This window comes from Halomonas sp. ISL-56, assembly GCF_018612805.1.
GTDB lineage: Bacteria > Pseudomonadota > Gammaproteobacteria > Pseudomonadales > Halomonadaceae > Vreelandella.
In genome coordinates, this window is sequence record NZ_JAGGRO010000008.1 from 115,107 (window position 1) to 172,777 (window position 57,671).

Here is a 57,671-nt window from a genome sequence, read left to right on the forward strand (position 1 = left end):
AATATTGCTCAATTACGTTCGCAAATTAGCGAAAACCGTATGCAAAAAGAGATTACTCAGCAGGAGTTTCAGGCTGAAGTAGGTGAGCAACTACGCAGTGCTCAAGCGCAAATAGCAGAAGCGGAGGAGAAAATCACCTCGTTGACCGACCAAGTAAATCGCACCGTGGTGAGTGCCCCTGTTTCAGGCACCGTTGTTGGCCGCCAGGTGCATACTATTGGCGCGGTAGTTCGCCCAGGTGACCCCATTATGGAAGTCGTGCCTTCTGATGATGGTTTTGTGGTAGAAGCTCGTGTGCCGAATCGCGATATCGATAACCTGTTCATAGGTCAGCTTGCTGAAATTCGGTTTTCCGCCTTTAATCAGCGTTTAACTAATATAATCGATGGTGAAATTATTCACATTAGCGCCGACAGTTTCGAAGATGAGGCGACCGGTCAGCGGTACTACAAAACGCGTATTCGGGTAACTGACGAAGGAAAAGAAGATATGACTGAGCAAATGCACCTGCTTTCGGGGATGCCTGCTGAAGTCATGATTCGTACCGGTGAGCGGACTTTTGCTAGTTACATCGCCAAACCGGTTACTGACATGCTATCGCGCGCTATCCGGGAGGATTAATGACACGGACGCCACGTTTTGCCATAAGTGTGCTTGCACTTACTATTACGCTATTAAGTCAATCTGCATTAGCACAGAATGATGTGCCTGCTGACCAGCAAGCCCTTAGCGAACTAGAGGCGCTTGCCAATAGTGAGTCAACGTCCCAAGCGCTACCCTCATTGCCTGATCTCTTTTCCAGGGCTCTACGCCATGATGCAGATTTGTCGCGCCAGCGCTACGAGCTTGATGCCACCCGGGAAGAAGTGCCGATGGCGCGCTCGCAACTACTGCCACAAGTTAGTGCCTCAGGAGGTTATTTATGGCAGGACTCATCGAATTCTCAAACGGTTGATGAGTTGAATTTGACAGGGGATGCGCCGCGCCCTGCTGAAATCGATGAAACCTATTACCAGGTTCAGCTTCAGCAACCTCTGTTTAGCCTCGAACGTTGGCGTAAGATGGATGTTGCTAACGCTCAGGTAAGTGCTGCCGAATTACAGCTTGCCGTCGTTGAGCAAGAATTGGCGTTGCAGGTCAGCGAAGCCTATATAAAAGCTTATTTAGCCTCCCAGCGTTTAGGGCTCTTAGAATCTCAACAAGCCTCTCTTGAACTACAGGTACGCCAAGCGAGTCGTGCATTTGATCTGGGCGTTGGTAACCGGGTCGACTTGCTTGAAGCCCAATCAAGATACGATCAAGCAGTATCCGATGCGGTTGAAGCTGAAAATGAGTTAGACAATGCGCTTAGCCAGCTAGAGCGTATGACCGGTGTCACGCCTCGGTTTGAAGGTACTGCGCCCGGAGAGTTGACCTCCGTCACCCTTAATGGCGATATAGGTAGTCCTGATGAGTGGATATCACGCACCGGACAAAATCTAAAAGTATTGCTTGCCCAAGAAGAACAGCATGTTACGCAAGAGAATACTAGCGTTAGACGCTCCGGTTATTATCCTGAAGTAAACTTAACACTTAGTTATTCTGATAGACAAAGTGAAGATTATCTTCGTGAAAGCGAAGACTACCGCGCCAATGTAGAGGTTAGTGTGCCAATCTATCGGGGTGGTTATACTAACGCCAGTGTTCGTCAAGGCGAAAAACGTATCGAAGCGGGCCAAGCTGCTTTGGACAATGAGCGCAACCTCGCTATCCAAGAGGTTCGCCAGCGGATCAGAGCGTTAAGTGGAGGCGAGCGCCGCCTCGAAGCATTGAACCAAGCCATTTCCTCTAGCCAGTTATTTTTAGAAGCTGCAGAAAAAGGCGAACAATTGGGGTTGCGAGACTTGGTGGATGTGCTAGATGCCCGAGCAAGCCTCTATGACCAGCGTATACAGTATGTAGATACCGTCGGCAACTACGCTTTGGATATGTTATCTCTCCATGGCGCAGTGGGAAGCTTAGAGAGCGACGACTTAAACCGCATTATGGCGTTATTGGCTTCGTTGTCCACGTCATCGCAGGTAGCGCAGTAGTCAACAACTATGGCCGTTATAAAAACAAGTCAAGGTAGCGAGTGGTTGCGACGAGCTATGCGTTGTTTCGACGCGGGTATAGCCACGCTAGTCGCTTTATTTGCTCTATGGCTAATGCCTGATATCGCCCCAGATGGCAACGACTATCTTTTCTTAATACTTATTGGCAGCCTACTGCTACCCGCAGTAGGTGAGCTACTTGGACTTTACCAACCATGGCGTGGGCGTAGTCTTTACACTATGCTCGGTATTTATCTTGCTACCTGGATCGCCACCATAGGTCTGCTTAGCCTACTACTGGTAGCTATACAAGGAACACAGAGTTTTTCCCGATTGTGGATGGGTGTTTCTGCATTATCGGTGTTAGCAGTAGGCAGTATTATGCGTGCTTTGTTATACGGATATTTAAGACGCCTGCGAGCTCAGGGACACAATTTAAAACGTGTGCTCCTGATAGGTAAAAAAGAAAATATTGCCTTGTTAGAAAAAAAAATCATTGAAACGCCCCACGCAGGTTACGTGGTGGTAGGGCATTATGTGGATGAAGATGATGCTACATTTTTTCATAGAATGGCTGTTTTCGCTAAAAAAAATATATTTCAGCGTAACTTTGACGAAATATGGTTAGGCTACCCCTTGGTTCAAGGCAACCGTGTGCGTCACTTGATGCGCTTGCTTGCTGGAATTCCTTCTAGTATCCGTTTTTTTCCTGATCTGCCGGATATACGCTTTCTGAATCATCGTATTGCGCAGGTGGCAGGTCTTTACTCATTAGAGCTAAATTATACGCCTCTCAATGGGCCCATGCGCCTAATTAAAGCCTTGGAAGATCGTGTGCTAGGGCTAGCACTTTTCGTATTTTTTGTTCCTGTAATGTTAGTTGTGGCCATCGCGATCAAGTTGAGTATGGGTAGCCCAATACTTTTTAAGCAAGAGCGTCATGGTCTGGATGGTAAGCGTTTCAGGATTTACAAATTTAGAACAATGCTTTTACATGACAGTGGCCAAACCAAACAGGCATCACATTGCGATGAGCGGGTAACACCGCTGGGGCGTTTTCTGCGACGTACTAGCTTGGATGAGTTACCCCAATTATATAACGTGCTTCAAGGTCGTATGTCGCTGGTTGGGCCGAGGCCTCATGCCATGGATCATAACGACCACTATAAAGATCATATTGATATCTATATGCAACGGCACCGTGTAAAGCCTGGAATGACAGGTTGGGCTCAAGTAAATGGCCTGCGAGGCATTACCGATGATGTAAAGCTTATGGAGAAGCGTGTAGAGTACGATCTATATTATATCGAACGATGGTCGCTAGGTTTTGACTTGAAAATACTGACGATGACGTTAACCAAGGGTTTTGTTAACGGTCAGCCTTAATAAATAAGAGTGTTATTATTACTGCTTGCGTTGGTTGGATAGTTAATAAATGAACCAGTGCTTAATGGTAGCTAAGTAATAATTAAGTAGTAAAATTTTAAGGTGGGATAGCGAAAGCTAATTAGATAGCTTATCTCAAGGAGGATATATGATTTTACCCGTAATTTTGTCAGGTGGGTCAGGTTCACGTCTATGGCCAGTATCTCGCGAGCATTACCCTAAGCAATTTTTGAATCTACATAAAGACGATGTCAGTTTGCTGCAAGAGGCCGCGCTGCGTCTGCAGGATGTCGCCAATGCAGGCGACCCTATTATTGTATGCAATGAAGAGCACCGCTTTTTAGTAGCCGAACAAATGCAGCAGATCGGCTTCAAAGACAGCCAAATTATACTAGAGCCTTGCGGTAGGAACACTGCACCTGCATTGGCGATTGCCGCGTTAGCCGCAATCGAAGTGAACGTAGAAGCCGAATTGTTGGTAATGCCTGCTGACCACGTTATTAAAGATGCCAAGGCATTTGCAAGTGCGGTAGAAAAGGGGCAAACACTTAGTCAAAAAGGCAAACTAGTGACGTTTGGTATCACACCTGCTTCACCCCACACAGGTTACGGCTATATAAAGCAAGGTTCAGCGCTGAGTGAAGGTTTTTCCGTTGAAGCATTTGTCGAGAAGCCTGATTTAACTGCGGCTGAAAGCTATATAAAAAGCGGTGAATACCTCTGGAATAGTGGCATATTTTTGTTTAAAGCAAGCAGCTACTTAGATGCGTTAAAACAATATGCGCCTGATATTTTGACGTGCTGCGAAGCTGCCTACCAAGCGCGCACTGAGGACATGGATTTTTTGCGTATAGAAGAGGCATCGTTTGTGCAGTGCAGAAGCGAGTCCATTGACTATGCAGTGATGGAGCATACTAAACAGGCTGCCGTTGTCCCCATGTCACCTGGTTGGAGCGACATCGGTGCCTGGGATGCGCTTCACGAACTGCGTTCCAGTGAAGACAAAAAAAGCGGTAATGTTGTCCATGGCGACGTGATGCTGCATGAAACTCGTGACAGCTTAGTTTATAGCGACTCTCGTCTAGTCGCGGCGGTAGGCGTTAAAGACCTGATCATCGTCGAAACCGATGACGCAGTCTTAGTAGCCGACCGCCATCAAGCCCAAGACACCAAGCTAATTGTTAATGCTCTAAAAACAGCAGGTCGTAAAGAGTTCCAGTCGCATCAGCAGGTTTACCGCCCATGGGGGCATTACCGCACCATGGTATTAACGGATAGCTTCCAAGTTAAAGAAATAGTCGTTAACCCAGGTGGCAAGCTATCTTTGCAAATGCACCACCATCGCGCGGAGCATTGGGTAGTTGTGCAAGGCACCGCGCAGGTTACCCAGGGCGAAGGTCATGGTGATATATCGAAGCTGCGTAGCTTTTTGCTGTCAGAAGATGAGTCAACCTATATCCCACTAGGGACTGTGCACCGCCTTGAAAACCCAGGTGTGATCCCTCTCAAGCTAATTGAAGTGCAAACTGGCTCTTACCTTGGGGAAGACGACATCGTCCGTTATAACGACAAATACGGCCGAGAATAAGTGCAGGCGAGAAAAGAACGTGGTTACAAATAGGAGCAAAATGCTGTAATGAAAGTCGCCATTGTCCACGACTGGCTGACCACCTGGGCGGGCGCCGAAAAAGCGCTGGCTGAGTTGCTCAACTGCTTCCCTCAGGCTGAAATATTTACTACCGTTAATTTTCTTGAAGAGGGGGCTATACCTGCACTTAATCGTCATGTGATTCACACCAGTTTTATTCAGCGCATGCCCTGGGCACGAACACGCTATAGGCAGTATTTGCCGCTGATGCCATTAGCGGTAGAGCAATTCGATCTCAAAGGTTTCGACCTGATTCTGTCTAGTAGTCATGCGGTAGCAAAAGGCGTGATCTCTGATCCCGGTGCCGTTCATATCTGTTATTGCTACAGTCCCATGCGTTACGCCTGGGACATGCAGCACCAGTACTTGCGCCAGTCAGGAAAAGAGAAGGGTGTGATGAGCTGGTTAATGCGTTGGCAGCTACATCGGCTACGCCAGTGGGATTACATTAGCGCGCAGCGTGTCGACCACTTTATCGCTATTTCAAACTATATAAAGCGGCGTATTGAAACGTGTTACCGACGCGAAGCCGAGGTGATTTATCCACCGGTGGATGTGAATAAATTTTGTTATGACCGGCCCAGAGAAAAATTTTACCTAACCGCCTCGCGAATGGTGCCCTATAAGCGGATTGATCTAGTGATAGAAGCCTTCAATAAGATGCCTGACAAGCAGCTTATCGTTATTGGTGATGGCCCCGATTATGCCAAGTTGGCCCTATTGGCGGGCCCGAATGTGACGCTAATGGGGTATCAGTCTGACAAGGTATTAATTGACCACCTAGAGCGCACTCAGGCGTTTATATTTATGGCAGAAGAAGACTTTGGTATTCTGCCGGTAGAAGCACAGGCAGCAGGTGCGCCTGTGATTGGTTATGGTGTTGGTGGTTTGGCAGAAACAATACTGAACAACGTCTCGGGCTTATGGATTGGAGATCAGAGCAGCAGCGCACTCGTTGAAGGTGTCGAGCAATTTGAGATTCATATGCACCAGAATGAAACGACCTTCTCGCCTGAAGTATGTAGAAAAAATGCAGAGCGGTTTACCACAGCGAACTTCACTAAAGCTATTCAGTCACTGGTTAAAAAGTACTTTCCTAACTAGCGAGTAGTTAGACCTTGATAATACTGTTTGCACTGTTCCATGGGCTGGTTGCCCAGCCAGTCAACTATCTGTTTGGTGTAGTCTAGGCGTGCCTCATTCACCAAGTGAAAATTAGTGTCAAAAAAGGCATTGGCATCACGCATAGCCTCTGTAGGCCTACCTAGCCAAAAAAGCCCCTCTGAAGTGGCCTTAAAAGGTAGTGTTTCATAAAAATCTGCTTCAGTAGGCGACGCCACATAGCTTGGTTTGAACAACAAGGGGGGAGGCAGGAACACTGGACACGCCCCCCTTGCAAGCAGTTCATCGCGGAAGCGACGAAGACGCACCCAATCAAAACTACCCTCTCGCAATGCCTTGCCGTAAGTTTCAGCAGGCAAAGAGTTTAAAAAATTCCAATGCCGCTCTTCACGCAGCGCTCTATCGGTACCTATTTGATCGCCATGCTCATCCTGGTGCTGAACACCATAATCACCGCTTACGGTGAATCCTTCTGGGAGCCCACGATAGCCTTCTAAAATGCGGCTAAAGGATGTCTTGGCAAATACTTCAAGAGCGCGCTTGAGGGGTAGCTGTAAAAAGGTTCTAGGGTAGCTGTTTGCCCAGTGTATCAGCGAACTTGAAACCGCTTCTTTTCGGTTATACAGCGGATATTCAAGCGGCAAAAGCACTAAGTCTCCTGACTGAATAATATGCTCAGCGCTATTTAATATAACGGGTAGAGAGATGCCAGCATTGACGCCGAGATTAACAGCAGGGCGACCATAGGTTTCTTCCAGGTAGGTACTGTTAATCCCGAACATGGCTCCAGAGCCAGCCAACACTACGATTTTGGGAGAAAGCAACTCATTAGCAATTTTCTGCTTATAGCTGATCGATTGAATAATCCACTCATTATTAGGGTGCGGTCGCCCCAATTGTCCAGCCCAAAAAACTACCCATAATATGAGAATGACTAAACCACCTGCAGCCATTCCTGTTAAAAAACGTACCATATCAAGTTCCTTCAGAATGGCGCAAAACTAAAAATTGAAATAAAGAAAAGCCTGGCTAGGAAGGTCTAGCATTGCTTTCATGACCACTAAAAATACCCCGCCAACGACTGCACCCTGCCAAAAAAAGTGGCGTGGTTGGTTCAGCCGCTTTGCTAACGCCATGCTATTTGGCATTACTAGCACGATGAGCGTTGCCAAGAGTATTAATAGCCCTGGCGAGCGTAATGACATGATCCCTTGGTTTAGGTTGTTAACGAGCTCACCAAGGCCCCCCCACTGCCATACTGTTAGACCTGAATAGAGTGACCATGTGTGCTCAAGGCTGGTTGCTCGGAAGGGCACCCAGGCCAGCATCACAGCAAAAAAGGTTAAACACCAGCCAGCAGTTTTGGGCATACGGAATAGGCTAAATTGCCGCCACACAACCATTACTGCCAATAAAGCCCCATGCAAACCACCCCACAACAAAAACTGCCAGCCGGCACCATGCCAAAGACCGCCTAGCAGCATGGTTGTTAATAATGCAAATAAGTGGCGGGGTAAGCCGTGTTTGCTTCCCCCCAGGGGGACATACAAGTAGTCGCGAAGAAAATTCGATAGCGTCATATGCCAGCGCCGCCAAAATGCTTGAATGTCGCTTGCCTGATAGGGTGACGCAAAATTTTCAGGCAGCTTTATGCCGAACAACAGTGCTAAGCCAATGGCCATATCTGCATAGCCTGAAAAATCAAAATAGAGCTGTAAACCATATGACCAGCCCGCCATAAGCGTATCACCAGCGACGTAGGAGTCCGCCGGCGAGCTATAAATGCGATCCACATAGGGCGCCAGATTATCAGCAACCATCAGCTTTTTAGCCAGCCCAAGTGCTAGTAACAGCAAACCACAACGCACAGCTGAAGAACTTGGCCGCTGTAAATACGCTAACTGAGGGGCTAAATCGCGGTAATGAACAATAGGGCCCGCAATAAGCTGCGGGAAAAAGCTAACAAATACACCGTAAAGCGATAGCGGCCCTCGATGAACGACCTTCTGCCTCACATCCACCAAAAAAGCGATCTGCTGAAAGGTAAAAAAAGAGATCCCCAGTGGCAGCACCAGCGGGCTAAACGATTGAGGTGGGAGGTCGGCTAGTGAAAGAAAAAAGATTGAATACTTAAACCAGCCCAGCATCGCTAGGTTAAAACCAACACCCATCCATAACCAAGCCCGGCTTGGTCTGCATACGTAACCAGCCAGCCAATAGTTGACGACAATGCTGCCCGCTAAAAGTGGCAATAGCGTGATATCCCATGCGCCATAGAAGAAAAACGACGCCAGCCCCAGCCAGCCCAATATAGACCAACTAGGCAATAGGCGCTGTTGGGCATAGGTTGTTAGTACCCAAAAAACCAACCAAACGATGGGTAGGAACAGCAACAGAAATTCAGGTGTGCTAAAAACCATGCCAAAGGCACTCACTCAACGGCGGGTTAAATCGCAAGAGCATACCACAGCCGCTAGGCACTGAGAGCTCAGATAGGAAATCGCCATGTGTTGAGGTTGAACGTTCTAGTGAGGCTGACCTTCGTGTATAGTTGCACGCTATTGGCATCAGAAAAATACTTCAACTTCGATAATTAACCAGCCGTGTTCAACCATTGAATCTACATATTAAAGGCTAGATTGGTGTGGCCTTAGTTGTATTTGACGGTATCCGTCGATGTGTGGATGAAGCACAGGGATGCTCTTTGGAGAGAAAATGAGTCGACCATTCTGGCTTGCCGGTTTGACGAGTGGATATGGTACTGGTGCGGTGTTGGCCTTACTACTTATTATTCAGTTATTTCACTTTACGGCGGGCTATCGGCTGACCGATGACGATGCCATGTTCCTGCAGTATGCGTGGCGTGGTTGTGGGCATGTTTGGGAAGCCGCCCGTGGGTTTGCTTACCTGACAGGGCGTGTCGGGCAATTTTTCATGACACCGTTAAATGCTTTTGGGGCTTACTGGGCCGACAATGGGATTGCCCGAGTGCTAATGGTGTTGAGCTATTTTGGGGTAATGGTTTTATTCGCCTGCTATGCCAGTAGGCTACTAGCTGCCGGTGCATGGCGCGTTACAGCTTTTATCCTGCTGAGCATGCTATCGCTTCACCCTTTGGCATACGAACATATGCCGCCCAATGCATATCCATTGCAGAATACCGTACCCTTCTTGCTTGTATTAGCTATACGCCTATGGTTATGGAATCGCAATCAAGTCGCAATGCCATTATTAGTAGGTCTATATGCAGTACAAAGTATAGCGATGCTGTTTAGTGAATATGTAATTCTTTTTGCTACAGCACTGATGGCAGTAGAGCATTTAAACAATGCAGCTTCACCAAAAGAGGCTCAGCACAAGCTTTTCGGGGTGCCGGTACGTTACTCGAGGCTCTTGGCTGATGTGCTTCTGGTCGTATTTGTGTTGTCAGTTTATTTATTGTTTCAAACAGCGTTTCCCTCCCAGTATGAAGGGAATACCATTGATGCATTACCCGATGCAAGACGCTTCCTGTTAACTTCCGTTTATCATGTTTTATCTGGACTAGCCTTCTATAGATTGTCTCTGTCAGACATGGCAACGGCGACTTGGGCCGCAGCGTCGCTGGTGTCCTTAATAACGTTTGCCATTGCTTGGTATCTGCTTGCTCACCTTCCGTTTATGGGGCGAAAAAAGGCGCTAATAACTATATTGGTAACAGTTTTTATCATGCTTTATATGGCTTTCCCTTTAGCGGCGACCTCACGTCAGCAGGAGTTATGTCTTGAGTTAAATAGCTGCGGATATTTAGATAGTCGTTCATCGTTTTTAGGGGTCGGTGTGCTGCTCTATTGCATTGCCGGATTGTTGTTGACAAGATCATCGAAGCGTACCATCGCTCCAATCCTAGCAACGTTGCTAGCTGTGATGGCTGGGCTAAATCATGTATCAAACCAGCGTGTTGCCAATGATATGTTGAAACGCTCTATGCCGTGGAAGGCTGCGAGTGAGCTGGCTTGTGAGATGCCCTCTGGAGCAGTTGTTCGTTCAGAGCTCCAAAGTATGATCGACCCCCATGAGTTGATATCATTTCACCCTTATGTTGATCCTCAGGTTTACTGGTTAGAGTATATGAACCATTTGCGCTCATCAGGACACTGTGGCGCTGCTCTAGCGGTGGATCAGGCGATGCTACGCGATCCTTTTCATCTGCCTATTTCGGATCCTGGGTTCATATCAGTGGGTGATTTACGAGGAATTGGCGCTGAAGCGCTAGGGGAAGGGTGGTCCCAAATTGAATCTTGGGGGGTCTGGAGCGATGAAGCCTCATCAAGTCTAATATTGGATCTTGCTGATCCAGCGCTAGCAAACGTTTCAGCATTAGAGATTTTATTCAATATATATTTAGGGCCTTCCGTTAGCGAGCAACAAGTAGATGTCTGGATAGATGACGAATGGCAGCAAAACTGGACCTTCTCAGAAGAGAACTCTAAGGATTGCTGCCGCCGCCGCATTCAGCTATCGGATCATGTTGGGCAACAAGAAGTCGAAGTACGTTTGAGTTATGAGCACCAAAGGAACTTTGAGCATCCAAACGAAAGCAGTGATCCTCGGCCGTTAGCCTTGGGGCTAAGGTTGTTGGAATTAGTGGAGCAGAAAGAATGATTCGGAAATCAATGGATGATGAGACAAGTACCTCAGCGATTATAGAGAAGAAAATTTCCTTAGTCGTGCCTGCATTCAATGAAGAAGCCTCGATACCCTTGTTTATAGAGGCGTTTATGTTGGCACGCAAGGAATGGGCATTTGATAGCCACGTCATTATTGTTGACGATGGGTCGAGTGATGGCAGCCTGACGTTACTGAGACAGTATGCGAACGAGCTCGAGTGTGTTCACTATATTGCTTTCTCGCGTAATTTCGGAAAGGAAGCTGCGTTATCTGCAGGGATTGATCACGCATCCGGTCATGGTGTGGTTTTGATGGATGTAGATCTCCAGCACCCGTTATCAACAATTCCTAAGTTTGTAGAAGTTTGGCATGATCAAGGCATAGATATAGTCTATGGCGTGCGTGACGAGTCAAATCAAGAAACCCCATTGAAGCGGTGGACTTCACGGCAGTTTTATCGCTTCTTTAATAAGATGGCTCATACTCGTTTGCCAGAAGGAGGTGGCGACTTTCGGCTGTTGGATAAGCGCGTAGTAGAGGTGTTGAAGCGCCTGCCTGAGCGTAACCGTTTTATGAAGGGGCTTTATGCCTGGGTTGGGTTCCGTACTCAGGCGCTAACCTATGAGCAGCCTCTCCGAGTGGCTGGAGATACCCGTTTCAATTACTGGAAACTATGGAATTTCGCGCTAGACGGTATTGTTAGCTTTTCTACATGGCCTTTGCGGGTATGGTCATACATAGGCGTTGGCGTTGCGCTGATTTCTTTCCTTTATGGTGGCTATATCGTGCTGCGTACTCTCATGTTTGGGGCTGATGTTCCAGGCTATGCCTCCTTAGCAGCAGGGGTTATGTTTTTAGGGGGCATGCAGCTGATGTCCATCGGTATTATTGGTGAGTACCTGGGGCGATTGTTCATCGAAACCAAAGATCGGCCCTTATATATCGTGGCTGAGTCTGAGGTGCCCGATAATGAAAACTGAATGGAAACGCCCTGAAATTTACCGCCTAGTAAACCAGCTATTCCGTTTTGGTATAGTAGGGGGCTTAGCGACATTAGTTCACCTAACCGTGGCGTGGTGGGTGCTACAAGTATGGTCCGAGGGATCACCTTTCTTGGTCAACCTCGTCGCCTTTCTGGTAGCTTTTCAGGTCTCGTTCTGGGGGCATTCTCGCTACACATTCCGTCAGAAAGGAAGCCCGTGGCGCTTCCTCGTAGTAACAGTAGGCGGCTTTGTTATCAACAACAGCCTACTGTGGGTCTTCCTTGCGATAGGGGTTCGCTCGGCCTTTGCCGCCATTTGCCTTTCAGTATTACTGGTACCGTTATTTGTGTTTATGGCGTCGCGCTTTTGGGTGTTCTCGTCAGCTTCAAAATAAACCGAATGTCCAGAAAAGTGAGTATTCTAATAAAATAGCCGTATTGTCGATACTGCCATTTTTTCGAGTCCCTATGGCTACGCGAAATCAGCATCACCTAGACTGGTAGGGGCAAAATATACCCCATAGATATTCGCCTTAGTTTTCTACTGCCATAAGCAACCGCTAGCCTGTGAGTCACACCACTGACTCCGTCCGCGGCGCCTGTCTAAGTGCATGCCAAGCTTCACACCTTCGCTTTTTCCAAGTAGCAGGCTCCGCAAGATAAGCAAGCAGGGGGGAACTTACCCCACTCCGCGCTGCCAGTAACGGTGGTGTCACATAACCGCTTGGCTTACCATACTCACCCTTTGAATCAACGATGGCTCACAACGCGTAAAAAAGGTAACGGAATGCTGGAATCCCTAAAAGGGGCATGGCGCTATCGCCAGTTTATTGCCACATCGATTCGCCACGAACTGGTGACACGTTTTGCGCGTAGCCGAATAGGCGGTGCCTGGATGATAATTCACCCGCTTTCAATGGTACTTATTTACGCGCTAATTCTCTCTGCTGTCCTGTCTGCCAAACTACCTGGTATCGAAAGCCAATATGCCTACGCCATTTACCTAACGGCGGGGATGCTCGGCTGGAGCCTGTTTAGCGAGATACTTAACCGCTGTCTAGGTGTGTTTATTGAAAACGCCAACCTAATGAAAAAACTCGTGTTTCCCAAAATCGCGCTGCCGGTGATCATTACGGGGTCATGTTTGATCAATAACCTTGCCTTATTTGTAGTGATCTTGGTCGTGTTTGCCGTGCTGGGCCACTTTACCCCCGGTACTCTGCTATGGGTGCCAGTACTTACTGGCATTACCGTACTGCTGGCGTTAGGTTTAGGATTAATGTTGGGCATTTTAAACGTCTTTATTCGCGATATCGGCCAACTGATGCCTATTGTGCTGCAGTTTCTTTTTTGGTTTACCCCGGTGGTATATCCCGCTGAAATTGTTCCGCCTTCACTTCAGGCAGTCTTGGCTTTTAACCCCCTCTTTCACTTGGTAGGTGCTTATCACAACGTATTGGCCTATGGTCAGGCACCTCCACTCATTGCCCTGGTGGGGCTAACGGTACTGGGCGCTGGGTTAGTGTTTTTCAGCGCACTGCTGTTTCGAAAAGCCAGCCCGGAAATGGTGGATGCACTATGAACCACACCACCAACGTAACCCCTAAGCCGTTATTGGAAGTACGTGAACTAGGCAAAGCTTATCGCCGATACCGCAATGAGCTAATGCGTGTCGTTAGCTGGTTCAGCCCTGTTCAGCCCCATGATGAAACGTGGATACTGCGTGATATCAATTTTGATGTTGCTCAAGGAGAAGCCGTTGGCATCGTGGGGCAAAATGGCGCGGGTAAAAGCACGCTGCTTAAGATGATTACCGGTACGCTGCGCCCCTCTGAGGGATATATACGTACTCATGGCCGCGTAGCCGCTATTTTAGAGCTGGGCATGGGCTTTAATGGCGAGCTAACCGGCAGGCAAAATGTGCTGCACTCGGCTGGGTTGATGGGTTTCACCCACGCCCAAGTAGACGCCGCGATGGGCGATATAGAAGCCTTTGCGGAAATAGGCGAGTACTTCGACCAGCCCATGCGGGTTTACTCAAGTGGCATGCAAATGCGCGTTGCCTTCTCAGTAGCTACTGCCTTCCGCCCTGAAATTCTGATCGTTGATGAGGCGCTGTCAGTTGGCGATGCCTATTTCCAGCACAAAAGTTTTGACCGCATTCGCGAGTTCCAGCGCCAAGGCACCTCGCTGTTGATTGTTTCCCATGACAAGGCGGCCATCCAGAGCCTGTGTGACCGCGCTATATTGCTAGAGCAGGGGAGGGTGCTGCAGGATGGCATGCCTCAAGACATCATGGATTACTATAACGCCATTATTGCCAAAAAAGAGAACGATAAGGTAGAAATTACCCCTCTGGACAGCGGGCAAATTCAAACCCGCTCAGGTACAGGTGAAGCCAGTATCAGACAGATAAGTCTGCACGCTACCAATGGCAATCCCCTGGATGTTGTCGATGTTGGCCAGGAAGTCGAACTGCGTATTACCGTTGCCATTCGCGCTGACTTGCCAGAATTGGTGATAGGCTACAAGCTTAAAGACCGAGTTGGCCAGGATGTGTTTGGTACCAATACTTGGCACACTCATCAAGTCGAACAGCAGCTGAGCGCTGGCGAAACGCTCACCTACCGCATGCGCTTCAACGCTAATCTCGGGCCCGGTAGTTATTCGGTGTCACTTTCCCTACACAGCAGCGACACCCATTTAACCCATAACTATCAATGGGTAGATCACGCGCTGGTGTTCCAAATGGTCAACATGGAAAAAGACTTCTTTTTGGGCAGCAGTTGGATCATGCCCACCATTGAGTGTGAGCGGCAAGCCGCGATAAGTTCAGAATCTAACGAGTCAGTTTAATGGATTTTTATACCCGTTTTACCAACCACTTTCGCGGCGAAAAAGACGCCATTAAAGAACGCTTAACAGTGTATATGCCACTGCTGGCTCCCATTATGGCCCGCTACCCCGAAGCACTGGTGGTAGACCTAGGCTCAGGCCGTGGCGAGTGGCTGGAGCTAATGCAAGAAAACGGCTGGCCCGCTAAAGGCATTGATACCAACGAAAGCATGGCCCAGGCGTGTAATGCAAGCGGCTTGCACGTGGAAGTGAACGACGCGTTAACGGCTTTGCAGCAAACTGAAAACAACACACTGGCGGCGGTAACCGGCTTTCACATTGCCGAGCATATCCCTTTTGACAGCTTGGTCACGTTGATTCAAGAAGTGCAGCGTGCGCTGGTGCCAGGTGGCGTGCTAATTCTCGAAACTCCCAACCCCGAAAACCTAACCGTTGGGCTGTGGAGCTTCTACCTTGACCCCACCCATCTACACCCGCTACCGCCGCCGCTGCTGCACTTTGTGGCTACTGACAGCGGCTACGCTAAAGCCAATATTTTGCGTATCAATGGCCCTCAACCACCAGAAGAGAATGCACCGCTGCGCCATTACCTGGATTGGGTGGTATCAGCTTATCCGGACTACGCACTGATCGCACACAAGCACGCCGATGAAGCCAGCGCACCTTGGTTTGACTATCTGGATAAACTAACTGAAACACAGCAAGGCACACTAGAAACCCTGGCCGCTAAAATCGAAGAGCAAACCGAGCAGTTAACGCGATGCCAACAACAATTGGCCAGTAGAGAAGCGCAGTACGCGCAAATCACTCAAGAAAAGCAGCTACTAGAGCAACACAATGGTCATTTGGAACACCACCTTAACAGCGTGCTCCAGAGTCGCTCATGGCGAATAACTTTGCCGCTACGGCAAGTAATGGGTTGGAAGCGGGGAACCGCCCAGTCTTTCGGGAAACTGCTACGCCGACTTGCGCAAATACCTTGGCTAAAAAGGCTGGCACTTAAAGTGCTTAACCGCTTTCCTGCTCTGAAAATGCGAGTTTTAAAGCGCATGGCCGCAAGCGACGGCTTATTTAGCCGAGCGGGGCAGCTTCGCGAAGAGGATTTTCAAAACATGGATGGCGACGTAACCGCCGCCGTTCGCCATGAAGCGCTAACGCTCCGCGATACGCCGTTAGCCGACCAGTCAGCAGCGCCAAAAGGCATTCGCCTAGAAGGTCATATAAATGGTAGCTATAGCCTCGCCGCGGTAAACCGCCACTTACTAAACCGTCTTCATGCCAGTGAGTATGCTCCATTACTGTGGTTAGTCCCCCATGAAGGCAGCGTAGAGCTCAAAGTGCGCAGCACCCCTGGTGGCGAACAAGAAATCGCTCGGTTAAATGCGCTAACTGACGCCTCTTCATGGCAGGCGTTGGCGCCGGAGCAGCGCATAGCGCTTTATCACCACTATCCGCTAATTAAGCCTGATCCGAGCCTTGGACTGCCTGTTGCACTATTCTTCTGGGAAGAGTCCTGGGTGCCAAGCGACATGATTGACACTCTGAACCAGCACTACGCCGGGGTAATCGTCACCGCTTGGTTCGTGAAGAAAGTGTTGATGGACAGTGGCTGTAAACTGCCTATTCACGTAATTGCGCTGCCGCTGGTAGCTAATCCGCATGCTGCCCAGAGCAGTGCAAGTGATCTTGCACGTGTCGCTCAGCAGCAAACCGTTAATTTGCTCCATGTATCGTCAGCCTTTCCGCGTAAAGGCGTAGACGTGCTGCTGCAAGCCTTTGAGCAGCTTGCATCTCAAGATCCTCAGCTGACACTAACCTTAAAAACTTTCCCTAATCCCCACAACCAAGTAGATGTGTGGGTAGAGCAATATGTCAGCGAGCAGCACCGTGATCGCCTGCGTATCATTATGGAAGACTTTGACGCCGCCCAAATGGCCGCGCTCTACCAAGCGGCCGATATCGTGGTGCTCCCATCCCGGGGCGAAGGCCTCAACATGCCTGCGATTGAAGCGGGAGAGTTCTCCCGTCTGCTGGTCGTCACCGGCTACGGTGCTCATACCGATTTTGCCCCGGCCCAATGCTCTAGTTGGATAAACTACTGTTTTGACCATGCTCAATCACACTTTAGCGCAGGCCAAGCAGTATGGGCAGAGCCTAGTGTGGCAAGCGTTGTAGAGCAGGTGCAGCAATACGTACAAACACTACGCCACGGCGGCGAAAGGGCCTCAGGGCACGCCAGCGAGCTGCACAATGCCATGCAGGCACGCTTTTTCTCGCCCTCTGCAGTGGATTCCGTGTTGGGTGCCCTCGGTCGCCTGCAGGCGGCAGTCCGGCAGCCCCAGCCGCCGCTTTCATTAAGCCTGTACTCAAGTTGGGATGAGCCCTGCGGCATTGCTCAATATAGCGCCCACTTGGTCAGCGCCCTGGGAGAAATCGATCCTGCTTTTGCCTGCGATATTTCTGCCCCGCAGTTTAGTAAAGGTCGGCAGCCAAAACCAAGCGAACAGGAAGGTCAGATACATGTAAGCCGTAATTGGCAGCGTGGCCAAAGCCCTACGCTTTTAAGCGCAGCTGGCAGCGTAGTATGGCTACAGCACCACTTCGCTTTTTATGAGCTGGATGGTGCATTACAAAAACAAGTACAGCAATGTCGTCGCCAGGGCCAGCGGGTATATATTACCTTGCACACTACTCGCCCAGTGATCGACTTCGACATCGCGCGCCGTCGCACAGTGGCCGCTACTTTGGGGGCCTTTGACCGCGTGTTTGTCCATACCCTAGATGATCTAAACTATCTAAAGCGTATTGGCCTAACCGACAATGTTACCCAGCTACCCCAGGGGGTAGACGCCTGCCAATACGCTCCGGCTTCTGCAGGCGGACAGATGCCTATTATTGGTAGCTTCGGTTTCCTGCTACCTCATAAAGGTGTAAATACGCTAATTGAAGCTTTCGCTGCTCTGCGTAAGCAGCAGGCGGTGCCGGAAGGTGCCACCTTGCGCTTGGTAACCTCGGTGCGTGATGAGCCCAGCTCACAAGAGGAGTTAGCTCGCTGCCAGCGTACTGCCCAACGCTTGGGCATAGAAAACCACATTGAGTGGGTTACCGACTTCCTGCCGTTGGAAGAGGCCCAGCGCTACCTGGCAGAGTGCAGCGCAGTGGTACTGCCGTACCAGTACACTCAGGAGTCCAGCAGTGCCGCTGTACGTACAGCAGTGGCGGCGTGCCCCAATATCCTCACTACGCCTGCGCCGATCTTTGACGAAGTAAAAGACATCGTATGGCAAACTAGAGGTTTCGACAGTCATGATATCGCCGAAGGTATTGCCCGCGTGTTGAACGCACCAGACCCCCAGAGTGACGAGCGCCATCAAGCCCGTAAACAGTGGCTAGCCCAGCGCGACTGGTTAACGCTCGCAAGCCGCTACCATGGCTTGCTTAGCGCAGCCCTGGTGGATCAAGCGCTGGTTCAAACGGCTGAGTTAAATCAGGTTGACACCTAAAGTTAGCCCGCCACAATACTTAACGCTCTCGGCTGCCACAGGGGCAGCCAGCATTCCAAATGCGTTAGCCATGCGCTGATTATGAAAAGCTGGCTATGAAAAAACTTACTATGAAGAAAGGAACTGCGTCATGAACGCGATCGTGACAGGAATAACGGGCCAGGACGGCGCTTACCTTGCTGAACTACTGCTTGAAAAAGGCTATACCGTTTACGGTACCTACCGCCGTACCAGCTCGGTCAACTTTTGGCGCATCGAAGAACTGGGTATAGAAAACCACCCAAACCTGCATCTGGTGGAGTATGACCTTACCGATTTATCTTCCAGCATTCGCTTGGTGCAGCAGTGCAAGCCGAAAGAAATTTATAACCTCGCTGCGCAAAGTTTTGTGGGCGTCTCGTTTGATCAGCCTGTAACGACGGCGGAAATAACTGGGTTAGGGGTGGTAAATCTGCTGGAGGCGATCCGTATTGTAGATAGCTCAATTCGCTTTTATCAGGCTTCCACGTCCGAAATGTTCGGCAAGGTACAGCAGGTACCCCAAACTGAAGCCACTTCTTTCTATCCTCGCAGCCCCTACGGTGTGGCGAAGCTTTATGCTCACTGGATGACGATTAACTACCGCGAGTCGTACGGTATATTTGCCACCAGCGGCATCCTGTTTAATCACGAATCCCCCTTGCGTGGGCGTGAGTTTGTGACCCGCAAGATTACCGATGGCGTAGCGCGAATTAAGCTTGGCAAGCAAACTCATTTGGCTCTTGGCAACCTGGATGCCAAGCGAGACTGGGGGTTCGCCAAAGAGTACGTAGAAGGTATGTGGCGCATGCTGCAAACTGACATTCCTGAAACCTACGTGCTAGCTACCAACCGTACTGAAACCGTACGCGACTTTGTTACCCTGGCATTTAAGGCAGCAAATATTGAGTTGCGCTGGGAAGGGCAAGCCGAACAAGAAACCGCCACTGATGTCGCCACCGGTGATGTCGTGGTAGTGATTGACCCCCAATTTTATCGCCCGGCAGAAGTAGAACTGCTTATTGGCAACCCCGCCAAGGCCATCCGCGAGCTAGGCTGGCAACCGAAAACCAGCCTAGAGACACTATGTAAGATGATGGTAGAGGCGGATCTGGAGCGGGTTAAAAGTGGCTCCGGAGCATAAATTGTCTAAAATGACCATAGTCCAAATCGCTGCTTCGGCTCAGTAATATGGCCGAAGAAAAAATGCCAAGGAGCCTCCATGCCAACCTGCCTGGTAACGGGCGGTAGCGGCTTTACCGGCCGTCACCTCATTGCTCACTTAAAACACCAGGGCCACCGCGTGGTGGCCCTAGCAAGCCAACCTTGCGGAGCTGATGAAACCCATTCCATAGATCTAAACGACCAAGAGGCTATAAGCGCGCTTGTAGCAAGTGTGAAACCTCATCAGGTGTACCATTTGGCGGCGCTTTCGTTTGTTGGCCACCCTACGCCGTTGGATTTTTATCGCGTGAATGTGCTGGGCACCGAAGTGCTCCTGCAAGCTCTAAGCAAGCTTACAGAACCGCCAAAAATTCTGTTAGCCAGTAGCGCCAACGTGTACGGAGCGAATGGTCAAGCGGTCATTGATGAGCATGTCCCTCCCGCGCCAGTGAACCACTACGCCAACTCTAAAATGGCAATGGAATACATCGCTCGAACTTACGCTGAACGCCTGCCAATTATTATTGCTAGACCGTTTAACTATACGGGCTCGGGGCAAGCGGTACATTTCTTGGTGCCTAAAATCGTGCAGCATATTAAGCGCCGGGCAAGCGTGATTGAGTTAGGCAATATTCACGTAAGTCGTGATTTTAGCGACGTACGCGACATAGTCACTGTATATCATCGATTATTAAGTCAATGGCCAGCTCCGGCGGCAAGTGGCAGCATTATTAATGTAGGTAGCGGAGAGGCTGTGTCGCTAAAAACGTTGATCGGTAAGCTAGAAATGCTGGCGCAACATACTTTGGAGGTGAAAGTAAATCCTACTTTTGTTCGAAGTAGTGAAATACCTGAGTTGAAGGCCTCTACTCAACGTTTAAGTGCTTGGGTACCTGATTTAAAACGCTATTCTCTCGACCAGACGTTATCCGAAATGCTTGAAGCCTTCCCCCTTGGTGAGCAATGTGATAAATAGTGCAATAAGGAAAACGCTGTTTCTTATTGGCAATAGCCATGAACTATGGCAAGCTTGAGCAATGCTAAGTTAATAGAAAGAGGTGAGTGAAACGTAACCGACACATTATTAGGGCACGAGTAGGGCACGCACAAAAAGCGAAATGGGACACACTGGCTAAAATAGCTACAAACCTTGCCAAATCATGCATTGCACCTGATGATGTTTTTTTACTAAGCTCAACCTATTGACTTACCTTGGGGGCTGCGGGTACAACGTAGCAGCGAAATATTTGTTACGGTATTAAGTATTCGCTGATGATACGGCGAATCCTAAACCGAAACGCAAGGGATGAGCATTAGTGTTGGTGGTTGCCATCAAGACTGATCTCTGGAGCGAGGCCTCGCTCACGGCTGCGCATTCTATTTAGGATTGAACGCAGCTAATGTCGATTCGACACTTAAATATGGAGTTACATCAATGGCTTTATCAGATACTCAAATTCAGCAGCTTTATACGGCCTACCTTGGTCGTTCTGTTGATCCTGCAGGCCTGGAATACTGGAAGGAGCAGGATGTTAGCGAATCTGAGCTGCGCGCTAACCTAGCCAACGACAACCAACCGGAATACGTTGAACTTTACGGCGATCGCACCCGTGAAGAGCTAGTAACAGCTATTTATCAGAACATGTTTGGCCGTGAGCCTGAAGAAGCTGGCCTAGAATACTGGGTGAACGGCGACGGTTCTTCTGTTCCTGCAAGTGAGCTGCAACAGCTGTTTATCAACGCGGCTTCAGCTGAAGACCGCGCTGCGTTTGACGCTGCAGTTGCTGCTGACTTAGAAGGTGTTGAAGAGCCTGAAGAGCCGGCTAATCCGGGTGAAACGTTCGTCCTGACTGAAGGTCGTGACGTTGTTACTGGTACTGATGCAGACGACGAATTTGTTGGTCTCGTTGGTCAAAACCAGAACGGTGCCGTTTCTAACGCACTGTCTACTGGCGATATTCTTGATGGTGGCGCTGGTCGCGACAAGATCGAAGCTAGCCTGATCAACGATCAGCGTGTAGAAGCTGATGGCGTAGGTACACTCTACGTTGCACCACGTACCAGCAATATCGAAGAAACTCATATTGAAGCGTTGGGTGGTGTGACTCTGGATGCTGGCCGTATGGACAGTGTTGAAGAGTTTTGGTCTGACAACAGTGATCGTGAAGGCCTCTTCATTGATGACGTGCGTCTGGGTAGCAAGCTGTCCGTCACCAAAGACATCACTTTTGGTATGCGCAGTGTTGATACTGATTCAGACCTGCGTGCTGCATTCGACACTAACTCACTGACCAACGAAGGCCCGCAGCAGAGTAACTCTCAGCTGATGGTTCGCGTTGCTGATGTGACCACCGCTACTCCTGAAACGCCGCTTGCTAACGTTGAGCTGACAATTGGTTTTAGCGTTGACGGTGAAGCGTTTGTTCTTGACGACGTGCGTTCTACTGACGGTACTTATGCTGGCCTGCAAGCAGCCATTAAAGCGCAACTGGTTGAGTTGGGTCTGAACGACTATATCGTCGAACTGGCTAACCCTTACAACCAAGTAACAGTTGCTGGCAATACCGTGAATCTGCCGTTCACTGCTCAGGAAATCCTGGTTACTGATCCGGAAGGCAACGCTTTCTCTAACGTTAGCTTTGACTACAACAGCGTTGAGTCTGTAGACGACGAGTTCCTCGTTGCCGGTACTGCACAGCCGGTTGAACCGGATATCAGTACTACCATGATCGAGACTAACTTGATCCTCGACAACGCTGGCCGTGGCTCCACTGCTGGTGATGCGATCATCGGTGGTATGTCCAACTCTCAGAAAGTTATTGAGAAGCTGAATCTGGAAGTGGATCGTAGCAGCAAGGTAGATAATGTTCTTACTGCTCATGGTATGACTGCAGCAGGTCAGTCTGAGCTCGTTGCTTTTGAACAGATCGAAGTTACCTCTGGTACGGCTCAAGGTGATCTGTCAATCAATAATGTTGGCAACGTCTACAACTTCGATGCTACTGCTTTTGAAGGTCAGAACCTTTCTGTGTCAGGCCAAGCAGGTCTTTCAGCATTTGAAGGTGACTGGGCTCCTAACGCTGAAAATGAAGCTCACGTTTATAACACCGCAAACGCTGCTGCTAGTAACGATACTGTCAACGTTACTTACTCTCTGGACAAAGCTGCAGAATTCAATGGTTTCTCGCTGGGCATTAACACCGGTGCTGGTGAAGATAACGTTCACACTACAGCTGTTGGTGATTACGGCAACAACATCCCCAACCAGCAAGATCTGCAACAGAATGTTGTGATCAATACTGGCGAAGGTAGTGATGTCGTTTGGACTGAAGGTGCTGGCGGTGTATTGATCAGTACTGGTTCTGGCAATGATACTATCTACAGCGACAACAGCGGCTCATCTTTGATGACCGATGGCGATGCTGCTACTTGGTTGGTTAACACTGTTAACACTACATTCGAAGATCTGCGCGGCAATGCTGCTGGGCTTTCTTCAGGTCAAGTTACGCCTGCTGGCAACGATATTCCTGCCGTGCTGTATGGTGCGCAGCTGACCGTTACTTTGGCTGGTGCTAACATTGGTGGTGCTGTGACTAGTGCCGCTGCCAATGGTTTTAATAATGGCTTTGAAGGCATTATTAACCTGAACTCTATCTTGGGTGATCGCGTTTTTGGTGATCAGCGCGATATCAACGCCGCGATTGCACAGGTTGTTAACAACCATAACGTGCTTAGCAAGTTGTTGGTTGCTGAAAACGGCCCGGATAACAGTCTGGTAATCCGTTCACTGGTTGATGGTCAGTTCGATGCAGATGACCTGCAAATCACTTTGTCACCTGCTGGCGTGAGCGGCATGAGTGATTCGGCTAAAGGTCGTCTTGAAGCAGCTATCCGTGAAGAGTCTAACGACTCTAACTTCGACGGTACTGATGCGAACCTGCAAGCTGTATTGAGTGGTTCTACAAGCGCTGCACACGGTATCAGTGGTATTGGCACCGGTGGTAGTGTTCAAGCTGATTCTGTGAACTACGGCGGTGCTCTGACCGGCACAGCTTCAACTGCGGATAACACCGGCAACGAGATCAATGCTGGTATTGGTAGCGATGTTATCGTGCTTTCTACTAACGATGTTAGTAACGAAACCATCGTCTTCGAAGATGACTTTGGTCGTAATACCATTGTTAACTTCGACGCAGATTCTACAAGTACTGGCGCCGATACTCTGGACTTCACAGCCTACCTAGGCAACGAACAGTTCCAAGGCAGCACTTCTACAGAGTCTCGTGATACGTTCGTTACCACTGGCGTTAATGGCGGAACTGCTGTTACTGCCAATAACGTTATTACCATTAACGACTTCGCTGCTGGTACTGGTAATGCTTCAAACCAGACTTGGGGTGGCCTGACTGCAGAAAACCTGTTGGCTGCTATCCAGAACGGTAACAATGCTGGTTATGGCAACATCGTTGACGGTACCCTCGACGTATCGGCCAATGTAGCTGGTCTTGTTGGCAACTCGGTTAAATCTGTTGTGATGATCGAGAACGACAACAATGCTGGTGAGTACAAAGTGTTCGAACTGACTGGTTCTGGTGTTAATGACGCCAATACCGCCAATGAGTTCACTAGTGCGTCTCTGGTTGGTATTGTAGATTTCGGTAACGAAATCGATGCTTCCGCCGTTAGCCTTGCCTAATAGCTGATGCGCCCAGGTGAGCTGCTGTGTGCTGTCACCTGGGTTCCTGAATGCAGTTTCTTTTTTTGATACTGCGTGCAGGAGAAACTAAACCCCGATCTTAGGATCGGGGTTTTCTTGTAAAAGGAGGTAGCATGTCAAATTGGGTTACTGTATCGCGACAACAGCATGTGTCAATGCGTTACGCACCGCGCCAGGACTACCAATTCACGGCAGAGCAAGCGATTGTACCAATTCTGGCGGGCGAACTGCGGCAGGCTTTGACGCAGTTCGTCATGGGCTTTATTAAACGTGAAGAACGTTATTATCTTGTTGCGTTACTTGGAAGAGCAGCGCATTCTCACCACTATATTCATCCCGAAGATGGTCGCTGGTTAGGCACGTATGTTCCTGCCCATTTTCGTGGTTACCCCTTTGCAGTTGCAAGGCAAAAGGACTCAGAGGCGATGGTGCTACAAGTTCATGCCGACCATCTGTTGAAACAAGGTGGAGAGCCGCTGTTCGACGAGCAGGGAGAGCTTGCCGAACAGGTAAAGCAGCAGCTCGACTTCGTCGGTGAGTGCGCCAAGAACCGTCGCCTAACCAACAATGCCTGCCAAGCACTTGCCGAGCAGGGCATCCTGCAGCCATGGCAAGTGAATGAAGGTGGACCGGGCGTCAAAGGGCTTTATCAAGTCGAAGAGGCGGCGCTGAATAAATTGACAGCGCAACAGCTACATAGCTTGCAAGGAATGCCTCTGGCGGTGGCCTATGGGCAAATTTTTTCTATGGCCCAGCATGATCAGTTGGCGCAACGTGCCGCTTTACATGCCAAGCTAGGCATCCCAGAATCAGTCGATGAATTATTTGCTGACGACAGCGATGACTTGCAATTCGATTTCGGTTAGTAAAATGATTGTAAGCTCTCATATTTTCAATATTTGAGTTTATTTTGCTGAATTAAATCAATAAATGCTATCCAGCTAAAGCGTTGTTAATGATGAATACGCAAAGATACGATGTAAGTAGTGCGCACGCTGATCTAACAGCAAAGTTTCATTGCAGCTGCTACAGATATTCATACTGAGTAAGTCGAAAGGTTTTTATTAGTTTTTTACCGATAAGTTATGGGGCAGCGCCTCTCAACTTAGTAAAGAGATGCTTAGCATACCAATGTAGCCTGATAAGGTAAGCTATTTACTAGCTCGTTAAAGAGGTACACCCATGACCCGTTTCGTTGGCGCTAATAGCAGCACCTTTCCTTATTCTTCTTTGGCTTATATAGAAGCAACATTCGTGGATGGTACGCGTGTTTCTGGCTCGGGTACTTTGGTTGGCCGTAACGATGTGCTGACGGCTGCTCATGTGCTTTATGATCCAGTGTTAGGTGCTGCTACCAGTGTACAGGTTGAATTTGGCCGCGATGGCGGATCACGGCCTTATGGCACTTTTGAAGCGGCCGCGCTTAATTATTACGAGTTAAGTACTGAAGAACCTGGGCTGTTGTCACAGTCTGAAAGCGAGTATGACTTTGCCTTAGTATCGTTGAATGATGCAGTTGGGGATGATATTGGTTGGTTCGCGTTGGGCGATTATGCACCTGGAGAGACCTATCGTGTTTCGGGTTATCCTGGAGTATATCGTGAAACAAGTGGCCCTAGATTGACAGAAGATATCGGCACTTCGATGCGCATGCCTAATTATGATTTAATAGATATCGATGATTTCGAAATCAACCCAGGTAATAGTGGGGGCCCAGTTTGGTACAGCTCCAGTGAAGGTCCTGTTTTAATAGGTGCAGTTTCAACTAGCTTATGGGCGGCCGAGGTTAGTGCTCACTATGAAACCCTCTCTAGCTGGATGGGAGGTAATGATTATCTCATTCCACCTTTGCAAAATGGAAAGACAGAAACACGTTTTGGCATAGCGGATAGCGCCACTCCTGTTGATGAATTCTCCAATGCGATGATTGCAGCTGGCTGGGAATTACCAGAGGGGCTTTATAGCGAATTACAAAGCCATGTTGAGTTAATGCGTTACCCAGCTTTGGAAGATACCATCGATCCCGTTATCCGTTTATATACGGGCTTATTAGGGCGCATGCCTGACAAAGCCGGCGTGGAGTATTGGGTATCTCAGCTGAATGCTGATAATGACCTGGGTGACTTAGCACAGGGAGTTACAGCTTCTAATGAATTTATGCTTCTAATCAACCAATTAGGTGGGGGAGCAGTGGGCAGCATTGAGGCGCTTTATACCAGTGTTTTTGGTCGTGGTTCGGATTCAGCGGGGCAGGCATATTGGCTAGAACAATTAGCCAGTGACCGAGTGGAACTGAGGGATGTTGCGTTAGCGTTTACCAATTCAACCGAGTACGTGGCCAATAGCTACTCTCTAGTTCAGGGTGCGAAACTGTTGCTATGGGGCGTTGATTTACAGGCGTTAGATCTAGAAGCTCTTGGGTTTAATGATCGTCCTTCGACAGCGGAGGAGGCAATGGCTGCTGAGTTAGTACGTTTGTATACTGGCGTGCTTGGGAGAGAACCTGATGAGGAGGGCTTTGACTACTGGCTCGAAGCGCTAGCTGGTGGCAGATCACTTACTTCCACGGCTGCAGACTTCTTTGCAAGCAATGAGTTTTTGAGTGACCAAGCAGTGCCGACCACCGAGGCGTTAATTGACTCCCTTTATGAGCAAGTTTTAGCACGTGCCCCAGATGACGAAGGAGCAGCCTATTGGCGGGCTCAGCTGCAAAAAGAGGGATTTGGGGAAGGTGATCTGGTGCTAGCATTTACTAACTCTGATGAATACATCCAAGCAGCTCAACCTAATGTTGATTCATATTTGCAGCAGTATTATGAGCTGGCGTTTATTGGCGTGCCGGAAGATATCGAGACATACCTGCTGGGCTAGAAAAAAGCACTGAATGAATTCCACAGGCTGAAGTCAAAGGTGTATGACGAATATTTTTACCATGCTGGTCGAATTGAGTACAATGCCGCGCTAGTTTTAGGCGACGAGATTAGGAAGTGATGGCGAAATTACCGAAAAGCATCGTTATTGAAGGGCGTCGCTACCCCACGTGGGCATTAAGCGTGGAAGCGCGTAAACAGCTGGTAAATTTAAGCCATGTAGATGCGCACATTGCAGAGCTCCATCAACGGTTGGCGCAACATCAGGTCGCGCGCAATCATTATCAAATGCTGTTGGCGAGTGCATTACCAGATCCTCACCAGCAGCCTTCGGTATCCGAAACTACCAGATACTTCTGGCAAAGCGTCTCAAAAGAATGGGCTCAAAAGCATTGGCCAGTGAGAACGGCTACATTTGGCCTGAGCGATTTTGAATCGACCAGACATTACCGGCAAGGTGATCGAGTACTTTGTTACGTGAAAGGCCATGGGGTGGTAGGTTGTGGGGTTGTTGAAATGGACACCCACTCAACTAAAAGGCATTTGGTATGGCGTGTAAACGTGCCGACGCTGGATAAAGCCCTGCCCGCTAAAACGCTTAAAGAGTTTTCGCTACGCCACCCTAGTCGTCCGTCGCAGGTGGTGCCCCCGACTGCCGATATTGAAGGGTTGTTGTCTGCACTTGCAACTAAAGCAGCATAGTAGATGGTTTGTTAGTTGCACATCGCTTCGACATTTATGCGTGCAGCTGCAATAATTCACAGCTAATTTTATTATTACCCGTAAAGGAGCTTTGTATGGCGAAGGATCAAGCACAAACAGTTACTATCGACGGTAGTGAATTCAAAGTGGCAGATCTGTCTGAAAATGCACGCAATCAGTTACTCAACCTGCGTGTGACTGATCAAGAAATTCAGCGCTTGAACCAGCAATTGGCTATCGCCCAAACGGCTCGTACAGCCTATGCGCGAGCGCTAAAAGACGAGCTCCCTGAGCAAAAGACGCACTAAAAGCAGTTACTAGCTTAGCAATAATAGCTTGTCCTAAAGCCAGTCAGTTAATGCTGACTGGCTTTTTTGTGTGCCACTGACTGGGAATAGGCGACCTGCTCCTACTTATCCAATGCCTACGCATAGTCGGAGACGTGTTTAGTAAATGGCGATACGGCAGCTAATGCTGTGCTAAAAAAGCTGGGGGAAGATTTTGGCGTCAGCACTCGAAAAGAACCTATCGAGGATTTCGCCAGCGCACAATCGCTTGGTAAATATTGACAAGTCGGGTGCTTGTCTCTATTTATTAGGTAGGTGTGAAAAAGATGACTGCAGTTCTGAGTTTTCTGCGTAAAAATTATAAAGGTGCTTAGAATAGCGCTATGAATGACGCTCCACCGACAATACAGGGAACGATATGCAGTGATGCCTGGAGGCATTAAATATGACAACCCTCTCCATTGAAAAAAATCTACAAACTCTTTATTTAGGTATTTTAGGACGTGCGGCTGACCCAGATGGATTTAATTATTGGTTAGAACAGGTCGAAAGTGGCTCTGTAGACCTGGAAGGCGTCATGGCCCTTATGCTGCAGTCTGAGGAGTACCAAGCGAGGCGCACTGAGCTGGCAGAACTGGAAGATAACGGGTGGGTAAACGAGGTTTATCAAAGCCTTTTTGCTCGTGAGGCCGAGGCCGAGGGCATTGAATATTGGGTAGAGCAGGCTAGTTCTGGCCAAACCCAACAAGCGTTGTTACAGGGTTTTATCTCAGGCGCTAGCGGAACGGACTCAGAGGCGCTTGAGGCCTATGCCTCTATTGCTAATTTTTACTCATCCAGTGTTGATGCTGATAGTTACGATGCAGAGCGCGCTCTTGTGCAAGATGGCTTTCGGAGCAATGAGCAGCTTTATCAAGACCTAGAAACACTAGATGCCACCTATGATACGTTGAGCTTAGAGCAGGCCGGTGAGTCATTGGAAGGGAGGCCCTTATATAGTGCTACGGTAGGCGAAGGGGCGCGCAAGTTAATGATTGTGACGCAACAGCATGGTGATGAGCCCACCGGGACTGAGGCGGCCATGCATTTGCTAGAGTGGCTAAGTGGTGACAGCGAAGCTGCACAAGCCTTACGTGAGCAAGTAACGTTGACCGTGATGCCAAGAGTCAACCCTGATGGTTTTGAGCGCTGGGAGGGTCTCGTTGCAGGTGAGTTAGATCCCGAAACAACCATTGATCCACGGCGTAACTCTGAAGATATTGACCTCAATCGTACATGGGATTCTAGTGAAGTTATTGATGCATCATTAATCCCAGAAACTACCGCTGTTAGGCAGGTGATCGAAGCGACTCAACCTGAACTGATTCTTGATTACCATAACCAGAATAACTACATCAACGAGTCAGGCGATCTCGAAACGATATCAATCTTGTGGCCGACCAATGATGATGTCGACCCCACCATTACCGCAACAGCACAGCAAGCGGCGGTAGCTATATCACAAGGGCTCGATGATTTTGATTATGGCTACTTGTCGCTGTTTCCCGGTGGCGACACGCCACAAATAGCACGCAATGGAATTGCTATTGATGGTGTGCCTACACTTCTCATTGAGCAGCGTGGTTTGGAGGAGTTGAGCTTAAAAGCGCTAGAAGGACTAGAGCTAGATTTTGATGCGGTTTCTAGCGCCGTAGTGCTTGAGGGCGTACTGAGTATGCTAGGCGTTCTAAAAGCTATGGGACAAGGCAGCTTTGATAGCATTGATCCCGCTTTAGCAACACTGATTCCTGAGCGTGGCGAGCGAATTGAATTTGACGAGATTTACGCAGAAGAGATCGAATGGGCCGGCGAGGGCGAAGAATCTCATCAACAAGAGATAGTCGCAGGGCTGGATACGCTGATGGAAAGTACGCCCATTATTGGCACCTCTGAGCCTCTTTCTCAAGAATTGCTAGTGGCTTAAGGATCAGCCTGAAGCCGATTAGAATTGAGTATAAAAAAGCTTCCCCATAAGCTCTGAGTTTGAGCAGGGGAAGCTTTTTATTACCTCACCATCCCTAGCACTCTAACAAACTGCGGGTGCTGTTATTGAGCAATAGGAGGAAGTCGGCACCGCCAGTTGCTTGCGGTGCCGTTGGCTTAGCTCAAGACCCTAGCCAAATAGATACGACTCAAGGTCGGTTTCGACGCCTACCAGGTTGGCCGCATCAAGGTAATTGTCCACCTCTGAACGGCTGAGTTGCAGGTACTCGTCGGAGTCAGTAAACGCCAGAACCATTTCAATCGGATTGGCATCACCGTTTTGCAACACCTCTTGCCAATACTGTTCACCAGCTGTATCGGGCGCACGATTTAGCACCTGTTCATAAAGCGTGTCGATTAGTGTCTCTACATCTATCGTCTCGTCAGTGGTTAACAGGCCTTCACTTTCCAGCAGGCTTTCCGCTAACGCTTCTGGCGATTGATCATTCGCCAGCCATTCCCTAAACACTGCTTCGTCGGGTGCTTCGCCTACTAAGCCGGTATAGAGTCGCACCAATGTCTCGGCCAACGGGTCTTGATCCACCGATACACCGGTATCAAAGCCCAACGAACGCATTTCCATTTGTTCTAGGTTCACACCCCAGGCCAGCAGCTTGTTGCCGTTCACGAGGGGAATACTGGCGTTGATATACTCTTGTGACTGGACAAACCAACGTGCAACCTCACTACGATCCCCGTTGTTATCCAGCAAGATGTCTAACCAGTAATCGCGGCCGCTTTCATCCGCAGCTCGGCCTAGGGTGGATTGATAAAGCGTATCCACAAAGGTGGCATTATCGTTACCCATGGCTTGCAACGCGGCTACTGCCTCTTCCGCTAACATAAAGTCCTGAACAATATTGTTGAAGCTACTTTCTGCGTTTTGCTGCGCCACCCAGTACTCTAAGCCTTCCCGCTCAGCAACGCGATCAAGAATACCGTTGTACAAACGGATTATGGGAGTCAGCACCGTATCGAACTCAGGGTAACGCACAAAGGTGGTGGTATTACGCAGCTGTTCCAATAGCTCAGGGGGTAATTCCCATCCCTTTGCAGTGAAGATATCCACAAAGTTAGCGAGCTCAATTGGCTCAGGCTCCGGTTCTGGGTCGGGCTCTGGTTCTGGCTCCGGTTCTGGGTCGGGCTCTGGTTCTGGTTCAGGCTCTGGTTCTGGTTCTGGTTCTGGTTCTGGTTCTGGTTCTGGTTTAGGCTCAGGTTCTGGCTCAGGTTCTGGCTCTGGCTCAGGTTCTGGCTCTGGCTCTGGCTCAGGTGTTGGGGGGGCTTGTACGGTGAAGGTTAAGGTGCCGGAGACGCTTTCCACGCCATCTTCACCGCCATCAGCCAGGGTGAAATCAAAGCTGGCATTGCCCGCACTACTGCCCGCGGTGAATGTCACTAGGCCGTTGTCGATGTCTTGTTGGGTAAAAGTCTCTCCTGCGGCCAAGGCAGTGCCGTTAAGTAATAATGTGCCGGACGTTGGCAGGGTACTCAGTGTATAAGTGAGCTCTGCCCCCTCATTATCCGGATCACCTTCATTTAAATTGGCAGTCGTCAGTGTGACGCTACGCCCCGCTTGTACGCTGGGGCCTGCGTTGGTGGCGATGGTCGGCGCATTGTTAACCCCTGCCACTGTCACCGTGAGGGTTGAAGTGCTGGTATTACCCGCTGCGTCTTGAACATCGACGGTAACGCTGGTGGTACGTGTTTCGCCATGGGCAAGGGCGTCGAACTCACCATTGGGATCAAAGCGTGCAGTGCCATCGGCATTGACGATAAAGCGCCCGCCATTGCTGCCCGCGACCGCGCTGCCCAGCGCATCGGCACGGTTATTCACAGCGATCACAGGGGTTGTATCGTCTGCGCCTGTGTCGTTAGCAGTGAGTTTGTCGCCTGCTGAGCTAACGTTTGTCAGCGGAGCCTCCCCCGCATCTTCGCGCACTACGGCAGTCGTGTCGTCATTGGCAGTGGGCGCGGTAGTATCCAGGGTCAACGTCAGATCCGCCGACGCGCTGCTGGTATTGCCTGCGCTGTCGCTAACAACCGTATCAATGGCGTTGATGCCTTCATGCAGGTCGCCTTCGGCCAAGGTGAAGGCCCAGGTGCCGCTGCCATTGGCGGTGGCGCTACCCACGTTGATGCCATCGACACGTACCGTCACGGTAGCCCCCGCTTCGGCCCCTGTGCCGGTGAGGGTGGGCGTTGTGTGGTTGGTGAGGTTGTCGCTATTGCTCACACCGCTATCGGAAGCAGCTGCTAACGTGGGTACTGAAGCCGTAGCGGGAGAGTTCGCATCAACCGCGAATGCTGCACTGTCGGCAAGGTTTTGTCCGCTAGGTAACGTATCAAGGTTCGCCGGTATGCCGTTATCGTGGGCGACCAGCGTGGCTGCTCCCGTCAGGCTTAGTGAGGCGACGTTAAGCCTAGCGGTGTCTGTCTCGCCTTCTTGCACCGTATAGCGGCCACTAAACTGCGTTTGGTTAGCGGCATCGCTATTGGTGAGGAGAATCGTAGCCCCCGTATTGAGCGTGGCCGTTAGTGCGCCGCCGTTGGCAGCAAAATCAACCGCTTTATCGAACATGACGGTGATATCAATGCTGCTGCCGACCGCAAAGGTGCCATCCGCGGTGGGCGAGGTAATCGCTTGAATGCCTGGGGCCGTGCCGGTCACCACGCTGAAAAGGTCATTTTGTGTTACGGCGACAAGCGTATTACCCGCCGCATCCTGAGCACCGCTGACTCGTACATCCACGTTATTAATCACTTCATTAGCATCGGCGGTGTCGAAGGTGGCGATATAGGTAGTGGCATTTTCCCAGTTGCCCGATTTAAACGTCAGAGTGTTGGTGGGGTTTTCTACTGGGAACGTGATCGTCGGTGCGACGCCCGTATCCATCGCTTCGTTGAAGCTCAATGTCAGGGTAAAGCGGCCACTGCCGATCTGGTCGTCAGTAATGGTGGTGAGCGACGGTACGATAGCGCCATCCAGAAGAGGTCGAGCAGCGTCGATGGCATCAGCGCTCTGGCTGATAGCGGTGGTGTAAGCATTGGAGCTATTGCCCGCCGCATCGGACAGCACAACGTTAACGGGAATGACATCGCCTGGCGCGCGGGATGTATTCCCCTCCTGTACCGTGTAAGTGGCGGTATAGGTGCCGCCGCCTTGATCGGTAAAATCGGTGACCGCAACTCCGTTCACTGTACCGGCGTCCAGCGATAAGCCAGCCTCTCCCGCACTAATGGTGACCGTCACGGCATCGCCGATTTTATGACTGCTATTCGGTATAGAAACGCTGGTGATGACGGGGGCTACGGCATCAACAACGATGTTCTTGTTGGCGCTCAGCGAGTTGGCGGTACCCGGAGTGGGCAGGGTAAGTTCGGTGTCGTTGCCTGCTGCATCGCGAATTGAGCTGCCATTGAGGATGATTCCGGTACCTGCCAGCGCCAGATCACTGGATTCGTCACCTGCCTGAACGGTATAAGCAAATGTCAGCGTGTCGGTACCTGAGCCAGCCACATAATCTATGGTGCGATCCGTTGCCCCGGTTTCCAGCGTCAGCTGCGGTGTACCGTTCACAGTTACGGCTTCACTGAATGCTAAGGTGATGTTAACAGTGTCGCCCGCTTTATAAGTACCGTCGGCATTCGTTGAGGTGATGTTGGTCACACTCGGTGTCACCCGATCAACGCTGTGTGCCGAACCACTGGTATAGGCGGTCGCCATATTCCCCGCGGCATCCTGCACGTTAGTATTGTTGTTGAGGTCAAGGCGCAGAGTACCGTCGCCAGCGAGTGTGTCTACGGTGACTGTGTAGCTACTGCCGGAGCCAGAGATGGCGGCGATGGTGCCCGACGCATTGCCGTTGAGGGTGGAGAGGGTAAAATCATCGATAGAGACACCGCTGACGTTTTCGCTAAATGTCACGGTGTAATCCACTGAGGAGGCATTGGCAGCAGGCGAACCGCTGAGCGCAATGCTAGAAACGCTGGGCACTACGGCATCGATCACAATATCTTTATTGGCACTTAGCGAGTTAGCACCGCCTGTGGGTAGGGTAACCACCGCGTCGTTGCCTGCCGCGTCCTTGATAGAACCGCCATTGAGGATGATCTCGCTACCCGCCAATGATAGATCGCTGGTTTCATCCCCGGCCTGAACGGTATAGCTAAACATCAGCGTATTAGTGTCAGATCCCGAGGTATAACTAACGACCCGGTCGGTATCGCCGGTTTCCAGCGTTAGCTGTGGCGTACCGGCACCAGTGTTCACCGTCACGTTTTCACTAAAGGTCAGCGTAATGTCAACGATGTCACCCGCTTTGTAAGTGCCGTTGGCCGCCAGGGAGGTCACATTGGTGATGCTCGGTTTAACCAGGTCAACGTTGTGGATCGCGCCGCTGGTGTATCCTGCAGGGGCGTTGGTGGCTCCATCGTCTATATCGGTGCCAGTGTTAAGATCAAGACGCAGGTCGCCCGCACCACTAATACCAGTAACACTGACCGTATAGCTGTCACCGCTGCCAGCAACCGCACTAATAGTGCCAGATGCCGTACCGGTGGAGATGAGGGCGAAGTCGTCGGCCGATACATTGCTGACGCTTTCGCTAAAGGTAACGGTGTAATCTACTGAGTCGGCATTGGTCGCGGGTGAACCGCTGGGGGCGATACTGATAACGCTGGGCGCCACGTCATCAACGACATTAATGGTAATATTTTGCGTCGAGGGTGTCTTGCCATCAGTGGCTTGTATGTTAAGCGTAAAGCTGCCGGTAGCGCTGGCATCGAGCTGGCTGGTATCGCTCAGGGTGATCTCGCCAGTGGTACTGTTGATAGCGAAGACGCTGCCGGTGTTGCCTGACACGATAGAGTAGTCCACCGAGTTATCGTCGCCCGTGGTAGCGACAGTGCCTATAGAGGTGCTATTGGCATCGCTCTCGTTAACGCTAAAGGACTGGCCTGTGGTGATGACCGGGGCGATATCGTTAACCGAAATGGTGATATTTTGAGTAGCGGTGTTGTTGCTGCTTTCGCCATCGTCGGCCTGCACCGTTAAGGTATAGCTAGCGGCCGTTTCATAGTCGAGTGCAGCTGCACCGGCGGCATTTAGGCGGATCTCGCCATCATTAGCATCGATTTCAAAATAGCTTTGCCCCGTACCGCCCGTAATTGAATAGGTGATATTGGCATCCGCCAGACCACCATCACCGTCATCGGCCTGCACATCCAGTAACACGACATTGTCATTGATGGCGGTTTCGTTAATGCTAAAGGTATTTGCGGAGTTGAAGTATGGGGAGTTATTGGAAACGACCGCATTGTCAACCACAATATTGTTAATGGAGGAGTAGCCCATACCATCGGCGTAATAGATACGAACTTCGTCAACGTTCTCGAAGTCTGCATTAGCAGATACATCTTGAGTTACACGAATAGGCGAAGTATTGGAGGCAAAATTTACGGTTGACCCAACTTTAAGTCCATCGCGGAAAGCCTCAATAATGACCGTCTCACCTGCTATTTGGTTACCCCAATCGTAAAAATCAAAGCTATTAAACTTAAATTCTTCACCATCACGACTTTTTATCGCCATGCCTGCCCATTCGGAAGGATAACTAAAGTCAACGGTTATGCCAGTAAAGCCATCATCAGTGGCTAGGTTGGTGCTGTTGTACCAGTTTATAGAGTCGAGCTTGGTGCCGTTGATATCGCTAATATTATAAAATTGTAGCACCGCCCCTAGGAAGTTAGCACTACCCCCTTCACCATCTTGGGCAATAGAGTCTGTGTCCCAATTAGGGTCGTCAGCACTAAACGTAATGGTGGTGGGGGCTAATAAATGCTGATAAGCAGTTACAGCGAGGCTGGGGTAATGCGATGGAGCTGTGGTTGTATCAAGTAGCCAACTGCCGCCTAACAAGGCGCTGCCGATAGGCGAACTTGATGCGCTGATGTCAACATCAAGTAGAGCATTTAATCGGCTGAGTAAGAAAGCGCCCTCAATACCTTTTGCAGTAGAGCAAGCGTATAAAAAGAGCTCTCGCTGAATCAGTTGCCCAAGCTCCTCTAGCTGAGGTGCAAGTGTGGCTAGACTGTCGTTAGCAATACGAGTATTGCCAAGGAAAATGGTGCCTGGCTGCCCATGACATAAAAGATGCAGCGTCTCAACCGGTAAAGGCTGCGAAGAGAGCTGCTCAATCAGTAGGCTAAGGCTATCCTGATCATGTGTAAGGTATAGCACCTTCATGCCTTGCGACGCTGCAGCGTTAGCAAGCACATCATAATCCGGTAGAGTAGAGTCGATAACGGCGACAGCGGTCATGGCAGCCTCTTTAACAGTGAACGAGCACAGCGTGCTTGCAGTGTTAGCTAGTTAGTTGATTGTTGGTATTAAGGGCGGGATGGATAGATGCCGTAAAGCGCAACACAGTAACGGATACCCTGCTGGGGAGGCAGGTTGTTAAAAGGCAATGCTTGGCCTGTCGACCCTACTTGAACCTGACCACCTTCAACGCTTACAGGGAAGGGAGAGGTTAAAGCCTCAGACCAAATGGTCGCGCTGCCAGGGCCGCCACCTGAAGCGGCAAGGTACGGATTAGTACTGCTAGGTGTGGATGAATTATTATTGCTGTTACTCGAAACCGGCAGCTGTGAATTAGTAACAGTAGCCGCGTGAGTATGAGGGGCTAGATTGGCACTCGTTAACGTAGTGGTTTCGGTGCCACGTGTTTCACCTGCAACAACTGGGGATAATCCTGGGCCGTTACCCAGTCCAACAGGCGTACGTCCTTGTAAGTCGGGCAGTCCAAATGTTTGAGTACCATTACCGCCATAGGTAGTGCCGAGTAGTGAGAAAAGAGCGGAATTTTGGGCAATAGAAAGCAACTGCCCCCGCGCTTCAGCGTATTGGTTCGGGCAATAGCTAGCGGCGGTCAAGCAAATGGAGCCTATGTAGGGTTCGCTACTGCAAGTGGCATTTGCAGTCGTTGTAATTCCAAGCATTCCTAATAAAGCAGTAGCCAGTGCTGCAGGACGATACAAACAGGTGAGTTGTTTCATGGTTATTTCCCCTTGAGTTTTTTTAGTTTTTTTATCGCTCTTGAAGCTTAGTCATTTCCTTATTTTCTGTCACTAATAATTACTTAGTCCTAGCAAAAATTGCTGGTGATATGTCAATTTCATGAAGTTTTTAAACGACGGTTTTAATTGACTGTTTTTATCCTGGCCTGAGTTTGTGTCGTTATACATGGTCTGTATAAATTTTATTTATTGAAGAGACTCTCTTTATGAGGTTTAAAGGGGGCTGTGGTAAAGACGTTATAAAAGTTAGAGGTTTCGAATATAGCTAATGAACCATGGGGGGCACCAAGTTCATAGTGGCACTTTAGAGTTAAAAGGCCATGCAAGAGCTTAGAGCCGCCATCATGAGAATGGCGGCTCACGCATCAACTCAGCGTCAATATGAACTTAGCTCATAATACTCTAAGGTACACTGCAGAGTTATATTTTTACTTACCAAAGTTGACAGCGCTGCACGACCTGCGAGTAATAGCTCACCAACCCCCCTGGCCCTCTAACAAGCTGCGGGTGTTGTTATTAAGCGGCATACGAAAATCGGCGCTGCCCAGCACCATCGCATCGCCTGCCCGCACCACCCGGGCACTTACATAGACATAATCCTGTCCTTGCGCATAGGTGCCCATCAAAATTGATCGGGCGTTATGCTGCGCGGTTAGGCGTTGAACTTGCCGTGAAAGAATCAGTTCTCCCACGCTTTCTTCGATAAACATGCTATCGCGCATTTTAACTTCGCGAACCTGCATACCCTGGCGGGCCAGGGCGGACGCCATAATTTCAGAGCTGATACGCCCCAGTGTCGACGATTGGCTTAGATTGTCGATGCTCACAAAGGTGGCAGCAATCATGGGGCTATAGCGCGTGAGCTCTGGGTTACTGGCAACCATCTGCTCGGCAGCGGCATGAACCAATTCAGACAGATCGGGTTCCGGTTCGGCGGGTCTATTGTTAGCATTACCCAGCGTGCCACAGCCAGCCAGTAACAGTAGCGTAATACCCATGGCCATCCCGCGTGTAGCATGGCTGATAGAGCGAGCGCGCCGAGCAGCGAAAAGTGTAATCAGCATGAAATTACCACGTATCTGTAAGGGAAACGGAGGGTGTGGTAGGTGCCTGGGGCACGCGGTGAGGGGCATATTGACGACGATCACCGGCATTGATGTAGTAAATGTTGGACGAAGAGTAGAGAATTCGTTCGCCATCGATAATTTGCGTGGTCACGATAATCTCTTCATTGCCGGTGTGCGTCCAGCTACCGCTGGTGGTGTCGGCAAGCATGCCTGCGGGGATTAACCCTAGTGCAGGTTCTGCCCACTGGTTATACGGAATGGTAGCCACAGCGATACCCGCGGTGAGTGCGGTAAAAGCACCGACGGGAGGGCGGATAAAGCCGCGATCACGGTGTTCGACGACTTCGACATTAAACGTGATATTGGCGCTGTTTGCAGTGGGGACGGTGGTGAGGTTGGCGCCCCGTGAGACCAGCTCGCTGGTCAGCAGTGCGCGAAAGCCGCGCCCAAATTCACCGCCGCTGTAGGCGTGCAGTGCTTCACTGTCGGGTTCGCTAATGTGTAAATCGCGATTACGAACGCGCTCGCGTTGCAAAATGCTGGTAGCTTCATGGCGGGCCAGCACATCCCAGTGGTGGGCAGCCTGCATACGCTGCTGCTCAGTGTAGGGGTAAGTAGTGGCTATCGGCGCTTGAGATGTATTGGCATAAAAGCAGCCGCTGAGCATTAAGCTTGCCAGCCCCAAGCTGACAGGACGTATGAAATAGGGTAATGGGAATAATCTGGGACGGGTGCGCACCTGCTGGTTCCTTTTTCGCTACAAAACGGCTTTTGATAGACTGTTCGCCATGCTTAGTTTGCCATGCCTAATTCATCATACCTAGCTAGATCGGCCACGAGGTTAAAAACTTGAATGAGCGATAACACCAATGCTTGAAGATCATCGCAGCGGTCCGCGCCATGATTCGCTAATGTCGGCCTATCATGAGAGTGATAGTGGGAGCGGTTGGATGATCAGCTATCTCGATATCATGACCCTACTGGTGGCCCTTTTTGTGGTCATTATTGCCGCTGCTGGGCCGGTTATTCCTCAGTTGAACCAGACAAATAATATGAGTGAAGATGCTGACGCACCCTTACCTAATTTGGGCGTTCCGCTGCCCGAAGCTTTGGCCCAGGTAAGCACTGAGCGGGTGGGTGTCGCCCGTTGGGGCGGTGAAGGATTGAGTCCTATGGCCATCAGTGCAGCGCTAGGCGTCGCCGGGCTGCCCAAGTTGACTGATCTTCCTCGGCGAGTCAGCGTCGGTGTCCCACCGCTTTTGGCAGCACCACTGCCGCCCGCTGAACCGGTTATTTCTTTACCCAAACTGTTGATGCCCGCGGGCAGCGATGATTTTACATCGCCCTTAGCTGACTACATGGTGGTGTTAACTGATCGCCCCCCGGTGAATGTGCAAGCAGTGAGTGATGAGTCAGTCTCGGGGGCACTTGCCCTGGATCAGGCGCTCTCCCAGCGCGTTGAAGAGTCTACCTACCTACCCGACCTGGAGGGCGTTGAAGTGTCACGAGTGGCTGAGGGGATTAGTCTGCGTGTGCAGGATCAACTGCTGTTTCCTTCGGCAACGGCCGAGCTGACCAATGACGGGTCGTCACTAGTGGGTAGTTTGTTGGAAACTATTCAGCGCTACGATGGCGAAGTATGGGTTGAGGGCCACTCGGATAGTCAGACTATTAGCACTGATGAATTCTCGTCTAATTGGGCACTGTCTAGTGCCCGTGCAATTGCTATTGTGGAAGCACTGGAAGCGGCGGGTGTCGACGCTGAACGCCTGCGTGCCGTGGGTTTGGCGGCCACTAAACCGCTTGAGAATAATGCCACAGCGGAAGGGCGCGCACGCAACCGGCGGGTTGAAGTAGTGATTCATGTCGAGTAGCGAGTCTCTGATCACATGCAGATCTGAGCACGTACAACAATATTAAATTAATATTAAAAAAAGCCCGCCGGGGGAGGCGGGCATTAAAGGGCTTGGCTCACTGCAGCCCACTGGCATCAGGTGAGGGGTGTACAGGATGACCAGTGGGTACAATTTCAGTATAGCTATTTCTAGGGCGTTGCCAAGTGCTGTGACGTTTTTTTATAGCCTTATTATCACTTTAGTTAATGCTAATGCTTTTTTGGAGAGCAAACAGCAACGCAAGTGCACCGATCTGTTTCATGCACTTTTTTAGTGCATTCAGGCTGCCTCTTTTTGGTGCTTACAGGTTTTGCGATTTATTTACGCCTTCAGTTGCCATATAACCTTCTGATGAATAGGGGCTTCTCTGTATTGGCTTATATATTGCTTCGCTCTTGATAGCCAATTAATAGCTGGTCATAGCTCATCAGGTGGTTTAGCTATACTGCTTGAACAATGCGTTAAGGCCGAAAAGAGGTAGTGCCATGCCTGAACCCGCTCGTCTCTCAGCATCCCCCGCATCAATGCCTTCGGAAGCGCCGACTTCGGTTGATCCCGCTCTGCAGCCACGGCTGGTAGTGACCGATCTTGATGGCTCGCTGCTCGATCATCACAGTTATGACTTCAGCCCTGCGGCCCCCTGGCTTGCCCGCTTAAAACAGATGGGAGTGCCGGTGATTCCGGTGACCAGTAAAACCCGTGCCGAGCTGATTCCCCTGCGCGAAGCCTTGGGCCTCACGGCAACGCCATTTATCGCTGAAAATGGTGCAGTGATTGGTTTGCCGCCAGGCTGGTGCCATGCACGCTTAGACCGCCCGGGAAGTGGACGCGATGGTGTCGTTATCAAGCACCCGGGGGTAGATATTGGCTTTATTCGTGCCCGACTTAAGGTGTGGCGTGAGCGTCTAAATATTCGCTTTACCCGCATGGGGGAGCTGAGTGTGCCAGAGGTGATGGAGCTTACCGGGCTTGATGCAGCTCGCGCCCGAGACGCAAGGCAGCGTGAAGGCAGTGAACCGTTGCTGTGGCAGGACACCGAAGCGGCTCTGGAAGCGTTTCGGGTCGCTTTAGAAGGGGATGGACTACAGCTTACTCAAGGCGGGCGCTTTTGGCATGTTATGGGGCTCTCCGCTGATAAGGGCAATGCCGTCGAGTGGTTGGTGAAGCGCTTTGCGGCATTAAGAGGCCGAACGCCTCTTTCACTGGGGCTAGGAGACGGGCCAAACGATATCACTATGCTCGAAGCCGTCGATCAAGCGGTCGTCATCCGTGGTTGCCACGATTTAGCCGTAGAGCCCCGTAATGCTTCGCTCTATCGCACCGAGGCGACCGGGCCGACTGGCTGGGCCGAGGGGGTGGCCTACTGGTGGGGGCGAGACGACCGCCGTTTAGCGACGGCGGAGAAAGGTGCTGCTGTGTTCTCGGAATCCAGTTCTTTAAGTGCAGCTCTTTGATTCCAGGTCTTTGAATCCAGGTCTTTGACTCTAGGTCTTTGACTCTAGGTCTTTGACTCTAGGTCTTTGACTCTAGGTCTTTGACTCTAGGTCTTTGAATCCAGGTCTTTGAATCCAGATAGGTAAGCGCATGAGTGATTTTCATCAAAATGGAATTATTACCGACTTTCACAACCTTACCCGGCGCTCGGTGGAGGCGCTTGAGCTAGAGCTGTGCCAGTTTGCTCGACGACGCCCCATGGGGCTGATTCTGCCGTCGCTGTTTTCGGAACTGGAAGGGCCCGCACTGTCGGCAATCGTTGACGAGCTGGTTAAAGTCCCGTATCTCAATGAAATTGTCATTGGTTTGGATCGCGCTGATCGAGAGCAATTTTTATACGCTCGTGATTTTTTTTCACGCTTGCCACAGCATACGCGCATTTTATGGAACGACGGCCCACGCCTGCGCGCCCTGGATGCAGAGTTGGAAGAGCACGGGTTAGGCGCTTTGGAACCCGGCAAGGGGCGCAATGTATGGTACTGCGCAGGTTATATGTTGTCCTCTGGGCGCTCGAAGGTGGTGGGGTTGCACGACTGCGATATCCTGACCTACGAGCGAGGGCTGCTGGCGCGCTTGATGTACCCGGTAGCTCATCCCAACTTTAACTACAGTTTCTGCAAAGGCTATTACCCGCGCATTGCCGAGGGCAAGCTGAACGGTCGCGTCTCTAGACTGTTAGTCACGCCGTTACTGCGGGCGCTGAAGACCGTCTGCGGGCCAATGCCGTACCTCGATTATCTGGATAGCTTTCGGTATCCGTTGTCGGGAGAGTTTGCGATGCGCAGCGAAGTGCTTGAGGGAATTCGTATGCCGGCGGATTGGGGGCTGGAGATTGGTGTTTTATCGGAGCTGCAGCGCAACTATTCCCTGCGCCAGCTTTGCCAAGTAGATATTGCCGATGCCTACGACCATAAACATCAGCCGGTTAGCGAAGAGGATCCCAACGGCGGTTTAAACCGTATGAGTCTGGATATCTCAAAAGCGCTCTATCGTAAACTAGCCACCCAGGGTATTACCTTTAGCAGCGAAGATTTCCGCACCCTGAAAGCTACCTACTACCGCTTCGCGCTGGATTTGATTGAAGCCTACGATCACGATGCCACCATGAACGGGCTGAGCCTTGACCGTCACAGTGAAGAGCAGGCTGTGGAGTTGTTTGCCAGCAACCTACTTGAAGCAGGTAATCTGTTTATGGATAACCCTCGAGAACGGCCCTTTATCCCCAGTTGGAACCGGGTGCAAGCCGCGGTGCCGAATCTGCTTACGCGTATGCACGAGGCAGTCGAGCTGGATAACCAGGGCAAGGTTTAACCGTTCAGGCCCTAATCATTTTTTCAAAAACCGTTCATCCATTAAAGAGGCCAGCTACCCAAGGTAGCTGGCCTCTTACGCAGTACATGTTTGTAATATTCGGTTTTTCGGGTTTGGTTTTTAGCCCATGATTGTTAATACATAGTTTTTGCTAGCGTTAAAAATCACTGTGCTGATGAGCCGTCCGCTTGGCGGGAGCAATGGCGGGTAAGCTTGCCTGTGCATGGCCCGCGTTTTGATTAATGCGGAAGTGGGCAACCAGCTGGCGCAGTTGATCGCTGAGCTGGGCAAGGGACTGGGTGGCGTGGTTGCTCTCTTGTACCAGGCTTGCATTCTGCTGGGTCATTTGATCCATTTGGGTCACTGCCTGGTTGACCTGTTCAATGCCGCTGCTCTGCTCGATGGTGGCCGCAGAAATCTCTTGAACGAGTGTACTAAGCTGCTTGATATCATCGACCATCCCATTGATCACATCGCCGGTATCACGCACCTGACGGCTGCCTTCCATTACTTTGCTATCCGACGCTTCGATCAAGGTTTTGATCTCTTGGGCGGCGGCAGCTGAACGGCTGGCGAGTTGGCGAACCTCATTAGCGACAACGGCAAAACCGCGCCCTTGTTCACCGGCGCGTGCAGCTTCCACCGAGGCATTAAGCGCCAAGATATTGGTTTGGAAAGCAATCCCATCAATGGTGTTAACGATACTACTCATCTGGGTAGCGCTTTCGTTAATCGTCGCCATTGTGGCGATCACCGTGGACATAGAGTCACTGCCGCGCTGGGCGCTGTCAGCGGTGCGGGTGGCAAGCGTACGCGCGTGATCGGCGTGTTCGGCATTTTGTTTCACCGTGGCGGTGAGCTGTTCCATGCTGGAGGCCGTTTCAGCCAATGAGGCAGCCTGCTCTTCGGTACGCGTGGATAGCTCTTCGTTTACCCCAACAATCTGCTCGACCCCGCTGTTGACCTGATTGGCGCCGTGGTGAATATCGCCAATGGTATTCGCCAGAGTTTCACGCATACGGTTGATATCAAACAGTAAGCTCTGCTGATCCTTCGGCGAAAGCTGGGTGGTTTGGGTCAAGTCCCCATCAGCAATATGGCGGACTACGCTGGCTGCATAGCGTGGGTCGCCCCCTAGCCTGCGTGCGACATCACGAATGACCCAGCCCATCAGCAGCGTTACCGGAAGGCCAATAATCAGCAGTATGATTACCGAACGAATCAAACCGGCAATAAAGGCTTCATTAATATCGTCGACGTAAACGCCTGCCGCGAGTGACCATTGCCACTCGGGAAGGTAGGCCACATAACTGATTTTCGGCACCTGCTCATCGCCAGTAATACGACGGGAGTAGTAGTCAACGTGCCCGCCACCGGCTTTGGCTGCCTCTCTAAAAGCGGCGTAAAGATCCATACCGCTAGCATCCTTGTACGCGCTCATGTCTTCACCGCGGGGGCGGTTGGGATGGGAAACAATCTTTAGGTCATCATCAAAGGAGAAAATATACTCCCCGCCGCCAAAGCTAACGCTGGACATATTATCGATGGCGCGCTGCTGCGCTTCTTCAAGGCCAAGCTCTCCGGCGGCGACCCGTTCTTGCAGGGCTGCAAGCTGACCATGCACGCTTTCCACCACGTACTGAATACTGTCGCGGCGTTCGCTCTCAATCGTCTGGCGATTCTCCAGGGCCAACCAGCCTACTAGCAGCAGCATGGCAATCCAGATAATGCCAAGTGTTCCCCACAGTTTTTGTGTCGTCGTTAAGCGTGTCATGTTTTTCCTAGCCGATTTGAGTAAGCAATGTAGCTCTCTATCGGCTTGAGGCGCTTATACCTTAGCGAAATTTAAAGTAAATGCTGCCGCGGCAATTTCGCTTGCCGCCGCAGCATAACCTCGTAGTGTTTCGCCGGTGTTAACAGACGCTAAAAATCGCTGAGCTGATGAGCTGCCTGCGGGGCAGGAGAGGAGGAGGGCAAGCTTGCCTGTGCATGGTCTGCGCTCTGGTTAATGTGGAAGTGGGCAACCAACTGGCGCAGTTGATCGCTGAGCTGGGCAAGAGACTGGGTGGCGTGGTTGCTCTCTTGCACCAGGCTTGCATTTTGTTGGGTCATTTGATCCATTTGGGTCACCGCCTGGTTGACCTGCTCAATGCCGCTGCTCTGCTCAATAGTGGCCGCAGAAATCTCTTGCACGAGTGTGCTGAGCTGCTTGATATCATCGACCATCCCATTGATCACATCGCCGGTATCACGCACCTGACGGCTGCCTTCCACCACTTTGCTATCTGACGCTTCGATCAAGGTTTTGATCTCTTGAGCAGCGGCGGCCGAACGGCTGGCGAGTTGGCGAACCTCATTGGCGACAACGGCAAAGCCACGTCCCTGATCGCCTGCGCGTGCGGCTTCTACTGAGGCGTTAAGCGCCAAAATATTGGTTTGGAAAGCAATCCCATCAATGGTGTTAACGATACTGCTCATCTGGGTAGCGCTTTCGTTAATTGTCCCCATGGTGGCGATTACCGTGGACATAGAGTCACTGCCGCGCTGGGCGCTGTCCGCGGTGCGGGTGGCAAGCGTACGCGCGTGATCGGCGTGTTCAGCATTTTGCTTAACTGTGGCGGTGAGTTGCTCCATGCTGGAGGCTGTTTCGGCTAACGAGGCAGCCTGCTCTTCGGTGCGCGTGGAAAGCTCTTCGTTAATGCTTACAATCTGCTCGACGCCGCTGTTGACCTGATTGGCGCCGAGGTGAATGTCGCCAATGGTACTCGCCAGGGTTTCGCGCATCCGGTTGATATTAAACAGTAAGCTCTGCTGATCCTTCGGCGAAAGCTGAGTGATTTGGGTGAGATCTCCGTCAGCAATATGTCGCACCACGCTAGCGGCGTAGCGTGGGTCACCGCCTAAACGACGCGAAACATCACGAATAACCCAGCCCATCAGAAGCGTTACCGGTAGGCCAATAATCAGCAGTATCACTATTGAGCGAATCAAGCCAGCAATGAAAACAGCATTAATATCATCGACATAAACGCCCGTCGCCAGTGACCACTGCCACTCGGGAAGGTGTGCTACGTAGCTGTTTTTTGGCAACTGTTCGTCGCCACCTGCCCGGGTAGAGTAGTAGCCAACATGGCCACCGCCCGCCTGGGCAACACGCAGCAACTCGGGGTATAACGCCATACCGCTGGCGTCTTCATAGTTGGTCATGTCAGTGCCAGGCGTGCGGGTGGGGTGGGAAACGATCAGCAAGTCGTTGTTGAAAGAGAAAATATACTCGCCAGCCCCAAAACTAACGCTAGACATATTATCGATGGCACGCTGCTGAGCTTCTTCTAGGCTGAGTTCGCCGGCGGCGACCCGTTCTTGCAATGCTTCAATTTGGCTTTGCACGCTTTCCACTACGTGCTGAATGCTGTCGCGGCGTTCGCTCTCAATCGTCTGGCGGTTCTCCCAAGCTAACCAGCCAACCAACAGCAGCATGGCAACCCAGATAATGCCCAGCGTTCCCCACAGTTTTTGTGTCGTCGTTAAGTGAGTCATGTTGTTCCTAGTTTTTGTAATTGAGTAACTTTTTTCCAATCGGCCTAATGGTTATCGGCCTAAGCGTGATAGACCTTAGCAAAATAATTCATCAACGCTGTTTGCGAATAGCTTTTTTGTCAATTGCAGCACCTTATTTTGCCAATCAAAGCACCTTTATATTCTTAAATGGTCTAAATATATAACTTAAAATGATCTATACTGATGCTTGAGTAAGCAATCACCACTGCATGGGAGGCAATCAATGCAGCGCCCAATCGTTACCTACTTTTTTGATGAACCTACAAACACTTTTAGCTATGTCGTTCAAGACCCTGGCAGCAGTGCCTGCGCGATTATTGACTCGGTGCTCGATTTTGATTACGCCGCTGGGCGAACAGACGTACGCTCCGCTGACAGCATCATTGCCTATATTCGTGAACGCCATCTGCAAGTCGCTTGGATTTTGGAGACCCATGTGCATGCCGATCACCTCTCGGCAGCGCCATACCTGCATGAACAGCTAGGCGGTAAAACTGGCATTGGTGCCAATATCGTGGCGGTACAGGAGATATTCGGTAAGGCGTTTAACGCGGGGACGGAGTTTGCCCGGGATGGCAGTCAGTTTGATGCACTGTTTAAAGAGGGAGACGAGTTCTCGGTTGGTCAGTTGCAGGGCCGTGTGCTGCATACTCCAGGCCATACCCCCGCTTGTTTAACTTATGTAGTCGGGGATGCTGCCTTTGTTGGCGATACGCTATTTATGCCGGATTATGGCACCGCACGCTGCGACTTCCCAGGTGGCGATGCGCGCACTCTTTATCACTCTATCCAAAAAGTGTTGGCGCTGCCGGAGCAAACCCGGTTGTTCCTGTGTCACGACTACAAAGCCCCCGGCCGCGAGACCTTCCAGCATGAAACCAGTGTGGCCGAACAAATCAAAGACAATATCCATGTACACGAAGGCATCAGCGAAGACGAGTTCGTGACGATGCGCACCGAGCGCGATGCCACCCTGGGCATGCCGAGACTGATTATTCCTTCGGTGCAGGTCAACATGCGTGCGGGGGAGATGCCGCCAGCGGAAGATAACGGTCAGGTTTATCTTAAAGTGCCGCTCAATTTTTTCTAACCATCAATAAATGTTAAGGCAGGAGGGTGGGCATGGATTGGATGGCAAGCCTGCATGGGCTGGCAGGCGGGGTGTTGATTGGGCTTTCTGCTACCTGGCTAATGGCAACGCTAGGACGTATCGCGGGTATCAGTGGCATCGTGGGAAATTTGATTACCCAGCGGCGACCCAAAGGCGATAGCGCTTGGCGAGTGGCTTTTTTGTTAGGGCTAATCAGTGGGTCGTTAGTGATTATGGCGCTCGGGGGTGGCTTAGGTAATGTCGCCGGTAACCCTGGTGGGGTAATTGGTGCGCCAGCAGGCGGAGTAGGGTTAATGCTAGTGGCTGGGTTGTTGGTGGGGGTAGGCACAGGGCTGGGCAGTGGCTGTACCAGCGGTCATGGCGTATGTGGACTGGCGCGCTTGGCACCTCGCTCCATGGCGGCCACCGGGATGTTTTTACTGACGGCGCTAGTGACCGTTTATATCTCGCGTCACTTGCTAGGCCTGGGCGGTGGAGCATGAATCAGTCAAGCAAGAGTCGTTGGATGAAAACAGCGGCTGGCTATACGGCGGGGCTACTTTTCGGCCTCGGTTTAGCTGTTTCAGGTATGACCGACCCCGCGCGAGTAGTGGGGTTTCTAGACGTTGCGGGCGTCTGGGATCCAACGCTGATGTTCGTATTGGGCGGGGCTGTAGTCACCACCTTTATCGGTTATCGGCTGGTGTTTGAGTGCTCAGCACCGCTGTTGGGAAGTGTCTTTCAGTTGCCTACCAAACGTGAGTTAGACGCGAAGCTGTTAGGGGGCGCTGCACTATTCGGCATTGGCTGGGGGCTTTCTGGCTTCTGTCCAGGCCCAGCGATTGCCTCTATTGGCGGTCTTTCGTTACCGCTATTGGCCATGCTGGTCACGATGGTGCTGGGTTGGTTTGCTGCTAAGCGAATGGCAGTGCCTTAGAGTGATCAAAGTGGTCTTGTGGGAAGCGGCTTTCGCGGCCTCCCACAACCCTTTACGGCGCTTCGCTGCCCATCATGTCGATCATTCGCTCATCGCTTGGCATACCCTGAATACGGTCAAGGCGCACGTTTCCGTCTTCTGTTTCACGCTGAAAAACTGAGGTGGGCGTGGCATACAGCCCCAGCTCTTCGAACAGTTGGTTGTTAGCATACACCTGTTCTTCAATTTCCCTTGGTTGGGCACTGGCTTCAATTTCTTTCTGGCCGCTCTCATGGGCATGCAGCGTAGCCGCTGGGTCGTCAGCGCCGAGTATGGTGGCTGCTTTGCCAGGGCTGTCAGGCGCTAAGATACCCACCATAATATGGCGTAGCTGAACATCACCTGCGTCTACCCAGGGGCGAACGTCCTGCCACAGCTGTTGGCAGTAGGGGCAGTTGGCATCCGTGAAGGTATAAATCAGTCTGGGGGCATCCACGTCGCCGTCTTGAACCCAGTGGCTTTCGCTTAACAGTTGCCAGGTTTGTGCCTCTAGCGGTGCGCGCACATGCTCATCCAGCTTTGCTTCGGTAAGGTCATTGCCCTCGCTATCCATCAGTGTACCGACCAACGCATGCTCGCCATCAGGTGTCAGATAAATCGCCATGTCCTGACCCTGCACGCTGGCGCCGTAGCCGCGCAAGCCGCCGGGGGCATCGAATTGGCCATGAATCTCCAAGCCTTGATCGGCCAGTGCCTGAATAGGGGCTGGGAGTTCATCGGCGTAGCTTGCAGAAGTGCCCCAAAGAGCTGTTAGTAGAAGAAAACAGCTAATGGCAGAGTGGTGTTTCAAGTGCATTGCAGCGCCTTGTTCGAATAAGAAGTGGAAGGCCAAGGGGGTATGTGCATTATACATGGGGCGTTATACCGCAACTTATGGTTTCTAAGTATTTCGACGGTATTAGCTGTCAGTCACCAACCAGCGTACCGCGTAAGGCGGAAGGGAACCTTCGGCGATCCAGGGGTTGCCAGGATCCAGCGCTTGCCAGGCGTGTTTCTTAAGTGCCTGAGTAACTGCCTCACCCATATTTTCTAAGGGAAGCGGCAGATCGGTGACGTTATACAGCGCTAATAACCGGCGGCCATCGTGCAGTGGGCCGCGCTCTACTGCCAGCAGTTCGGGTTCAGAAACCAGCACTCGTTGGGCGGCATTGGGGTGGAAGCAGGGCTCTTGACGGCGTTGGTCTAATAGCCGATTTAAGGCGTGAAAAACATCGTGGGTGGGCGTTGATTGGCTATCCAATAGCAGTTCTAGCTCACTACGCTGCCAGCGCCGACGGTTGATCGAGCGCAGTCGCCCACTGCGCTCAACGCCTTCTACGTCATTCAGTGTGCCTGTCAGGGTGTGGATATACAGCGCGGGGATGCCCTGCAAACTCAGCATAATCGCTTGGCTGCATAGAAAACGCGCAACCTGCCATGGGTCGGGGCCACGGCGGGTGCCACGCATGGCTTCAAACCAGGTGATATTGATCTCATAGGGCGTATCGCTGCCATCCGGGTTGCTACGCATGCTGACAAAGCCGCCGAATTTGTGCATCAGCTCCAGCAGCGCGTCCCGCTCGTGGTCAGGCAGCAAGCCCTCCAGAGGGCGTACGCCAATACCGTCGTGACTGGCAGTGAAGTTGAGGTAAGTGCAGTGGTCGGGCAGTACCGGCAGGCTGGAAAGCCAGGTCTGTAGTGTGCTCGCTTCACCCCGGGTGAGGGTGTGCAGTAGCAGGGGGGGGAGGGCAAATTGATACACCATATGGGCTTCGTCGGGCTGGCCTGCAGGCAGCCGATCTAAGCCAAAATAACTGATGTTTTCCTGGTGGGGCACATTGGTTTCGGTAATCAACAGCGTGCCCGGGGCCACATAATCTACAATCGCCCGCAGCAGCCGCACCACGGTGTGGGTTTCCGGCAGGTGGATACAGGACGTTCCAAGCCGCTTCCACAGAAAGGCCACCGCATCCAAACGCACAATCCGCGTGCCTTGCTCCAGGTAGAACAGCAGAATGCCCACGAACTCCAGCAGCACATCCGGGTTTTCGAAGTTAAGGTCAAGCTGGTCTTCGGAGAAGGTCGCCCATAGATAGCGGGTGCCGCGCCGAGTGGAAATGGGTACCAGTAGCGGGCTGCTGCGCGGGCGCACCACTTGGGAAACGTCGGTATCCGGGTCGACCTCGATGAAATAGTCGCGCCCCGGCAGACTGCCGCTCAGATAATCGACAAACCACAGGGATTCCCTAGAGACATGGTTGAGCACTAGGTCGGCCATCAGGTCGTAGTGACTGGCGAGTTCGCGGATATGCGACCAGTCGCCGAGATCGGTGTTGACTTCCCGGTAGTGAATCACCGAAAAACCGTCGTCGCTGCTCCACGGAAAGAAGGGCAGAACGTGCACGCCGCTGATGCGATCGCCCAGCCGGGCTTGAAGAAAATCGCTAAGCACGGCCAGCGGTGGCTTATCCTCTTCGATAATCGAGTCGCCATAGCTGATCACCCACTGATCCTTTTCGCTCCAGGAAGGTGCGTTATTAGCGTTGGCTGCTACTGGGTTGGATGAAAAGGGGACAAGCGACTGGAAATGCTCCAAACGCTGGTTTAAGCGGCGCTGCACTTCGCCTGCCCGGGGCCCGTAAAGGTGGCTGAGGTAGTCATGAACGGTATTTGAAAATGTGTCGTGGACGGTCTGCTCAAAGGGGGGCATGGGTGACTCCTGATAAACAATCTGCCACAAACGCTGCAGCTTGTGTGCCAAATCGTTACAATACGTAGTTGATATCGCGCTTAAACACTAAGATACATTAGCTTATGGCAGTTGCTACTGCGAAACGCCATTAATAGCACACACATTGACAGGTTATAACACGCAAACTCGTGGAGCACGCCGACACGAGCTGACAACAGGTTGACCGCCATGCATTGCCCTTTTTGTGGTGCAAACGATACTCGAGTGACCGATTCGCGGCTGGTAGCCGACGGCGACCAGGTACGCCGTCGCCGCCAGTGTGCGAGCTGCCATGAGCGCTTTACCACCTACGAGACTGCTGAATTGGTAATGCCGCGGGTGGTGAAGTCCGATGGCTCCCGAGAGAGTTTCAATGAAGCCAAACTGCGGGCAGGCATGCTGCGCGCGCTGGAAAAACGCCCGGTCAGTGCTGAAGCCACTGAAGCGGCGGTGGAACGTATCCGTCAAACCCTGCGCGCTCGGGGTGATCGTGAGATCAATGCTCGGGATATCGGTGAGTCGGTCATGCAAGCGCTTAAAACCCTCGACCATGTGGCCTATATCCGCTTCGCCTCGGTGTATCGCAAGTTCCAGGATCTGGATGAATTTCGCGCTGAGATTGATCGGCTTTCCCAAGAGCCCTCAAACAAGAGCGGGCCGTCAAAATGAGCAGCTTTAGCCAAGCCGACCACCGCTATATGGCGCGGGCGCTGCAACTGGCGAAAAAGGGCTTATATACCACGGATCCCAACCCGCGGGTTGGCTGTGTGATTGTGCGTGATGAGCAAATTGTCGGTGAAGGCTTCCACCTGCGTGCCGGTGAACCTCATGCCGAAATCCACGCGTTAAAGGCCGCCGGAGATCGGGCTCAGGGGGCGACCGCCTACGTGACTTTGGAGCCCTGTTCCCACACCGGGCGCACCGGCCCCTGTGCGGTAGCATTGAAGGACGCCAGCGTGTCACGGGTAGTAATCGCGATGGAAGATCCCAACCCCCAGGTGAGTGGTCGCGGCATTCGCATGCTTGAAGAGGGCGGTGTCGAGGTTGCTGTGGGCTTGCTTGAGAGTGAAGCGCGCGGGTTGAACCCCGGCTTTATTGCTCGCATGACCCAAAAACGGCCCTTTGTGCGCCTGAAAATGGCGATGAGTTTAGACGGCCGTACTGCCATGGGGTCAGGGGAGTCCCAGTGGATTACTGGGCCTGAAGCGCGTACCCAGGTGCAGCGGCTGAGGGCACGCTCCAGTGCCATATTGAGCGGAGTGGAGTCGCTTATCATGGACGACTCACGGCTGACGCTTCGCAAAGAGCAGCTTCATCTCGACAATGTTGACGACGTGGTTTGCCGCCAGCCGCTGCGGGTGATTTTAGATACCCACTTGCGCTTACCCCTGGCGGCGGCCTGTTTAAGCGAGCCAGGGCGGACGCTAGTGATCACTACGCCAGACCACTCGGAAGAGAAGCGCGAACGGCTAATCCAAGCGGGTGCGGAAGTTCAGATAGTGCCCGCTGGGAGCGATGGCCGTATCGATCTAGTGGCAATGCTGCAGTGGTTAGCGGAAAATGAGCAGGTTAACGAACTGCTGGTGGAAACCGGTGCGACGCTGGCAGGCGCTATGCTTGATGCGGCGCTGGTCGATGAACTGCAGCTGTTCGTCGCCCCCACGCTGTTAGGTGGCGAAGCACGGCCGCTTTTTGCGCTGCCAGGGCTCGCGCGCATGGCCGACCAGCGACGTTTAACCATCCATGATATGCGGGCGGTGGGGCGTGATTGGCGCATTATCGCCTCGCCTCAGGCGACTAGCGCAACGGGCGCATCTGGTGAATTTAGCGAGAGCAAGGTACCCTGACGCGCAAAATCATGACTAATTTTGCACGGTACGTTTTCTTTGCGACAACTGCTCATGGCAATTGTTTGTGATACTTGTTGATGAGAATCGTTGTTGAGAACCGTTGATGAAAACCGTTTATAAAAGCCGTTCGTGATAACCGTTCATGAAAACCGCTCATGAAAAAAAGACTGGAGATTCCATGGCGCACCCCTCCTCTAGAGGCTTAGCCCCTATCGCCGAACTGGTTGAAGATATTCGCCAGGGCAAAATGGTGATTCTCATGGACGATGAGGATCGCGAAAATGAAGGTGATATCATCATGGCCGCAGAAAAAGTGCAGGCCGAGCATATCAACTTTATGGCCCGTTTCGCCCGTGGCTTGATCTGTATGCCGATGACCCGGGCCCGCTGCGAGCAGCTTAATTTGCCGCTGATGGTGCGTGATAACGGCTCTGGTTTTGGTACCAAATTTACCCTGTCGATTGAGGCCACCGAAGGCGTCACGACCGGTATTTCCGCGTCGGACCGAGCGCGCACAGTGCAGGCAGCGGCAGCGCCCCATGCCAAGCCGTCCGATATCGTCCAGCCGGGCCATATCTTTCCGTTAATGGCTGAGCCGGGCGGTGTGCTGCGCCGTGCAGGGCATACGGAAGCAGCGTGTGATTTGGCGGCACTGGCAGGCTGTGACCCTAGCGGTGTAATCTGCGAAGTCATGAACGATGATGGCAGCATGGCGCGTCGTCCTGAACTCGAAGCTTTTGCCCAAGAGCACGACATTAAAATCGGCACCATCGCCGACCTGATTCACTACCGCATCGTTAATGAGCAGACCATCGATCATCTGGAAGCGTCGACAGTGATGACTTCCCATGGCGAACTGACGCTGCACGTGTTCCGTGATCGCATTCAGGGCGCCCATCATTTGGCGCTGGTGAACGGTCAACCAACACCTGAACAGGCCACCACTGTGCGCGTGCACCTCACCGATACGCTGCGCGACGTGATGGGTTTAATGAAAGACGAACAGTGCCGCTGGGATGCTCACCGGGCGTTGGAAGAGATTGCCGGTTCCACGCCAGGCGTGTTTGTGTTGATCGATGACGGCCGCCCGCATCAAGATTTAAAAGATCAGCTGGATATCTTTTTGGATCGCGTGCGCCAGCCGCGTACCAGTGATTCTGACGGTGCCGGTAACTATTTAACTATCGGCACCGGTTCACAGATTCTCCGCTATTTAGGCGTAGGTAAAATGCGCTTACTTAGCTCACCGTGGAAGTTCTCCGCGTTGTCCGGCTTTGACCTTGAAGTTGTTGAGCGTCTGGGGCCCAACGACACGACGTATGAGCCAACCTCTCAGCAGGACTAATTCAGCAGGACTAGTTCAGCAAGACTCATTTAGCAGGAATAAATTGATGCACTCCTTGACGCAAGTTGAAGGTACCTTTGTTGATGTCGATGGCCACTATGTCATCGTGGTCGGTCGTTTTAACCATCACGTGGTGGATAGCCTGGTGGAAGGCGCTGTCGATAGCTTGACCCGCCACGGCGTAGATGCCGAGCATATTCATATTGTTCACGTGCCGGGTGCCTGGGAACTGCCGTTGGCGGTGAAGCGCGTGCTGAAGGTGATGAAACCCGATGCAGTGATTGCCTTGGGCGCGGTGATCCGCGGTGGAACGCCTCACTTTGAGTACGTGGCGGGTGGCTGTAATACCGCGATCAACCACTTGCAGCTTGAGTTTGATACCCCGGTGGCTAACGGCGTGTTAACCGTTGAAAGCATCGAACAAGCGATTGAGCGTGCGGGCACCAAAGCCGGTAACAAGGGCACCGAGGCTGCTATGGCGGCCATGGAAATGGTCTCCTTGCTGCGCGCGCTGCCGTTAGGAGATAACCAATGAGCGAGCGTAAACCCTCTGCCGCTCAGCAGGGCCGCCACGCGGCGCGTGAGTTAACCGTGCAGGGGCTTTATCAGTGGCACATGACGGGAAAATCCATCACTACGATTGAAGCCGAGTTTCGTAGCCAGGTGGCTGATGATGATCTGGAAGATCATGAAAACTGGGTCAAGGTAATGGAAATTGCCGATAAGGCGCTGTTTCACGAGTTGCTGCATAATACCGTGCGTTTTAAGGCGGAACTGGATCGTGAAATCTCCCCTCTGCTAGACCGTCGGCTGGAAGATCTTGATGCGGTCGAGTTGGCAATTTTGCGCTTAGGCGCTTACGAGCTTTCCCGGCGCATGGAAGTACCCTATCGTGTAGTGATTAACGAAGGCGTTGAGTTGGCCAAGTCATTTGGCGCCACCGACGGCCATAAATACGTGAACGGCATTCTCGACAAGCTGGCGATTCGCTTGCGCAGTGCCGAGGTCACCGCTCGCCGTCTTTGAACGCGAGCGGTATGCCAATGCGTTTAAGGGGCCTTTGTGCTTGCCGAATTTGATTTGATTCGACGCTACTTTATGTCGTCGCAGGAGGCGTCGACCGCGTCAAATGGCGTCACACTAGGATGTGGAGACGATGCCACGCTACTGGTACCGCAAGCCAGCCAACAGCTGGCTGTAAGCGTTGATACCTCGGTAGTGGATGTACACTTTCCCCGCGAAGCCCCGCCGTTCGCGGTGGGTCATCGTGCCTTGGCCGTTGCGCTGAGCGATTTGGCCGCTATGGGGGCGACTTCACGCTGGTGCTTAATGGCGTTGACTCTGGATCAGCGCCAATTCGCCGATGATGATGCGGCACACGCTTGGCTGGCCGACTATGCGCATGGCTTTCATGCTCTGAGTCAGCAACACGCCACGACGCTGGTGGGGGGGGACGTCACTTCTGGTGCGCTCTCTATAGGCGTAACCGTGATGGGTGAAGTCCCAGTGGGCGAAGCCTTGACCCGTGGCGGTGCCCAAGCGGGAGATTTGATTGCCGTCACTGGTGCATTGGGCGGTGGCGCAGGCGGGCTGGCGCTTTGGCAGCAGGGGGAGCGTGATCTGGCGCATCCGCTGTTAAGCCGCTATCTATTGCCGCAGCCGCGCTTGGCTGCAGGCCTGGCGCTACGTGGCCTAGCTACCGCGGCACTGGATATTTCCGACGGGCTGCTGGCCGACCTGGCACATCTTCGCGAGGCTTCGCAAGTAGGCGCCGTCATCTCGTTAGACGCGCTACCACTAGCAGACGAGCTGGAAAGCACGCTAGGCCGGGAGGCAGCTTTACAGGCGGCGCTTTCCGGCGGCGATGATTATGAGCTGCTAGTAACGTTAAGTGCCAACGACGTAGCCAAGGCGCAGCAGCGCCTTGCGCCATTAGGCTTGACGCTGACCATCATTGGCCACTGCTGTGAAGCGCTCGGGGTGAGTGCCTCTGACCAGAGTGACCTAAACAGCTACGCCGGCTGGCAGCATTTTAGTGGGGAAGCGCCATGAATCGTGCACCTAAAAGTGTCTGGCGTCGCCCAACGCATTTTTTTGCCTTTGGTTTAGGCAGTGGTACGGTGCCTTGGGCACCGGGCACCTTTGGCACGCTAGCGGCAATTCCGTTTTACTGGATGATGGCGGAATTGCCCCTGGGGTGGTACCTGAGTATTTGTTTAGTCGCCTTTGTTGTCGGCGTTTGGCTATGCGATAAAACGTCTCATGACTTAGGCGTACACGACCACTCCGGTATCGTTTGGGATGAGTTTGTGGGGTACTGGCTAACCATGGCGGCGGTGCCTTTTTCCTGGGAAGCAGCGTTATGGGGCTTCATTGTTTTCCGCATCTTCGATGTCTTTAAACCCTGGCCAATACGCTGGGCAGACCGCCGCGTCGCGGGCGGTTTTGGCATTATGATTGATGATGTAATGGCAGGGGTCTACGCCTGGAGTACTATGCACCTGTGGTTCTGGCTACACTAAACTGATTAAGTGGTAAGTGGTAAGTGGTAAGTGGTAAGTGGTAAGTGGTAAGTGGTAAGTGGTAAGTGGTAAGTGGTAAGTGGTAAGTGGTAAGTGGTAGGCAGGGGCGGTTGATAACTTTTTCGAGTGCATTGGCTGCAAGGCGTTAGCTTCAAGGAGGTAGCATGCGCAAGGAACGTTTGATTGTCCCCACCCTGGCGATAATCGCCGTGATATGGGTGGCAGCGCAATTGCTCTCCAGCGTTCTATTTGAACGCAGTCTGCGCCAAGCGCTGGAAGATCTGGAGGCGCGGGGAGAGTGGCGCGTCAACCGCACTGAGAACCACCAAGGCTGGCTAAGTTCCCAAGGTAGGCTGATTTTATCACCACTGCTGGGTCGACCATGGCGCCTTGAGCTTACCTACAACGCGCGTCACGGTATTTTAAGCACCGATGTTGAAGGCACTGTGTTGCCGCGCCTGGATACCGTGTTGCAACAAGCCGTGGGTGAAGTTTCTGCCCCCTCGGTACCGCGCTGGCAAGGGCGCTACCATACCCTGAGCGGTCATAGCGAGTTGCGCCTTGCGCTTGCTCCCTTCGTTATTCAGCAAAATGGACGAGAGTTAGCCGTCCGCGGTGGACGGCTACGCTTAGAAGGCGTGTTTGGTGATTGGCGACTACGTGCGCTGTTCGATCAACTTACTCTGATCGATGGTATGGCCCAGCTTGCGTTAGGGCCTACGGAGCTTGAAAGCCGTTATACCTATACCGACGGGGCCTACCACTTTGCTCAAC

Annotated in this window: 43 protein-coding genes (2 of these 43 cut by a window edge); 33 read left to right on the top strand and 10 right to left on the bottom strand. The window is 51.6% G+C overall.

The annotated features are described in order from the left end of the window. The 5 genes from J7J49_RS06635 to J7J49_RS06655 all read left to right on the top strand — a co-directional run. Positions 1 to 621, top strand: partial view of an HlyD family type I secretion periplasmic adaptor subunit gene (locus J7J49_RS06635; protein ID WP_215091188.1) — the 3' portion only. It extends 759 nt beyond the left edge of the window; the window shows 621 of its 1,380 coding nt (coding positions 760-1,380); its start codon lies beyond the left edge, outside the window; its stop codon occupies positions 619 to 621. Next, entirely contained in the window at positions 621 to 2,072 is a 1,452-nt protein-coding gene (locus J7J49_RS06640) for a TolC family outer membrane protein (RefSeq protein ID WP_215091190.1), read from the top strand. Before J7J49_RS06635 ends, J7J49_RS06640 begins: the two co-directional genes overlap by 1 nt. A 57-nt stretch (positions 2,073 to 2,129) precedes the next feature. Then, positions 2,130 to 3,458, top strand: coding sequence for an undecaprenyl-phosphate glucose phosphotransferase (locus tag J7J49_RS06645; protein WP_215091192.1), 1,329 nt, complete (start codon positions 2,130 to 2,132; stop codon positions 3,456 to 3,458). Positions 3,459 to 3,606: 148 nt separating this feature from the next. Continuing rightward, on the top strand, positions 3,607 to 5,046 hold the full coding sequence (locus J7J49_RS06650; protein WP_215091194.1) for a mannose-1-phosphate guanylyltransferase/mannose-6-phosphate isomerase: 1,440 nt from the start codon (positions 3,607 to 3,609) through the stop codon (positions 5,044 to 5,046). A gap of 48 nt (positions 5,047 to 5,094) precedes the next feature. Further along, the gene (locus tag J7J49_RS06655; protein WP_215091196.1) at positions 5,095 to 6,210 is read left to right on the top strand and encodes a glycosyltransferase family 4 protein; all 1,116 of its coding nucleotides are present in this window, start codon (positions 5,095 to 5,097) and stop codon (positions 6,208 to 6,210) included. On the opposite strand, the gene J7J49_RS06660 is transcribed toward J7J49_RS06655, so the two are convergent. Continuing rightward, complete coding sequence (locus J7J49_RS06660; protein WP_215091198.1) at positions 6,207 to 7,202, bottom strand: hypothetical protein; 996 nt, start codon at positions 7,200 to 7,202, stop codon at positions 6,207 to 6,209. The two genes, J7J49_RS06655 and J7J49_RS06660, sit on opposite strands and share 4 nt — an antisense overlap. A gap of 27 nt (positions 7,203 to 7,229) precedes the next feature. Beyond that, positions 7,230 to 8,648 carry an MBOAT family O-acyltransferase gene (locus J7J49_RS06665; protein WP_215091200.1) on the bottom strand — a complete coding sequence of 473 codons (1,419 nt, stop codon included), beginning with the start codon at positions 8,646 to 8,648 and terminating at the stop codon, positions 7,230 to 7,232. A 295-nt stretch (positions 8,649 to 8,943) separates the two neighbouring features. On the opposite strand from J7J49_RS06665, the gene J7J49_RS06670 reads away from it, so the two are divergent. The 14 genes from J7J49_RS06670 to J7J49_RS06735 all read left to right on the top strand — a co-directional run bounded on the left by J7J49_RS06670 (position 8,944) and on the right by J7J49_RS06735 (position 29,940). Beyond that, positions 8,944 to 10,872, top strand: coding sequence for a hypothetical protein (locus J7J49_RS06670; RefSeq protein ID WP_215091202.1), 1,929 nt, complete (start codon positions 8,944 to 8,946; stop codon positions 10,870 to 10,872). Then, entirely contained in the window at positions 10,869 to 11,858 is a 990-nt protein-coding gene (locus J7J49_RS06675) for a glycosyltransferase family 2 protein (RefSeq protein ID WP_215091204.1), read from the top strand. Before J7J49_RS06670 ends, J7J49_RS06675 begins: the two co-directional genes overlap by 4 nt. Further along, positions 11,848 to 12,255: a GtrA family protein gene (locus tag J7J49_RS06680; protein ID WP_215091206.1), complete on the top strand. Its 408-nt coding sequence runs from the start codon at positions 11,848 to 11,850 to the stop codon at positions 12,253 to 12,255. The genes J7J49_RS06675 and J7J49_RS06680 overlap by 11 nt, the downstream gene beginning before the upstream one ends. A gap of 392 nt (positions 12,256 to 12,647) precedes the next feature. Further along, on the top strand, positions 12,648 to 13,442 hold the full coding sequence (locus tag J7J49_RS06685; protein WP_215091209.1) for an ABC transporter permease: 795 nt from the start codon (positions 12,648 to 12,650) through the stop codon (positions 13,440 to 13,442). Then, positions 13,439 to 14,716, top strand: a complete 1,278-nt coding sequence (locus J7J49_RS06690) for an ABC transporter ATP-binding protein (RefSeq protein WP_215091211.1) — start codon at positions 13,439 to 13,441, stop codon at positions 14,714 to 14,716. The genes J7J49_RS06685 and J7J49_RS06690 overlap by 4 nt, the downstream gene beginning before the upstream one ends. After that, a complete protein-coding gene (locus J7J49_RS06695) occupies positions 14,716 to 18,219 on the top strand; it encodes a glycosyltransferase (protein ID WP_215091213.1) in 3,504 nt (1,167 codons plus the stop codon). Before J7J49_RS06690 ends, J7J49_RS06695 begins: the two co-directional genes overlap by 1 nt. 130 nt (positions 18,220 to 18,349) lie before the next feature. Continuing rightward, positions 18,350 to 19,381: a GDP-mannose 4,6-dehydratase gene (gene gmd, locus J7J49_RS06700; protein ID WP_215091215.1), complete on the top strand. Its 1,032-nt coding sequence runs from the start codon at positions 18,350 to 18,352 to the stop codon at positions 19,379 to 19,381. Between the two features lie 78 nt (positions 19,382 to 19,459). Further along, on the top strand, positions 19,460 to 20,377 hold the full coding sequence (locus tag J7J49_RS06705; protein WP_215091217.1) for an NAD-dependent epimerase/dehydratase family protein: 918 nt from the start codon (positions 19,460 to 19,462) through the stop codon (positions 20,375 to 20,377). A 459-nt stretch (positions 20,378 to 20,836) separates the two neighbouring features. Beyond that, positions 20,837 to 24,097 (top strand): DUF4214 domain-containing protein, encoded by a 3,261-nt coding sequence (locus J7J49_RS06710; protein WP_215091219.1) that lies wholly within the window; start codon positions 20,837 to 20,839, stop codon positions 24,095 to 24,097. Positions 24,098 to 24,231: 134 nt separating this feature from the next. After that, positions 24,232 to 24,984 carry a SapC family protein gene (locus tag J7J49_RS06715; RefSeq protein ID WP_215091221.1) on the top strand — a complete coding sequence of 251 codons (753 nt, stop codon included), beginning with the start codon at positions 24,232 to 24,234 and terminating at the stop codon, positions 24,982 to 24,984. 316 nt (positions 24,985 to 25,300) lie between these two features. Further along, complete coding sequence (locus J7J49_RS06720; protein WP_215091223.1) at positions 25,301 to 26,989, top strand: DUF4214 domain-containing protein; 1,689 nt, start codon at positions 25,301 to 25,303, stop codon at positions 26,987 to 26,989. 119 nt (positions 26,990 to 27,108) lie between these two features. Continuing rightward, on the top strand, positions 27,109 to 27,690 hold the full coding sequence (locus tag J7J49_RS06725; RefSeq protein WP_215091225.1) for a hypothetical protein: 582 nt from the start codon (positions 27,109 to 27,111) through the stop codon (positions 27,688 to 27,690). Between the two features lie 95 nt (positions 27,691 to 27,785). After that, the gene (locus J7J49_RS06730; RefSeq protein ID WP_215091226.1) at positions 27,786 to 27,998 is read left to right on the top strand and encodes a DUF6447 family protein; all 213 of its coding nucleotides are present in this window, start codon (positions 27,786 to 27,788) and stop codon (positions 27,996 to 27,998) included. 424 nt (positions 27,999 to 28,422) lie between these two features. Next, positions 28,423 to 29,940 carry a M14 family zinc carboxypeptidase gene (locus J7J49_RS06735; protein ID WP_215091228.1) on the top strand — a complete coding sequence of 506 codons (1,518 nt, stop codon included), beginning with the start codon at positions 28,423 to 28,425 and terminating at the stop codon, positions 29,938 to 29,940. Between the two features lie 189 nt (positions 29,941 to 30,129). Here the strand turns inward: J7J49_RS06735 and J7J49_RS06740 are convergent, their stop codons facing one another. The 4 genes from J7J49_RS06740 to J7J49_RS06755 form a co-directional block, all read right to left on the bottom strand. After that, complete coding sequence (locus tag J7J49_RS06740; RefSeq protein WP_215091230.1) at positions 30,130 to 36,318, bottom strand: DUF4347 domain-containing protein; 6,189 nt, start codon at positions 36,316 to 36,318, stop codon at positions 30,130 to 30,132. A 68-nt stretch (positions 36,319 to 36,386) separates the two neighbouring features. After that, a complete protein-coding gene (locus tag J7J49_RS06745; protein ID WP_215091232.1) occupies positions 36,387 to 36,932 on the bottom strand; it encodes a phage tail protein in 546 nt (181 codons plus the stop codon). A 617-nt stretch (positions 36,933 to 37,549) separates the two neighbouring features. Further along, on the bottom strand, positions 37,550 to 38,140 hold the full coding sequence (locus J7J49_RS06750; RefSeq protein WP_251048178.1) for a FlgO family outer membrane protein: 591 nt from the start codon (positions 38,138 to 38,140) through the stop codon (positions 37,550 to 37,552). 4 nt (positions 38,141 to 38,144) lie between these two features. Beyond that, positions 38,145 to 38,810, bottom strand: coding sequence for a hypothetical protein (locus tag J7J49_RS06755; protein WP_251041046.1), 666 nt, complete (start codon positions 38,808 to 38,810; stop codon positions 38,145 to 38,147). A gap of 202 nt (positions 38,811 to 39,012) precedes the next feature. Here J7J49_RS06755 and J7J49_RS06760 point away from each other — a divergent pair, with 202 nt between their 5' ends. The 3 genes from J7J49_RS06760 to J7J49_RS06770 all read left to right on the top strand — a co-directional run bounded on the left by J7J49_RS06760 (position 39,013) and on the right by J7J49_RS06770 (position 42,843). After that, the gene (locus tag J7J49_RS06760; RefSeq protein ID WP_215091234.1) at positions 39,013 to 40,017 is read left to right on the top strand and encodes an OmpA family protein; all 1,005 of its coding nucleotides are present in this window, start codon (positions 39,013 to 39,015) and stop codon (positions 40,015 to 40,017) included. Between the two features lie 506 nt (positions 40,018 to 40,523). Beyond that, positions 40,524 to 41,492: an HAD-IIB family hydrolase gene (locus J7J49_RS06765; protein WP_215091236.1), complete on the top strand. Its 969-nt coding sequence runs from the start codon at positions 40,524 to 40,526 to the stop codon at positions 41,490 to 41,492. A gap of 130 nt (positions 41,493 to 41,622) precedes the next feature. Then, positions 41,623 to 42,843, top strand: coding sequence for a glycosyltransferase family protein (locus J7J49_RS06770; protein WP_215091238.1), 1,221 nt, complete (start codon positions 41,623 to 41,625; stop codon positions 42,841 to 42,843). Positions 42,844 to 43,000: 157 nt separating this feature from the next. On the opposite strand, the gene J7J49_RS06775 is transcribed toward J7J49_RS06770, so the two are convergent. Both J7J49_RS06775 and J7J49_RS06780 read right to left on the bottom strand, forming a co-directional pair. Continuing rightward, positions 43,001 to 44,617, bottom strand: coding sequence for a methyl-accepting chemotaxis protein (locus J7J49_RS06775; RefSeq protein ID WP_215091240.1), 1,617 nt, complete (start codon positions 44,615 to 44,617; stop codon positions 43,001 to 43,003). 149 nt (positions 44,618 to 44,766) lie between these two features. Then, positions 44,767 to 46,383: a methyl-accepting chemotaxis protein gene (locus tag J7J49_RS06780; protein WP_215091242.1), complete on the bottom strand. Its 1,617-nt coding sequence runs from the start codon at positions 46,381 to 46,383 to the stop codon at positions 44,767 to 44,769. A 244-nt stretch (positions 46,384 to 46,627) separates the two neighbouring features. On the opposite strand from J7J49_RS06780, the gene J7J49_RS06785 reads away from it, so the two are divergent. Genes J7J49_RS06785 through J7J49_RS06795 form a run of 3 tightly spaced genes read left to right on the top strand, consistent with a single transcriptional unit; the run spans position 46,628 to position 48,431 of the window. Next, positions 46,628 to 47,494 carry an MBL fold metallo-hydrolase gene (locus J7J49_RS06785; protein WP_215091244.1) on the top strand — a complete coding sequence of 289 codons (867 nt, stop codon included), beginning with the start codon at positions 46,628 to 46,630 and terminating at the stop codon, positions 47,492 to 47,494. A 32-nt stretch (positions 47,495 to 47,526) separates the two neighbouring features. Continuing rightward, positions 47,527 to 47,997 (top strand): YeeE/YedE family protein, encoded by a 471-nt coding sequence (locus J7J49_RS06790; RefSeq protein WP_215091246.1) that lies wholly within the window; start codon positions 47,527 to 47,529, stop codon positions 47,995 to 47,997. Positions 47,998 to 48,020: 23 nt separating this feature from the next. Beyond that, entirely contained in the window at positions 48,021 to 48,431 is a 411-nt protein-coding gene (locus J7J49_RS06795) for a DUF6691 family protein (protein WP_502793506.1), read from the top strand. Between the two features lie 52 nt (positions 48,432 to 48,483). Here J7J49_RS06795 and dsbG read toward each other — a convergent pair whose 3' ends face one another. Continuing rightward, complete coding sequence (gene dsbG / locus J7J49_RS06800; protein ID WP_215091250.1) at positions 48,484 to 49,266, bottom strand: thiol:disulfide interchange protein DsbG; 783 nt, start codon at positions 49,264 to 49,266, stop codon at positions 48,484 to 48,486. Positions 49,267 to 49,368: 102 nt separating this feature from the next. Beyond that, entirely contained in the window at positions 49,369 to 51,159 is a 1,791-nt protein-coding gene (locus tag J7J49_RS06805) for a sugar phosphorylase (protein ID WP_215091252.1), read from the bottom strand. A gap of 210 nt (positions 51,160 to 51,369) precedes the next feature. Here J7J49_RS06805 and nrdR point away from each other — a divergent pair, with 210 nt between their 5' ends. From nrdR to J7J49_RS06845, 8 genes are all read left to right on the top strand, one after another. After that, the gene (gene nrdR / locus J7J49_RS06810) at positions 51,370 to 51,849 is read left to right on the top strand and encodes a transcriptional regulator NrdR (protein WP_064236299.1); all 480 of its coding nucleotides are present in this window, start codon (positions 51,370 to 51,372) and stop codon (positions 51,847 to 51,849) included. Beyond that, a complete protein-coding gene (ribD, locus tag J7J49_RS06815) occupies positions 51,846 to 53,027 on the top strand; it encodes a bifunctional diaminohydroxyphosphoribosylaminopyrimidine deaminase/5-amino-6-(5-phosphoribosylamino)uracil reductase RibD (RefSeq protein WP_215091254.1) in 1,182 nt (393 codons plus the stop codon). Before nrdR ends, ribD begins: the two co-directional genes overlap by 4 nt. 181 nt (positions 53,028 to 53,208) lie before the next feature. Then, positions 53,209 to 54,375 (top strand): bifunctional 3,4-dihydroxy-2-butanone-4-phosphate synthase/GTP cyclohydrolase II, encoded by a 1,167-nt coding sequence (gene ribBA / locus J7J49_RS06820; RefSeq protein WP_215091256.1) that lies wholly within the window; start codon positions 53,209 to 53,211, stop codon positions 54,373 to 54,375. 46 nt (positions 54,376 to 54,421) lie between these two features. Next, entirely contained in the window at positions 54,422 to 54,910 is a 489-nt protein-coding gene (gene ribH, locus J7J49_RS06825; RefSeq protein WP_064236302.1) for a 6,7-dimethyl-8-ribityllumazine synthase, read from the top strand. Then, a complete protein-coding gene (gene nusB / locus J7J49_RS06830; RefSeq protein WP_064236303.1) occupies positions 54,907 to 55,401 on the top strand; it encodes a transcription antitermination factor NusB in 495 nt (164 codons plus the stop codon). The genes ribH and nusB overlap by 4 nt, the downstream gene beginning before the upstream one ends. 36 nt (positions 55,402 to 55,437) lie before the next feature. Beyond that, a complete protein-coding gene (gene thiL / locus J7J49_RS06835; protein ID WP_215091258.1) occupies positions 55,438 to 56,427 on the top strand; it encodes a thiamine-phosphate kinase in 990 nt (329 codons plus the stop codon). After that, positions 56,424 to 56,897 carry a phosphatidylglycerophosphatase A family protein gene (locus tag J7J49_RS06840; protein WP_064236305.1) on the top strand — a complete coding sequence of 158 codons (474 nt, stop codon included), beginning with the start codon at positions 56,424 to 56,426 and terminating at the stop codon, positions 56,895 to 56,897. The genes thiL and J7J49_RS06840 overlap by 4 nt, the downstream gene beginning before the upstream one ends. 164 nt (positions 56,898 to 57,061) lie before the next feature. Beyond that, on the top strand, positions 57,062 to 57,671 hold the beginning of the coding sequence (locus tag J7J49_RS06845) for a DUF945 family protein (protein ID WP_064236306.1). Its footprint extends 647 nt past the window's final position; 610 of the gene's 1,257 nt are visible here — the first part of the coding sequence; it begins with the start codon at positions 57,062 to 57,064; its stop codon lies off the right edge, out of view.

Excerpts from the sequence above, each read along its gene's own strand:
- J7J49_RS06640 (WP_215091190.1), top strand. The coding sequence starts at position 621 with ATGACACGGACGCCACGTTTTGCCATAAGTGTGCTTGCACTTACTATT.
- J7J49_RS06645 (WP_215091192.1), top strand. The coding sequence starts at position 2,130 with ATGCGTTGTTTCGACGCGGGTATAGCCACGCTAGTCGCTTTATTTGCT.
- J7J49_RS06650 (WP_215091194.1), top strand. The coding sequence starts at position 3,607 with ATGATTTTACCCGTAATTTTGTCAGGTGGGTCAGGTTCACGTCTATGG.
- J7J49_RS06655 (WP_215091196.1), top strand. The coding sequence starts at position 5,095 with ATGAAAGTCGCCATTGTCCACGACTGGCTGACCACCTGGGCGGGCGCC.
- J7J49_RS06660 (WP_215091198.1), bottom strand. The coding sequence starts at position 7,202 with ATGGTACGTTTTTTAACAGGAATGGCTGCAGGTGGTTTAGTCATTCTC.
- J7J49_RS06665 (WP_215091200.1), bottom strand. The coding sequence starts at position 8,648 with ATGGTTTTTAGCACACCTGAATTTCTGTTGCTGTTCCTACCCATCGTT.
- J7J49_RS06670 (WP_215091202.1), top strand. The coding sequence starts at position 8,944 with ATGAGTCGACCATTCTGGCTTGCCGGTTTGACGAGTGGATATGGTACT.
- J7J49_RS06675 (WP_215091204.1), top strand. The coding sequence starts at position 10,869 with ATGATTCGGAAATCAATGGATGATGAGACAAGTACCTCAGCGATTATA.
- J7J49_RS06680 (WP_215091206.1), top strand. The coding sequence starts at position 11,848 with ATGAAAACTGAATGGAAACGCCCTGAAATTTACCGCCTAGTAAACCAG.
- J7J49_RS06685 (WP_215091209.1), top strand. The coding sequence starts at position 12,648 with ATGCTGGAATCCCTAAAAGGGGCATGGCGCTATCGCCAGTTTATTGCC.
- J7J49_RS06690 (WP_215091211.1), top strand. The coding sequence starts at position 13,439 with ATGAACCACACCACCAACGTAACCCCTAAGCCGTTATTGGAAGTACGT.
- J7J49_RS06695 (WP_215091213.1), top strand. The coding sequence starts at position 14,716 with ATGGATTTTTATACCCGTTTTACCAACCACTTTCGCGGCGAAAAAGAC.
- gmd (WP_215091215.1), top strand. The coding sequence starts at position 18,350 with ATGAACGCGATCGTGACAGGAATAACGGGCCAGGACGGCGCTTACCTT.
- J7J49_RS06705 (WP_215091217.1), top strand. The coding sequence starts at position 19,460 with ATGCCAACCTGCCTGGTAACGGGCGGTAGCGGCTTTACCGGCCGTCAC.
- J7J49_RS06710 (WP_215091219.1), top strand. The coding sequence starts at position 20,837 with ATGGCTTTATCAGATACTCAAATTCAGCAGCTTTATACGGCCTACCTT.
- J7J49_RS06715 (WP_215091221.1), top strand. The coding sequence starts at position 24,232 with ATGTCAAATTGGGTTACTGTATCGCGACAACAGCATGTGTCAATGCGT.
- J7J49_RS06720 (WP_215091223.1), top strand. The coding sequence starts at position 25,301 with ATGACCCGTTTCGTTGGCGCTAATAGCAGCACCTTTCCTTATTCTTCT.
- J7J49_RS06725 (WP_215091225.1), top strand. The coding sequence starts at position 27,109 with ATGGCGAAATTACCGAAAAGCATCGTTATTGAAGGGCGTCGCTACCCC.
- J7J49_RS06730 (WP_215091226.1), top strand. The coding sequence starts at position 27,786 with ATGGCGAAGGATCAAGCACAAACAGTTACTATCGACGGTAGTGAATTC.
- J7J49_RS06735 (WP_215091228.1), top strand. The coding sequence starts at position 28,423 with ATGACAACCCTCTCCATTGAAAAAAATCTACAAACTCTTTATTTAGGT.
- J7J49_RS06740 (WP_215091230.1), bottom strand. The coding sequence starts at position 36,318 with ATGACCGCTGTCGCCGTTATCGACTCTACTCTACCGGATTATGATGTG.
- J7J49_RS06750 (WP_251048178.1), bottom strand. The coding sequence starts at position 38,140 with ATGCTGATTACACTTTTCGCTGCTCGGCGCGCTCGCTCTATCAGCCAT.
- J7J49_RS06755 (WP_251041046.1), bottom strand. The coding sequence starts at position 38,810 with ATGCTCAGCGGCTGCTTTTATGCCAATACATCTCAAGCGCCGATAGCC.
- J7J49_RS06760 (WP_215091234.1), top strand. The coding sequence starts at position 39,013 with ATGCTTGAAGATCATCGCAGCGGTCCGCGCCATGATTCGCTAATGTCG.
- J7J49_RS06765 (WP_215091236.1), top strand. The coding sequence starts at position 40,524 with ATGCCTGAACCCGCTCGTCTCTCAGCATCCCCCGCATCAATGCCTTCG.
- J7J49_RS06770 (WP_215091238.1), top strand. The coding sequence starts at position 41,623 with ATGAGTGATTTTCATCAAAATGGAATTATTACCGACTTTCACAACCTT.
- J7J49_RS06775 (WP_215091240.1), bottom strand. The coding sequence starts at position 44,617 with ATGACACGCTTAACGACGACACAAAAACTGTGGGGAACACTTGGCATT.
- J7J49_RS06780 (WP_215091242.1), bottom strand. The coding sequence starts at position 46,383 with ATGACTCACTTAACGACGACACAAAAACTGTGGGGAACGCTGGGCATT.
- J7J49_RS06785 (WP_215091244.1), top strand. The coding sequence starts at position 46,628 with ATGCAGCGCCCAATCGTTACCTACTTTTTTGATGAACCTACAAACACT.
- J7J49_RS06790 (WP_215091246.1), top strand. The coding sequence starts at position 47,527 with ATGGATTGGATGGCAAGCCTGCATGGGCTGGCAGGCGGGGTGTTGATT.
- J7J49_RS06795 (WP_502793506.1), top strand. The coding sequence starts at position 48,021 with ATGAAAACAGCGGCTGGCTATACGGCGGGGCTACTTTTCGGCCTCGGT.
- dsbG (WP_215091250.1), bottom strand. The coding sequence starts at position 49,266 with ATGCACTTGAAACACCACTCTGCCATTAGCTGTTTTCTTCTACTAACA.
- J7J49_RS06805 (WP_215091252.1), bottom strand. The coding sequence starts at position 51,159 with ATGCCCCCCTTTGAGCAGACCGTCCACGACACATTTTCAAATACCGTT.
- nrdR (WP_064236299.1), top strand. The coding sequence starts at position 51,370 with ATGCATTGCCCTTTTTGTGGTGCAAACGATACTCGAGTGACCGATTCG.
- ribD (WP_215091254.1), top strand. The coding sequence starts at position 51,846 with ATGAGCAGCTTTAGCCAAGCCGACCACCGCTATATGGCGCGGGCGCTG.
- ribBA (WP_215091256.1), top strand. The coding sequence starts at position 53,209 with ATGGCGCACCCCTCCTCTAGAGGCTTAGCCCCTATCGCCGAACTGGTT.
- ribH (WP_064236302.1), top strand. The coding sequence starts at position 54,422 with ATGCACTCCTTGACGCAAGTTGAAGGTACCTTTGTTGATGTCGATGGC.
- nusB (WP_064236303.1), top strand. The coding sequence starts at position 54,907 with ATGAGCGAGCGTAAACCCTCTGCCGCTCAGCAGGGCCGCCACGCGGCG.
- J7J49_RS06840 (WP_064236305.1), top strand. The coding sequence starts at position 56,424 with ATGAATCGTGCACCTAAAAGTGTCTGGCGTCGCCCAACGCATTTTTTT.